The organism is Pseudomonas sp. (genome assembly GCF_048265905.1).
Lineage (GTDB): Bacteria > Pseudomonadota > Gammaproteobacteria > Pseudomonadales > Pseudomonadaceae > Aquipseudomonas.
In genome coordinates this window covers 167,838-224,468 of the sequence record NZ_JBLXAP010000006.1, presented here as the reverse complement: position 1 = coordinate 224,468, position 56,631 = coordinate 167,838, and the positions used below count along the sequence as shown (strand labels likewise).

The 56,631-nt window shown below is 54.4% G+C and carries 55 protein-coding genes (1 of these 55 cut by a window edge); 30 read left to right on the top strand and 25 right to left on the bottom strand.

The features are described 5' to 3' along the window. The 3 genes from cysT (ACN0UH_RS11145) to ACN0UH_RS11135 form a co-directional block, all read left to right on the top strand. Positions 1–773, top strand: the 3' portion of a protein-coding gene (gene cysT / locus ACN0UH_RS11145; protein ID WP_417662106.1) for a sulfate ABC transporter permease subunit CysT. 82 nt of this gene lie to the left of the window's left edge; only the last 773 of its 855 coding nucleotides appear in the window; the start codon falls outside the window, past its left edge; the stop codon is at positions 771–773. Continuing rightward, a complete protein-coding gene (gene cysW / locus ACN0UH_RS11140; RefSeq protein WP_417662105.1) occupies positions 770–1,600 on the top strand; it encodes a sulfate ABC transporter permease subunit CysW in 831 nt (276 codons plus the stop codon). The genes cysT (ACN0UH_RS11145) and cysW (ACN0UH_RS11140) overlap by 4 nt, the downstream gene beginning before the upstream one ends. A gap of 195 nt (positions 1,601–1,795) precedes the next feature. Continuing rightward, on the top strand, positions 1,796–2,197 hold the full coding sequence (locus ACN0UH_RS11135) for a hypothetical protein (protein WP_417662104.1): 402 nt from the start codon (positions 1,796–1,798) through the stop codon (positions 2,195–2,197). 6 nt (positions 2,198–2,203) lie between these two features. On the opposite strand, the gene cysW (ACN0UH_RS11130) is transcribed toward ACN0UH_RS11135, so the two are convergent. The 4 genes from cysW (ACN0UH_RS11130) to oscA form a co-directional block, all read right to left on the bottom strand. Continuing rightward, on the bottom strand, positions 2,204–3,076 hold the full coding sequence (gene cysW / locus ACN0UH_RS11130; protein ID WP_417662103.1) for a sulfate ABC transporter permease subunit CysW: 873 nt from the start codon (positions 3,074–3,076) through the stop codon (positions 2,204–2,206). A gap of 9 nt (positions 3,077–3,085) precedes the next feature. Continuing rightward, a complete protein-coding gene (gene cysT / locus ACN0UH_RS11125) occupies positions 3,086–3,904 on the bottom strand; it encodes a sulfate ABC transporter permease subunit CysT (RefSeq protein WP_339516316.1) in 819 nt (272 codons plus the stop codon). 89 nt (positions 3,905–3,993) lie between these two features. Beyond that, a complete protein-coding gene (locus ACN0UH_RS11120) occupies positions 3,994–4,992 on the bottom strand; it encodes a sulfate ABC transporter substrate-binding protein (RefSeq protein WP_417662102.1) in 999 nt (332 codons plus the stop codon). Positions 4,993–5,218: 226 nt separating this feature from the next. Further along, positions 5,219–5,392 (bottom strand): sulfur starvation response protein OscA, encoded by a 174-nt coding sequence (oscA, locus tag ACN0UH_RS11115; protein ID WP_417662101.1) that lies wholly within the window; start codon positions 5,390–5,392, stop codon positions 5,219–5,221. A gap of 241 nt (positions 5,393–5,633) precedes the next feature. Between oscA and ACN0UH_RS11110 the strand changes: the two genes are divergently transcribed. From ACN0UH_RS11110 to ACN0UH_RS11090, 5 genes are all read left to right on the top strand, one after another. Further along, complete coding sequence (locus ACN0UH_RS11110; protein WP_417662100.1) at positions 5,634–6,215, top strand: RBBP9/YdeN family alpha/beta hydrolase; 582 nt, start codon at positions 5,634–5,636, stop codon at positions 6,213–6,215. Positions 6,216–6,390: 175 nt separating this feature from the next. Further along, positions 6,391–7,683, top strand: coding sequence for a homogentisate 1,2-dioxygenase (gene hmgA / locus ACN0UH_RS11105; RefSeq protein ID WP_417662099.1), 1,293 nt, complete (start codon positions 6,391–6,393; stop codon positions 7,681–7,683). 408 nt (positions 7,684–8,091) lie between these two features. Continuing rightward, a complete protein-coding gene (locus ACN0UH_RS11100) occupies positions 8,092–8,886 on the top strand; it encodes an outer membrane protein OmpK (RefSeq protein WP_417662098.1) in 795 nt (264 codons plus the stop codon). A 134-nt stretch (positions 8,887–9,020) separates the two neighbouring features. Further along, positions 9,021–9,866, top strand: coding sequence for a DMT family transporter (locus ACN0UH_RS11095; RefSeq protein ID WP_417662097.1), 846 nt, complete (start codon positions 9,021–9,023; stop codon positions 9,864–9,866). 81 nt (positions 9,867–9,947) lie between these two features. After that, positions 9,948–10,448 carry an LEA type 2 family protein gene (locus tag ACN0UH_RS11090; protein ID WP_417662096.1) on the top strand — a complete coding sequence of 167 codons (501 nt, stop codon included), beginning with the start codon at positions 9,948–9,950 and terminating at the stop codon, positions 10,446–10,448. A gap of 1 nt (position 10,449) precedes the next feature. On the opposite strand, the gene ACN0UH_RS11085 is transcribed toward ACN0UH_RS11090, so the two are convergent. Further along, the gene (locus ACN0UH_RS11085) at positions 10,450–11,286 is read right to left on the bottom strand and encodes a GGDEF domain-containing protein (protein WP_417662095.1); all 837 of its coding nucleotides are present in this window, start codon (positions 11,284–11,286) and stop codon (positions 10,450–10,452) included. 1,149 nt (positions 11,287–12,435) lie between these two features. Here ACN0UH_RS11085 and ACN0UH_RS11080 point away from each other — a divergent pair. Together ACN0UH_RS11080 and ACN0UH_RS11075 are read left to right on the top strand one after the other, a co-directional pair. Next, complete coding sequence (locus tag ACN0UH_RS11080; protein ID WP_417662094.1) at positions 12,436–12,774, top strand: zinc ribbon domain-containing protein YjdM; 339 nt, start codon at positions 12,436–12,438, stop codon at positions 12,772–12,774. Between the two features lie 176 nt (positions 12,775–12,950). Continuing rightward, complete coding sequence (locus ACN0UH_RS11075; RefSeq protein WP_417662093.1) at positions 12,951–13,679, top strand: substrate-binding periplasmic protein; 729 nt, start codon at positions 12,951–12,953, stop codon at positions 13,677–13,679. On the opposite strand, the gene ACN0UH_RS11070 is transcribed toward ACN0UH_RS11075, so the two are convergent. The 5 genes from ACN0UH_RS11070 to ACN0UH_RS11050 all read right to left on the bottom strand — a co-directional run bounded on the left by ACN0UH_RS11070 (position 13,673) and on the right by ACN0UH_RS11050 (position 18,307). Continuing rightward, positions 13,673–14,215, bottom strand: coding sequence for an AAA family ATPase (locus ACN0UH_RS11070; RefSeq protein WP_417662092.1), 543 nt, complete (start codon positions 14,213–14,215; stop codon positions 13,673–13,675). The two genes, ACN0UH_RS11075 and ACN0UH_RS11070, sit on opposite strands and share 7 nt — an antisense overlap. Further along, positions 14,212–14,778, bottom strand: a complete 567-nt coding sequence (gene pnuC, locus ACN0UH_RS11065) for a nicotinamide riboside transporter PnuC (protein ID WP_417662091.1) — start codon at positions 14,776–14,778, stop codon at positions 14,212–14,214. The genes ACN0UH_RS11070 and pnuC overlap by 4 nt, the downstream gene beginning before the upstream one ends. A 292-nt stretch (positions 14,779–15,070) precedes the next feature. Beyond that, on the bottom strand, positions 15,071–16,567 hold the full coding sequence (locus ACN0UH_RS11060; RefSeq protein WP_417662090.1) for a CoA-acylating methylmalonate-semialdehyde dehydrogenase: 1,497 nt from the start codon (positions 16,565–16,567) through the stop codon (positions 15,071–15,073). A gap of 97 nt (positions 16,568–16,664) precedes the next feature. Further along, positions 16,665–16,961 carry a cupin domain-containing protein gene (locus ACN0UH_RS11055; RefSeq protein ID WP_417662089.1) on the bottom strand — a complete coding sequence of 99 codons (297 nt, stop codon included), beginning with the start codon at positions 16,959–16,961 and terminating at the stop codon, positions 16,665–16,667. Then, complete coding sequence (locus ACN0UH_RS11050; protein ID WP_417662088.1) at positions 16,961–18,307, bottom strand: aspartate aminotransferase family protein; 1,347 nt, start codon at positions 18,305–18,307, stop codon at positions 16,961–16,963. The genes ACN0UH_RS11055 and ACN0UH_RS11050 overlap by 1 nt, the downstream gene beginning before the upstream one ends. Positions 18,308–18,428: 121 nt before the next feature. Here ACN0UH_RS11050 and ACN0UH_RS11045 point away from each other — a divergent pair, with 121 nt between their 5' ends. From ACN0UH_RS11045 to ACN0UH_RS11035, 3 genes are all read left to right on the top strand, one after another. Continuing rightward, positions 18,429–19,349: a LysR family transcriptional regulator gene (locus ACN0UH_RS11045; RefSeq protein ID WP_417662087.1), complete on the top strand. Its 921-nt coding sequence runs from the start codon at positions 18,429–18,431 to the stop codon at positions 19,347–19,349. Positions 19,350–19,608: 259 nt separating this feature from the next. Further along, on the top strand, positions 19,609–20,532 hold the full coding sequence (locus ACN0UH_RS11040; RefSeq protein ID WP_417662086.1) for an aldo/keto reductase: 924 nt from the start codon (positions 19,609–19,611) through the stop codon (positions 20,530–20,532). A gap of 31 nt (positions 20,533–20,563) precedes the next feature. Further along, positions 20,564–21,865, top strand: a complete 1,302-nt coding sequence (locus ACN0UH_RS11035; RefSeq protein ID WP_417662085.1) for an NTP/NDP exchange transporter — start codon at positions 20,564–20,566, stop codon at positions 21,863–21,865. Here the strand turns inward: ACN0UH_RS11035 and ACN0UH_RS11030 are convergent. The 6 genes from ACN0UH_RS11030 to ACN0UH_RS11005 form a co-directional block, all read right to left on the bottom strand. After that, entirely contained in the window at positions 21,862–22,827 is a 966-nt protein-coding gene (locus ACN0UH_RS11030) for a PDR/VanB family oxidoreductase (RefSeq protein WP_417662084.1), read from the bottom strand. The genes ACN0UH_RS11035 and ACN0UH_RS11030 overlap by 4 nt on opposite strands. Next, positions 22,824–24,260 carry an amidohydrolase family protein gene (locus ACN0UH_RS11025; RefSeq protein ID WP_417662083.1) on the bottom strand — a complete coding sequence of 479 codons (1,437 nt, stop codon included), beginning with the start codon at positions 24,258–24,260 and terminating at the stop codon, positions 22,824–22,826. Before ACN0UH_RS11025 ends, ACN0UH_RS11030 begins: the two co-directional genes overlap by 4 nt. Before the next feature lie 38 nt (positions 24,261–24,298). Further along, complete coding sequence (locus tag ACN0UH_RS11020) at positions 24,299–25,102, bottom strand: ABC transporter permease (RefSeq protein WP_417662082.1); 804 nt, start codon at positions 25,100–25,102, stop codon at positions 24,299–24,301. 55 nt (positions 25,103–25,157) lie between these two features. After that, entirely contained in the window at positions 25,158–25,994 is an 837-nt protein-coding gene (locus ACN0UH_RS11015; RefSeq protein ID WP_417662081.1) for an ABC transporter ATP-binding protein, read from the bottom strand. Then, positions 25,991–27,025 (bottom strand): Rieske 2Fe-2S domain-containing protein, encoded by a 1,035-nt coding sequence (locus tag ACN0UH_RS11010; RefSeq protein ID WP_417662080.1) that lies wholly within the window; start codon positions 27,023–27,025, stop codon positions 25,991–25,993. The genes ACN0UH_RS11015 and ACN0UH_RS11010 overlap by 4 nt, the downstream gene beginning before the upstream one ends. 63 nt (positions 27,026–27,088) lie before the next feature. After that, complete coding sequence (locus tag ACN0UH_RS11005; RefSeq protein ID WP_417662079.1) at positions 27,089–28,120, bottom strand: ABC transporter substrate-binding protein; 1,032 nt, start codon at positions 28,118–28,120, stop codon at positions 27,089–27,091. Positions 28,121–28,369: 249 nt separating this feature from the next. Here ACN0UH_RS11005 and ACN0UH_RS11000 point away from each other — a divergent pair, with 249 nt between their 5' ends. From ACN0UH_RS11000 to ACN0UH_RS10975, 6 genes are all read left to right on the top strand, one after another. Further along, positions 28,370–28,522 carry a hypothetical protein gene (locus tag ACN0UH_RS11000; protein ID WP_417662078.1) on the top strand — a complete coding sequence of 51 codons (153 nt, stop codon included), beginning with the start codon at positions 28,370–28,372 and terminating at the stop codon, positions 28,520–28,522. A 138-nt stretch (positions 28,523–28,660) separates the two neighbouring features. Next, a complete protein-coding gene (locus ACN0UH_RS10995) occupies positions 28,661–29,326 on the top strand; it encodes a TetR/AcrR family transcriptional regulator (RefSeq protein ID WP_087515696.1) in 666 nt (221 codons plus the stop codon). After that, on the top strand, positions 29,326–29,910 hold the full coding sequence (locus ACN0UH_RS10990; RefSeq protein ID WP_417662077.1) for an IMPACT family protein: 585 nt from the start codon (positions 29,326–29,328) through the stop codon (positions 29,908–29,910). Before ACN0UH_RS10995 ends, ACN0UH_RS10990 begins: the two co-directional genes overlap by 1 nt. A 227-nt stretch (positions 29,911–30,137) precedes the next feature. Continuing rightward, positions 30,138–31,679, top strand: coding sequence for an ABC transporter ATP-binding protein (locus ACN0UH_RS10985; protein WP_417662076.1), 1,542 nt, complete (start codon positions 30,138–30,140; stop codon positions 31,677–31,679). Positions 31,680–31,689: 10 nt separating this feature from the next. Then, positions 31,690–32,787 carry an ABC transporter permease gene (locus tag ACN0UH_RS10980; RefSeq protein WP_417662075.1) on the top strand — a complete coding sequence of 366 codons (1,098 nt, stop codon included), beginning with the start codon at positions 31,690–31,692 and terminating at the stop codon, positions 32,785–32,787. 53 nt (positions 32,788–32,840) lie between these two features. After that, complete coding sequence (locus ACN0UH_RS10975; protein WP_417662074.1) at positions 32,841–33,767, top strand: ABC transporter permease; 927 nt, start codon at positions 32,841–32,843, stop codon at positions 33,765–33,767. Positions 33,768–33,856: 89 nt separating this feature from the next. Here the strand turns inward: ACN0UH_RS10975 and ACN0UH_RS10970 are convergent, their stop codons facing one another. Continuing rightward, a complete protein-coding gene (locus tag ACN0UH_RS10970) occupies positions 33,857–34,546 on the bottom strand; it encodes a Crp/Fnr family transcriptional regulator (protein WP_417662073.1) in 690 nt (229 codons plus the stop codon). A 239-nt stretch (positions 34,547–34,785) separates the two neighbouring features. Between ACN0UH_RS10970 and ACN0UH_RS10965 the strand changes: the two genes are divergently transcribed. The 6 genes from ACN0UH_RS10965 to ACN0UH_RS10940 all read left to right on the top strand — a co-directional run bounded on the left by ACN0UH_RS10965 (position 34,786) and on the right by ACN0UH_RS10940 (position 42,492). Further along, positions 34,786–36,753, top strand: a complete 1,968-nt coding sequence (locus tag ACN0UH_RS10965; RefSeq protein WP_417662072.1) for an alkyl/aryl-sulfatase — start codon at positions 34,786–34,788, stop codon at positions 36,751–36,753. Positions 36,754–36,870: 117 nt separating this feature from the next. Then, the gene (locus ACN0UH_RS10960) at positions 36,871–37,557 is read left to right on the top strand and encodes an SDR family oxidoreductase (protein ID WP_417662071.1); all 687 of its coding nucleotides are present in this window, start codon (positions 36,871–36,873) and stop codon (positions 37,555–37,557) included. Between the two features lie 169 nt (positions 37,558–37,726). Beyond that, the gene (locus tag ACN0UH_RS10955; RefSeq protein WP_417662070.1) at positions 37,727–39,082 is read left to right on the top strand and encodes an 8-oxoguanine deaminase; all 1,356 of its coding nucleotides are present in this window, start codon (positions 37,727–37,729) and stop codon (positions 39,080–39,082) included. Positions 39,083–39,300: 218 nt separating this feature from the next. Further along, entirely contained in the window at positions 39,301–40,383 is a 1,083-nt protein-coding gene (locus ACN0UH_RS10950) for a BMP family ABC transporter substrate-binding protein (protein WP_417662069.1), read from the top strand. A gap of 82 nt (positions 40,384–40,465) precedes the next feature. Further along, on the top strand, positions 40,466–41,440 hold the full coding sequence (locus tag ACN0UH_RS10945) for a 2-oxoglutarate and iron-dependent oxygenase domain-containing protein (protein ID WP_417662068.1): 975 nt from the start codon (positions 40,466–40,468) through the stop codon (positions 41,438–41,440). Between the two features lie 104 nt (positions 41,441–41,544). Next, positions 41,545–42,492, top strand: a complete 948-nt coding sequence (locus ACN0UH_RS10940; protein ID WP_417662067.1) for an adenosine deaminase — start codon at positions 41,545–41,547, stop codon at positions 42,490–42,492. Between the two features lie 262 nt (positions 42,493–42,754). Here the strand turns inward: ACN0UH_RS10940 and ACN0UH_RS10935 are convergent, their stop codons facing one another. The 4 genes from ACN0UH_RS10935 to ACN0UH_RS10920 form a co-directional block, all read right to left on the bottom strand. Continuing rightward, entirely contained in the window at positions 42,755–43,222 is a 468-nt protein-coding gene (locus tag ACN0UH_RS10935; protein WP_417662066.1) for a copper chaperone PCu(A)C, read from the bottom strand. 83 nt (positions 43,223–43,305) lie between these two features. Then, the gene (locus ACN0UH_RS10930; protein ID WP_417662065.1) at positions 43,306–44,718 is read right to left on the bottom strand and encodes a PepSY-associated TM helix domain-containing protein; all 1,413 of its coding nucleotides are present in this window, start codon (positions 44,716–44,718) and stop codon (positions 43,306–43,308) included. A gap of 119 nt (positions 44,719–44,837) precedes the next feature. Further along, positions 44,838–45,227: a DUF2946 domain-containing protein gene (locus tag ACN0UH_RS10925; protein ID WP_417662064.1), complete on the bottom strand. Its 390-nt coding sequence runs from the start codon at positions 45,225–45,227 to the stop codon at positions 44,838–44,840. 55 nt (positions 45,228–45,282) lie between these two features. Continuing rightward, positions 45,283–46,200 (bottom strand): LysR family transcriptional regulator, encoded by a 918-nt coding sequence (locus ACN0UH_RS10920; RefSeq protein WP_417662063.1) that lies wholly within the window; start codon positions 46,198–46,200, stop codon positions 45,283–45,285. A 79-nt stretch (positions 46,201–46,279) separates the two neighbouring features. On the opposite strand from ACN0UH_RS10920, the gene ACN0UH_RS10915 reads away from it, so the two are divergent. The 3 genes from ACN0UH_RS10915 to ACN0UH_RS10905 all read left to right on the top strand — a co-directional run bounded on the left by ACN0UH_RS10915 (position 46,280) and on the right by ACN0UH_RS10905 (position 48,047). Continuing rightward, on the top strand, positions 46,280–46,612 hold the full coding sequence (locus tag ACN0UH_RS10915) for a putative quinol monooxygenase (RefSeq protein WP_417662062.1): 333 nt from the start codon (positions 46,280–46,282) through the stop codon (positions 46,610–46,612). Between the two features lie 10 nt (positions 46,613–46,622). After that, positions 46,623–47,639: a zinc-binding alcohol dehydrogenase family protein gene (locus ACN0UH_RS10910; protein ID WP_417662061.1), complete on the top strand. Its 1,017-nt coding sequence runs from the start codon at positions 46,623–46,625 to the stop codon at positions 47,637–47,639. 228 nt (positions 47,640–47,867) lie between these two features. After that, a complete protein-coding gene (locus tag ACN0UH_RS10905; RefSeq protein ID WP_417662060.1) occupies positions 47,868–48,047 on the top strand; it encodes a hypothetical protein in 180 nt (59 codons plus the stop codon). 11 nt (positions 48,048–48,058) lie between these two features. Here the strand turns inward: ACN0UH_RS10905 and ACN0UH_RS10900 are convergent, their stop codons facing one another. The 3 genes from ACN0UH_RS10900 to ACN0UH_RS10890 all read right to left on the bottom strand — a co-directional run bounded on the left by ACN0UH_RS10900 (position 48,059) and on the right by ACN0UH_RS10890 (position 53,645). Next, a complete protein-coding gene (locus tag ACN0UH_RS10900) occupies positions 48,059–49,249 on the bottom strand; it encodes a multidrug effflux MFS transporter (protein ID WP_417662059.1) in 1,191 nt (396 codons plus the stop codon). Between the two features lie 89 nt (positions 49,250–49,338). Next, complete coding sequence (locus ACN0UH_RS10895; RefSeq protein ID WP_417662058.1) at positions 49,339–52,488, bottom strand: efflux RND transporter permease subunit; 3,150 nt, start codon at positions 52,486–52,488, stop codon at positions 49,339–49,341. A gap of 11 nt (positions 52,489–52,499) precedes the next feature. Next, positions 52,500–53,645 (bottom strand): efflux RND transporter periplasmic adaptor subunit, encoded by a 1,146-nt coding sequence (locus ACN0UH_RS10890; protein ID WP_417662057.1) that lies wholly within the window; start codon positions 53,643–53,645, stop codon positions 52,500–52,502. A gap of 142 nt (positions 53,646–53,787) precedes the next feature. Between ACN0UH_RS10890 and ACN0UH_RS10885 the strand changes: the two genes are divergently transcribed. Next, positions 53,788–54,411: a TetR family transcriptional regulator gene (locus tag ACN0UH_RS10885; protein WP_417662056.1), complete on the top strand. Its 624-nt coding sequence runs from the start codon at positions 53,788–53,790 to the stop codon at positions 54,409–54,411. An 81-nt stretch (positions 54,412–54,492) separates the two neighbouring features. Here the strand turns inward: ACN0UH_RS10885 and ACN0UH_RS10880 are convergent, their stop codons facing one another. Then, a complete protein-coding gene (locus ACN0UH_RS10880; RefSeq protein WP_417662055.1) occupies positions 54,493–55,056 on the bottom strand; it encodes an RrF2 family transcriptional regulator in 564 nt (187 codons plus the stop codon). A 291-nt stretch (positions 55,057–55,347) separates the two neighbouring features. Between ACN0UH_RS10880 and ACN0UH_RS10875 the strand changes: the two genes are divergently transcribed. Beyond that, positions 55,348–56,553 (top strand): NAD(P)/FAD-dependent oxidoreductase, encoded by a 1,206-nt coding sequence (locus ACN0UH_RS10875; protein WP_417662054.1) that lies wholly within the window; start codon positions 55,348–55,350, stop codon positions 56,551–56,553. The last annotated feature ends 78 nt before the right edge of the window (positions 56,554–56,631 follow it).

Sequence of the window (56,631 nt, the reverse complement as noted above, 5' to 3'; positions counted from 1 at the left end):
TTTATATTTCACTGGTCATTCTGTTTCCGCTGTCGGCGCTGCTAGTTTATGTCAGCGATATGGGCTGGGCACAGTATTGGCAGGCGATCAGTGACCCTCGCGTGGTGCAAAGTTATAAGGTGACCCTGAGCGGTGCCTTCTACGCCACCATTGCTACCGTGCTAATCGGCATGTTATTGGCGTGGATCATTACCCGCTATGAATTCCCAGGCAGACGCTTGGTCGATGCATTTATCGACCTGCCATTTGCCTTGCCGACTTCAGTGGCTGGCTTAACCTTGGCCACGTTACTGGCGCCGAGTGGCTGGCTGGGCGCATGGCTTGACCCTTTGGGCATCAAGCTGGCCTATGCCTACCCCGGCATCATGATCGCCATGATCTTTACCAGCCTGCCATTTGTTGTGCGCACCGTGCAGCCGGTGATGCAAGACATGGGGCACGAATACGAAGAGGCTGCCAGAACGCTGGGCGCCAACCGCGTGCAAACCTTCTTCCACGTGATACTCCCGACTTTACTGCCCGCGTTATTGACTGGCGCCTCGCAATCGTTCATTCGCAGCCTCGGTGAGTTTGGTGCGGTGATCATGCTGGCCGGCAATATTCCGTTTAAAACCGAAGTTTCCTCGCTGATGATTTTTATCCGTCTGCAAGAGTTCAACTACCCTGCAGCCGCCGCAATTGCGTCGGTCATCCTGCTGGTGTCTCTGACACTGCTGTTTAGCTTGCAAGTACTACAGGGCCATCTTTTCAAATGGCAACGGCAAGGCAAATGAAAAAACCTCAACACTGGCATCAATGGCTGCTGATCGCGCTTGGCTTGAGCCTTGTCATCCTGATTCTGCTGGTGCCTTTGCTGTTGATTTTCAGCAAGGCGCTGTCGGGCGGATTGGCTCTGTTGTGGGGCAACCTCAATGAAGACTACATGCTGCATGCCATCGGCCTGACGCTAATGGTTGCGGCCATGACCGTACCGATCAATCTGGTGTTCGGCATACTGTTGGCGTGGTGCATCACTCACTATGACTTCCGTGGCCGCAAAGTACTGACCACATTTGTCGACATCCCTTACGCAGTCTCCCCTGTTGTGGCAGGCCTTTGCTATTTGGTGGTGTATGGCATCGAAAGCACACTGGGCCAATGGTTCTACGATAACGACATCCAAATAATGTTCGCCTGGCCCGGCATTGTCATGGTCACCGTGTTCGTCACCGCGCCTTATGTGGCCCGCATTCTGATTCCCGTCATGCAAGCCCAGGGGCAGGATGAAGAAACCGCTGCGCTGTGTCTGGGCGCAAATGGCTGGCAGATATTCCGCAATATCACCCTGCCCAAAATCAAGTGGGCATTGCTCTATGGCGTCGTGGTAACCAACGCCCGTGCAGTCGGTGAATTCGGCGCAGTATCGGTCGTATCAGGCACCATTATTAACCAGACACTGACCTTGCCCTTGCTGGTTGATCAACTCAACAACGACTACAAGACCGCAGCAGCCTTCACCGCAGCCGCCCTGCTTGCACTGATGGCATTGCTCACGTTGCTGCTGAAAACCTTTATGGAATGGCGCCAGCGCACCTTGATGCAACGAGCAGAAGCCCAGTAATTGATTCACCTAGCGCCCCGACGCACTTTGCGCCAACCTGACATAGACCGAGACTGAAACGGCCAACAAAAAACTGGGATATTCGATCAAGCCTGTGCTAAAAACTGCGCAGGCGCATCAGGCTTTAACCCGCCTTCTCGCACATTTGGGTGCGGCAGCTTGAGCCGTTTTACTACGCCGTTATGATCGGAGCCCATGAGCGAATCCTTTGTAACTCGCCAACCTTGCCCACCCGGCGCCTGCGACTGCGGGCGTGAGCAACTGGAGACGACTTCAGGGGCGGACGTGCGCATCCTGCGATTGACCCGCCATGAAGAAAAGCGCCTGCTCGAGCGACTTGAAAATATCCAGAGCCTTGAAGACCTCGAACGCCTGCAAGCGCGCATCTATGAGCAGTTGGGTGTACGCGTGAGTGTAGCGCCCGGTTTTAATGAAGTACGCAGCATGCGCGGCATCGCCATTGAGATCGCCGAACTGACCGGGCTGTGCCGCAAAACCCGCCAATCAATACCGGCAGCTATTCGCCGAGGGCTGGAGAAACATCCAGAGATCGCCTTCCGCCTGCTTGATAGCCACGACTTGCTGCGCGACACATAGCCCAGTTCAAGCCTCGCTGGCGGCGTGTTTGAGGTGATTAAGACGCTGCTCACTCAGCTGTTTCAACAACAGGATGATCAGCGCCAGCAGCAATAACAAACTGGCAACGCTGAATGCCGCAACATGGTTGTATTCGTTGTAGAGAATCTCGACATGCAGCGGCAGCGTATTGGTGTAGCCACGGATATGCCCGGAAACCACCGAAACAGCGCCAAACTCACCCATCGCCCGCGCGGTACAGAGCACCACACCGTAGATCAGCCCCCACTTGATGTTGGGCAAGGTGACGTGCCAGAACATTTGCAAGCCATTAGCGCCGAGCAAGCGGGCGGCTTCCTCTTCCTGGGTACCCTGCTCCTGCATCAATGGAATCAGTTCGCGAGCCACGAATGGCACGGTGACGAACACTGTTGCCAGAATGATTCCAGGCAGGGCGAAAACAATTTGAATATTGCGCGCCTGCAACCACTCACCGAAAAAGCCCTGGGCGCCAAACAACAACACATAAATCAAACCTGCAATTACCGGCGATACCGAGAACGGCAAATCGATCAGCGTGACCAGCAGGCTTTTGCCACGAAACTCATATTTGCTCACCGCCCATGCGGCGCAGACGCCAAACAACAGATTAAGCGGCACGGAAATGCCCACTGCCAGCAAGGTCAACTGCAATGCAGACAAAGCATCAGGCTCTAATATGGCACTGATAAAAACCGTCCAGCCCTGCTTCAATGCAGCGCTGACAACCACGCCCAGTGGCAGCAACAGGAATAATCCAAACACCAGCCACGCCGCTGTTATCAGCAAGGGTTTGCTTGGATTATTGCTGCGCCTGAGCGGGCGACTTGAAGACGACAAGACACTCGATTGCGATGACATGACCTGCCCTCAAGTTTTAATAATTCTGCGCTGCAGCAGATTAATCAGCAGCAGCAAAGCAAATGAAACCACCAGCATCAGCACACCAATCGCGGTAGCGCCGTGATAGTCATATTGATCGAGCTTGACCATGATCAGCAGCGGTAAGATTTCAGTTTTCATCGGCATATTGCCCGCAATGAAAATCACCGACCCGTACTCGCCCACGCCTCGCGCAAAGGCCAATGAGAAACCGGTCAGCCAGGCTGGCAGCATGGCTGGCAAGAGCACATGGCGCACAATCTGCAGCGGCTTGGCGCCCAGGCATGCGGCAGCTTCTTCTATCTCGCGAGGAATATCAGCCAGCACCGGCTGCAGGGTGCGCACCACAAACGGCAAGGTGACGAACGTCAGCGCCAGGGTGATTCCCAGCGGGGTGTAGGCGATTTTCAAACCAATGTCGCTGGCCAGCTTGCCAATCAAGCCGTTGGGCGCATACAAGGCGGTCAACGCGATACCTGCAACAGCGGTGGGCAAGGCAAATGGTAAGTCGATCATGGCTTCGATGACCTTGCGCCCGGCAAACTCATAACGCACCAACACCCAGGCCAACAAGGCGCCAATAAGTGCATTGATCAAGGCGGCGGCAAAGGCCGTGCTAAAGCTCAACTTAAGTGCGGCACGCACACGCGGTGCAGAGATGATTGCCCAGAAATCAGCCCACGAAAGCTGCGCCGCATGGACGAACATCGCCGCCAAGGGGATCAGCACCAGCAAGCTCAGGTACAGCAGGGTAAAGCCCAGCGTTATGCCGAAGCCGGGTATAACGGGGGACGTTCGACGCAGCATGATCAATCCTTAACAAACAACCACACAGGCGCAGTACAACTTTAAGTAAGCTGCACTGCACAACTGCAATTGTGGGCCTGGCCCGCTGACTACTGGACCTGATAGATCTGGTCGAACACACCGCCATCGTTAAAGAACTTCGGCTGCGCGGTTTTCCAGCCTGCAAAATCCTTGTCGATGGTGACCAGTTTCAAAGCCGGGAATTGCTTGCTGAATTCGGCGGCAATTTGTGGATTGCGCGGGCGATAAAAATGTTTGGCGGCAAGACGCTGACCTTCATCGCTGTATAGGTATTCGAGGTAAGCCTGCGCCACATCCCGCGTACCTTTGCGCTCGACGTTTTTATCGACCACCGCAACAGGAGGCTCGGCAAGAATAGACAGTGAAGGTGCGACAATTTCAAACTGATCACCCCCCTCTTCCTTCAGCGCCAGAAACGCTTCGTTCTCCCAAGCCAGCAATACATCGCCAATTTGATTGTTCACAAAGGTGATGGTGGAGCCGCGTGCGCCGGTGTCCAGTACCGGCACGTTGCTATAGAGCTTCTTTACAAAATCCTGTGCCTGTTCGTCACTGCCAAAATGCTGTTTTGCATAAGCCCAGGCTGCGAGGAAATTCCAGCGTGCTCCACCCGATGTTTTCGGGTTTGGCGTGATGACCGACACCCCCGGCTTGATCAGGTCATCCCAATCCTTGATGGCCTTGGGGTTACCTCTGCGCACTAGGAAAACAATGGTCGAGGTGTAGGGCGTGCTTGATTGCGGCAAGCGTTGCTGCCAGTTTTCAGGGATCAACTTGCCGATACGATGCAACTCGTCGATATCACCGGCAAGCGCCAGGGTGACAACGTCAGCCGGTAGACCATCAATCACCGCACGGGCCTGCTTACCTGAGCCTCCATGGGATTGCTGAACCTTGATCGCTGGATGCCCCTGCGCCTGCCAATGTTTATTAAATGCAGCATTGAACTCGCTGTAGAACTCACGAGTTGGATCGTACGAAACATTCAACAGGGTTTGCGCTGCGGCGACGGGGCCCACAATGAACGCGCTCGCCAGGGCGGCGAAGGTAAGACGACGAATGGACATGATGCTGCTCCTAAGCACAGACTTCTGGTTTTATTCGGGGCATGGCCGCAAACAGCTGGGCTGATTAACGGCTGCAATACCGGTGCGTGTTGGGTTATCACGCCCTCCGGTGGTCCAGTCGGGCTATGGTGAAAGCTGGGAACTCTTTGAAAACTACTGCGCTCGCTACCTGTTCAGAGCCCCTGAACTCAGGAAGCGGCTACTCAACTGACGAGCTCCGCCAAACCTATTGGTTTGCGGTTACCAACCTGAATTTTTCTTTGCGCTCTATTTGCACCACTTGGCCGTCATGCACGGCAATCTCTACTGAACCAAACTTGAGGCCATTGAGCGCATTTTTGATTTCGCGCAACACCTGAGCGTCGTCCAAGTGGCTCGATTTTTTTTCTTTCACAGTCATTGCCAGGCTCCTGTCCCACACCCTGATCTTTGCCTGCGGGTGGGTGTGGCTCGATAGTAGGAGAGCCTTTTTATTCTTAAAAATACTATTTATTCACATATATATTCTTTTTAAGAATAAAAACCTGATCACCTTCCTGTCCAGCGCAACACAAAAGAATAAGAAAATAATTTTTTATTCTTTTATTAACCAATCAAGATTACCTACCCTGCTTGCGTCAAACACTCAATGAGCCAAGCCCATGCCTGAACAATCGATTCGCTACTTAATAATTCCAGGCTGGCATGGCTCACCTGCAGGACATTGGCAAAGCCACTGGCAACGCGTGCTGCCGAACAGCAGCCGGGTCGAGCAGGACAACTGGCAATACCCACAAAAAACCAGCTGGGTTGAGCAATTGCAGCGTGCAATTGCAGATGACACACGGCCAGTCGTGCTTATCGCCCATAGCTTGGGCTGTGTAACCGTGGCTCATTGGGCCGCGCAAGCACCTAAAGAGCTGATCAACCGAGTGCTGGGTGCGCTGCTGGTTGCTCCAGCCGATGTAGAGCGACTCAACTGCCCTGGCCCACTGCTCAACTTTGCGCCTATCCCAAGTGCCCAACTGCCCTTCCCCAGCCAACTGATTGGCTCAGACAACGACTCGGCAGCCAGTGCTGAGCGCGCCCTTCAACTGGCGCAAAATTGGGGGAGTGAAGTATCGATTCTGCGGGGAGTCGGGCATATCAATGTGTCATCGGGCCATAGCCGCTGGGAGCAAGGCTTCAGTCATCTTTACCGTCTACAGCGCCAGTTAGAGCAAAACATTCGAAAAACGGCTTAGCCCTCGCGATACAGCCTGCTCGCTACGCGGGCACCGTCCGTGCGCCTCAAAACAAAATCCATACATTGCTGAAACCCCTCTAAACCGGCGATTTCACGCCTGATTTATACGCTGTTTGACGCCCAGCACATCCAGAGTTACGCTTAACGTAATTCAATTACACAAAAATAAAACCATGCACACTGACGACCTCGCCTACTTATCGGGCTTTGCCAACCACCTCAGCAGTGAAGCGCTGCCGGGCGCCTTGCCGGTCGGGCAAAACTCGCCGCAAAAAGTCCCTTACGGCTTGTATACCGAACTGCTTTCGGGCACGGCATTTACTGTGCCTCGTGCAGACTCACGACGCACCTGGATGTACCGCATCAAGCCGTCGGCCAATCACCCGGCGTTTAAGCGCATGGATAAGCAAATTTGCGGCGGCCAGTTAGGCCCTGTCACGCCAAATCGCCTGCGTTGGAACCCGCTGCAAATACCTGAAGCGGCAACTGATTTCATTGACGGTTTGGTCACCCTCGCCGCCACCAACGCTGCCGATCAGGCAAGCGGCGTCAGCGTGCATATCTACCGGGCTAATTGCTCGATGACGCGCGTGATGTTCGACGCCGATGGCGAGCTGTTGATTGTGCCGCAGGAAGGTCGCCTGCGAATCGCCACGGAGCTTGGCCTGCTTGTTGTCGAGCCACTTGAAATCGCGGTTATTCCGCGGGGCATGAAATTTCGCGTCGAACTGCTCGACGCCAGTGCACGCGGCTATATCTGCGAGAACCACGGCAGTGCTTTCCATTTGCCTGAGTTGGGGCCGATTGGCAGCAATGGCTTGGCCAATCCGCGCGATTTTTTAGCGCCAGTCGCGCACTTTGAGAACAGCGACGAACCCGTCCAATTAGTACAGAAGTTTCTCGGTGAGTTGTGGGCAACGCAGCTCGATCACTCACCGCTGGATGTGGTCGCCTGGCATGGCAATAACCTGCCCTATAAATATGATCTGCGCCGCTTCAATACCATTGGCACTGTCAGCTTTGATCATCCAGATCCATCGATTTTCACCGTCCTGACCTCACCGAGCAACACGCCGGGCCAAGCTAACGCAGATTTTGTTATCTTCCCGCCGCGCTGGATGGTGGCCGAAAACACCTTCCGCCCGCCGTGGTTCCATCGCAACCTGATGAATGAGTTCATGGGCTTGATCAAGGGTGCGTACGACGCCAAAGCCGATGGTTTCTCGCCCGGCGGCGCCTCACTGCATAACTGCATGAGTGCCCATGGACCAGACAACACCACCACGACTCAAGCCATAGCTGCGGATTTGCAGCCGCATAAAATCGATAACACCATGGCCTTCATGTTTGAGACCTGCAATGTGCTGCGCCCAAGCCAACACGCACTGCAATGCCCTGAGCTGCAGGCTGATTACGATGCATGCTGGTCTGGCATGAGCAAGACCTTCAATCCTGACCAGGCTTAACTCCCCCCAGCGTCCGGCTCAGGCGCAATTGATCCTGAGCCGGTGCACGCCTCGCCGACGCCCCGCTTGACCTTTGCATACAGATCCTTAGTATGCCGCGCTTTTCACCTCTCCCAGCCCCTTGATGCACCTCGCAACAGCAGGCCTTGATGCTGACTAAACAGCGCTTGCTTTGCGGCGCCCCAAACTGATGCAAAACTGTCCTTTTGGTCAGAAAAATGGCCGTTAATGGCGCCTGCGCACTTGATCACTCTGTAACCAAACACAGCAAAAAAACCCGAAAAACACGACTTATAGCCGCGTAAAGACAAAAAATCGCTAATTGGCTTTGTTTTTGCTCTAGAAGCGACAGCCTGACCGAATAGACAGGTTTAAAACTATAATTCTGCGCACCAGGAGCACCATCCGATGAACCGTTTGATCCCTACTCTGATGTTAGCCGGCGGGCTTCTGGCTGGCGGCCAGGCTGTTGCTGGCGATTACCTGCACTGGCAAAACAACAGCCTCACCTATCTGTACGGCGAGAACTTCAAGGTCGACCCTGAAGATCAACAAACCCTGTCGTTTGAACATGCCAGCGGCTGGAGTGTCGGTGACCTGTTCTTCTTCATCGATGGCATCACCTACAACAGCGCCGAACGCAATGGCGCCGGTGACTCCAGCACTTTCTACGGCGAGTTTGCACCGCGCCTGTCGTTCGGCAAGCTGTTCAATAGCAAGCTGGAGTTCGGCCCAGTCAAAGACGTACTGCTGGCCATGACCTATGAGTTTGGCGAGGACGACACCGAGTCATACCTGATCGGCCCTGGCTTTGATCTGGCGATTCCCGGCTTCGATTATTTCCAGATCAACACCTATCTGCGCACCACAGATGGCAAAAGAGATGGCGATAACGTCTGGCAGATCACGCCAGTCTGGAGCTACACCATCCCCGTGGGTAACTCGGATATCCTGATTGACGGCTATATGGACTGGGTGGTTGACAATGACAACAGCTATCACGCCAACCTGCACTTCAACCCACAGGTCAAATACGACTTGGGCAAAGCTCTGAGCTGGGGCGAAAAACAGCTGTATGTGGGTATCGAATACGATTACTGGAAAGACAAATACGGTATCGATAACGACAGCTATCTCGGCGATACCATCCTTGATGGCACTAACCAGAGCGCGACCAATTTCATCGTGAAAGTGCATTTCTAAACGCAAATCACGCAGACCAATGCACGATTGGTCTGCGTGATTTGCACCCAGCTCACAGCGCCTAAGCCATCTGTCCAATGCCGCTGCCGACACTTGTGTGATTAGATGAGCACATCTGCATACAAGGACACGACATGTCTTCGCGCACTCTGCTGCTCACCGCACTGGCGATGCTGGCATTTGCTGGTAACTCGATTCTTTGCCGACTCGCATTGAAAGCCACTGAAATAGATGCCGCGAGCTTTACCAGCGTGCGTATTGTCGCGGGCGCAATCACCCTAATGATCATCCTGCGCTTAAAAGACGCCGCGCAGCCACTGGCTGGCAGTTGGCCGGGTGCGTTGGCGCTGACGACTTATGCGGCGGCCTTTTCATTCGCCTATATCAACCTTGATGCGGGCAGCGGTGCACTGCTGCTGTTTGGTGCTGTCCAACTGAGCATGATCGCCTGGGGATTTTATCGCGGTGAACGCTTTGGTGTGGTCACTACTGCCGGCCTGGCCCTGGCACTCGTGGGGCTTATTGCATTACTGCTACCCGGAGCCAATACGCCTGTACTGAGTAGTGCCTTGCTGATGTTGTTATCTGGAATGGCTTGGGGCGCTTATTCACTGATGGGCCGCGGTGCGACAGACCCGTTGGCAACGACCGCCGGGAACTTCTTACGGGCAGTGCCGATTGCATTAGCCATCAGTGTTGTTTTAATTAGCCGTTCGCAGTGGGACACTGCAGGCGTGGGCTACGCGGTGCTATCAGGCGCACTCACATCTGGCGTCGGCTATGCGATCTGGTACAGCGCATTGCGCGGTTTGAAGTCTTTTCAGGCAGCCACAGTACAACTGAGCGTGCCGATATTGACTGCGCTAGCAGGCAGTTTGTTGCTTGGTGAGGCGCTGACATTGCGCCTGTTACTGAGCTCAGCGGCGGTGCTCGGCGGTATCGCCATAGTTCTTGCGGCGAAACAGCGCAGCACAGCCTAAATAAATGTTTGTGGTCTATCACCATGGCGCTGCATGCTGTACGCCAGCTAAATGTTTGCATAATTGAAGGGAACCTCAGCCATGCTCAGCATCACCTCCTCGCCCATTCGCACGCTACTTCGAGCCGCTCTGGTCAGCTTTTTTATTATCAGCTTGGCGGCCTGTAGCAGCCTGAGTCCCCGTGACCCGGTAAAAATCGACCTCGTTGGTATCGAGCCATTACCCGGCGAAGGTTTGGAAATGCGTTTTTCGGTAAAACTACGGGTACAAAACCCAAATGACAGCGCCATTGATTACAACGGCATCGCCCTGGACTTGGAAGTGAATGATCAGCCATTGGCCAGCGGTGTCAGTGATCAGAGCGGGCAAGTGCCGCGCTTTGGTGAAGCGGTTATCAGCGTGCCGGTGACCATCTCAGCGTTTTCGGCAATGCGTCAGGCAATGGGTGCATCGCGTTTCCAACCAGGTCAAGGTTTACCTTATGAGCTCAGTGGCAAGTTCGCTGGCGGCCTGTTCGGCACATCCCGCTTTAGTGATTCAGGCACATTGACCTGGCCAGACCCAAACAGGCTAGCGCCTTGAACTAGCTTGGCTGCGGGTCACTTATAACCACGCAATTGCGACCCGCCTCCTTGCCTTCATAAAGCGCTGTATCAGCACGCTTAATCAAGTCCGCCAGTTGTTCATTCGGCATCAGCATCGCCACACCCAAGGTCAATTGCATCTCAAGCTCAACATCGAGTGCTTGCAAGGTTGCCGCAGCAACCTCCACTCTTATCCGCTCAGCCACTTGCATGGCCCCGAGTAAATCTGTGTGTGGCAATAAAATCAAAAACTCTTCACCGCCCCAGCGACAGCAGCTGTCCGAATCACGGGCAATCGTGCGGATCAGATCGCTGACATGCCGCAAGGCAGCATCTCCAACGGGATGGCCGTGACGATCGTTGATCAATTTAAAATTATCAACATCAGCCAGAATCACCGACAGCGGGTACTGCTGACGCCAGCTTAGTAAAATTGCCTGCTCCGCCAGTTGCTCCATTCTGCGACGATTGACCAACTGTGTAAGTGGATCGTAAGCCGCGAACCGCTGCAGCTCGGACTGGATTCGCGAGACAGTGACAAAGTGGGTAAAGGTCAACAGTGATATCGTGACGAAGCAAATCAGCAAGTTCAAAACGCGCAGCTGCTTCAGCGCCTCAGCGCTCATATGGCTATTAGCACTGCCACGTATTTCGAGCTCGTATACAAACATGCCAACGGCCATCATCAGACAGATCAATACCTTGAGCTTAAGCCCGATGCGCCCGGCGAATATCACCAGCGGAATCAGCGCCATAGCCAGATATTGAAAGCCTGCAAGTGGGCCGAAGTGCTCAGAAAACAGTATGAGATAGGCCGTAACCGTTGCAAACAGCACGAGCACACTTGGTAGAAATACTGCGAATGAACGTTGCCGCGAGCACAACGGATAGAGTGGCAACTGAACAAACATAGCCAAAAGGCTGAACTGCCACCAATGGCTTTGGTTAAGCCATAGCAATATCGCGTGCAGTGGGTTCACCACCATTATGATGAGAATGCCCCTCTGCACAAAAGAGCGGAAAGTCATCCTTATAAAGTCAGTGTCGAGCGGGTCTCGCTCTACCCCAGATAAGAAAGATGACATATGCGTGTTCTCCAGTGATCCAATAGCAGCTGGCAGCGCCAGCATGGATACGACATCTGTGCTAGCAGTGAGTACTTAATCGCATGCAGCCGGCGTCAAATCAGCCCATACAGAAGAGTTAACTGAGATAAGACAATCAAAAAGTGAGAACACGCTTTATTTTTAGCCCCGCTGAGAATTCCGGCGCTAAGAGCGACTGCGGCAAACATAATCGTAATAGCCATTGCTGTGACAATCCTTTGTTACGTTAATAGCGCTGCTTGTAGCCCTTAGGTAAATGCATTTCAGCCCCCATTCGAGTTGTCTCGAAAGCTGGAAGCACCAACCAGTTGCTCACCCACAACACGAAAACTTCCGTATTTACGCCTCTTTCCTCTCGTCTGCCGTCGCTCGCTACCTTTTTCAAAGGTTCCTTAGCTGAGCGCTGGAATTACGACCCGTAATAATCAGAAAAATTGCAACGTGTGTAATGCAACTATATTCTTTAAGCATTGCTTTGCTATTTAAACGCCTATTTGATTAATCAAAGCAGTCATTTGAAGTCTATTTGTAAATAGTTGTCTGCGTTGACACTGATATTTATAACGAATAAAAAAAGCATCATAACGCTTATAGAATAGCCCAACCGCAACCATCCAAACCTAACCAAAAGACTAAGAGCCCACGAAAAAATCTGCACTAGATATTTTAGGGCAATCATCGCTGGGCTCCCGAGGGCCAAACCCAAGCTGTTAGCCCTCACATAGCGGCCACAGCCATCATGCCAAGAGATTATGAGCCACAGGAATTTCCAAGCCCTAGTCCAACTCAAAACAATCCATATCAACGTGGATAACCGCAACCCCGACAAAACCCTATACAATATATGGCCATTTAACAGACTGAACCCGAGGTCGCTTCGTGAGCACTCTGCCGCCATGCCCCAAATGCAACTCTGAATACACCTACGAAGACGGCACCATGCTGATGTGCCCTGAATGTGCCCATGAGTGGTCAGCGACTGCTGAAGACATGCCCGAAGACAGCAAAGTGATCAAAGACTCTGTCGGCAACGTCTTGCAAGACGGCGACACCATCACCGTGATCAAAGACCTGAAGGTCAAAGGTTCATCACTGGTAGTAAAAGTCGGCACCAAGGTCAAAGGCATTCGCCTGTGCGACGGCGATCATGATATTGACTGCAAAATTGACGGCATCGGTGCAATGAAGCTCAAGTCTGAATTTGTCAGAAAAGTTTGATCCACCACCTGCGCGAGTTCGAACCCTTGAGCCCGCGCAGGTGTAACGCACAGCCGCCGCTCTGTTCACAATCTTTAAATTATCTACAGGCTACTCCAGCGCAAACTGCACATTTTCGCCAGTATTAGCTAGCATCTGTACGGCTTAATCCTATTTAAGGCCAGTTGGAGCTCACTATGCGCTACCTTTTTATCGGTCTATTGCTGTGCCTCAGCGTGTCTGCATATGCGGCCCCATTGCTGGCAGTTGCCGATGAACAATTTGCGCCATACAGCTTTACCGAAGCGAATAGTGAAATACCGATGGGCCTGGACGTTGATTTGGTCAGTGCGGTCTTGAGCGAAGCAAGACTGGATTTCAGAATACGCCTGTACCCATGGCAACGCGTTAAACAAATGCTTGAGCAGCATGACGCCAATCTGGCATTTGCTTTTGCTGGTACAGCAGAGCGCAAAGATCAATACCTTCTTGTAGGCCCGCTACGTAGCGGTTCTACGGTATTTATGACTACTCATAAAACAGCCATAACTGATTGGCAAAGCCTCAATGACTTAATGCCCTATGTGGTGGGTCAAGTTCGAGGCTATGCCTATGCAACAAACTTTGACCATGCTGAGCTTTCGCGTGACACCAGCGCCCTAAACCCGAGACAACTTGTATCGATGCTACTGGCAGGCAGAATCGACATCATCGTCGGCGACAAGACCCAGTTGATGTATTTCGTGCATGAGCAAAACTCAGAGTCAAAAGTTCGAATTTTACCGCGCGCATTAGTCGAAATGCCGCGCTACGTTGCTTTCAATAAAGGCGACGAACAAAACGCACAAAGGTTCGCGAGCGCACTGCAACGCTTGAAAGATAACGGCAAACTGCACGCGATCCTCAAACGCTGGCAATACTATTGAAGGCCCGATGAGTTTTCAGCCAACCACTGCCGCACACGACTCAATGCCTGGACTTGGCGCTCTGCCCAATCACCTTGCAAGGTGATAAAAGGTTGCTGATGACGGACTAACCAGTCGCGGCAGTCCTCGAAAAAACCTATGCGCTCGGCCAATTGCGGCTGGCAGCGCTGACCATCGTCAACCCAAGGCACACCTTGTGGGTCGAGCAATAGATTCAGGTCATAGCGGCGCGCTAGCAGTGCATCTTCTATCCACGCTGGGCAATCGCCGAACAGCTCACGGCTCCACAACAAATTGCTCAGCAGATGAGTGTCGAGAATCAACAGTTCAGGCCGCTCGGCGCGGGCTTTGTCTTCCCAATCCAACTGCCCCTGAGCGATGGTTGAGATGTCTGCGTAACACGTGTCGCGCTGCTGTTGATCAATAAAATAGCGCACATACTCGCCAACCACGACGCCACCAAACTGCGCCTGCAGCGTAGCAGCCAACCAGCTTTTACCGGTCGACTCTGGCCCGGTCAGCACCAGCACCTTCATGCGTATTCAAGCTCAGGCGTTCGCCGCCAGCTTCGCCAGCCTTGTACTGCCAGCAGAGTAAACAGCGCATACAGCCCAGCCGTCAGGTACAGCTCTTTGCTGATGAACAGGCCGACAAAGATGACGTCAACAATGATCCACAGCGCCCAGCACTCCAGACGTTTTTGCGCCATCCAGACTTGTGCAACCAAACTGAACGCGGTGAGTGCCGCATCCAGCCAGGGCGAGGCCGCATCGGTATGAGTCGCCATCACATAGCCCAGAGTGACACTACCCAGCGCACCCAGTAGCAGGCTGCCAGCTAAGACTTTTGCACTCAAACGGCTGACCTGACGACCGCTATGATCGCCGCCGCCATGAGTCCATTGCCACCAGCCGTAGAGTTGCAGCGCGGCATAAACAACCTGCAGCAGCATGTCGGAATAGAGCTTTACTTCAAAGAAGATCCAGCTGTACATCAACACCATCACCAGTCCAACCGGCCAGCACCAGATGTTCTGTCTAACCGTCAACCACACGGCAATGACGCCGAGAGCGGCGGCTACGAGTTCAAGGGGTGACATACAAACCTCAGAGACAGAGCAGCTGTGCGCCACGCTGTAGTTCGATAATTTGCCGATTGTATCCAACTCTGCCGATTACTGCGCGCGCATCCGTTGATGACTGTCTTTGATAATTGGTGGGTAAAAAAGCGTTACCCACCCTACGCGAGCCCCCGATGGAGTCGGGTGTGACAACGCGGAGCCTGTCCACCAGCGGCCAAAGCCGCATATAAAAAGACCCGCCAAATATGACGGGTCTTTTTATTTACTAACGTTTCAGTGGCAACTTACGCAGCCCTGAAACAAGCCGCTGTTAACCGTTGCTTGGGAAAGCAAAGGAAGCCGCTTCATGGCTAGCGCGTTGTGGCCAGCGCTGAGTGATTGCTTTGCGGCGGGTGTAGAAACGCACACCATCCGGACCATAGGCGTGCAAGTCGCCGAACAGCGAGCGCTTCCAGCCGCCGAAGCTGTGATAAGCGACCGGCACTGGCAGCGGCACGTTGACGCCAACCATGCCGACTTCGATTTCATCGCAGAACAAACGTGCGGACTCACCGTCGCGGGTGAAGATACAAGTGCCGTTGCCGTACTCGTGATCGTTGATCAGTTGCATGGCTTCTTCGAGACTGTTGACGCGAACAACACAGAGCACAGGGCCGAAGATTTCTTCCTTATAAATACTCATCTCAGGTGTTACGCGGTCGAACAGGCAGCCACCAAGGAAGAAACCGTTTTCGTTGCCTGCAACGCTATAACCACGACCATCGACAACCAATTCCGCACCGGCTGCAACGCCAGCATCGACATAGCCCTTAACCTTGTCACGATGAACACCCGTCACCAGTGGGCCCATGTCCAGACCCGCTGAGGTGCCAGCACCGATTTTCAATGCCTTGATCTGCGGCACCAGCTTTTTGATCATCGCATCAGCAATTTGATCACCCACGCAAACGGCCACCGAAATCGCCATGCAACGCTCGCCACACGAACCGTAAGCCGCGCCCATCAGTGCGCTAACGGCGTTATCAAGGTCAGCATCCGGCATCAGCACCGCGTGGTTTTTCGCGCCGCCCAGTGCCTGAACGCGCTTGCCGCGCTTGGTGCCTTCGGAATAGATATATTCAGCAATCGGCGTCGAACCTACAAAGCTCAAGGCTTTGACTTCTGGCGCTTCGATCAGCGCATCAACCGCTTCCTTGTCGCCATGCACAACATTCATCACGCCTTTTGGCAAACCGGCTTCTTGCAGTAACTGAGCGATATACAGCGTCGAGCTTGGATCGCGCTCGGATGGCTTGAGGATAAAGCAGTTGCCGCAAACGATTGCCAGTGGATACATCCACAATGGCACCATCGCCGGGAAGTTAAACGGGGTGATACCGGCGACTACGCCAATCGGTTGAAAATCGCTCCATGCATCGATATTCGGACCAACGTTACGGTTGTATTCGCCTTTGAGGATTTCCGGCGCGCCGCATGCATACTCAACGTTCTCGATACCACGCTTCAATTCACCGGCGGCATCTTCAAGGGTCTTGCCGTGTTCTTCACTGATCAGCTTCGAGATAGCGGCTTCATGCTGCTCAAGCAGTTGCTTGAAGCGGAACATGATCTGCGCACGCTTGGCCGGCGGCGTGTTGCGCCAAGCCGGGAAAGCAGATTTGGCTGAGTCGATTGCTTGCTGGATAGTTGCGCGATCAGCCAATGCAACCTGATGAATAACCTCGCCTGTAGACGGATTAAACACGTCTGCGGTGCGGCCAGTACCGGCAACTGCTTCGCCATGGATTAAGTGATTAACTACGCTCATGGAATTCTCCGTTAGCAAATATTTTAAGACGGTTGAAGCGGCTTCAACTCGCTCGGTATCAAGAACAGGTGACCGCTTGTAGCCGCCACCCTAAAATCTACTGCGCTGCTTTAATCTCAGTCTCGACAAACACCACTTCGTGCTCGCTGGCATTGACCACATTGTGCTCAACGCCCGCTTTGCGAAAGTAGGCTTGACCGGCAACCAAGGTTGCATGCTTATCGCCTTCAGGCGTTTCCAGCAGCAGCGTGCCTGCAGTCATTGGCACCACCACATAATCGTAGCCGTGGCGATGAGCGCCGGTTTCGCTTCCCGGCGCAAACCACCATTCGGTCACGATAACATCGCTGTTATCAACCTGAACGGTTGCCACCGCTTGCATGCGCTTTGTCATTAATCGACACCTTGCAGCGCTTGACCGACGGCATCGAAGACGCGGTCGAGGTCTTCACGCTTGGCATTGAAGGTTGGGCCAAACTGCAGGGTATCGCCACCGAAGCGCACGTAGAACCCAGCTTTCCATAGCGCCATGCCTGCTTCGAACGGACGGATAACTGCATCACCATCGCGTGGAGCCAACTGAATAGCTCCAGCCAGACCGCAGTTGCGGATATCCACAACGTGCTTAGCGCCTTTCAAGCCATGCAGCGCATTGGCAAAGTGCGGTTCGATTTCAGCCGATTGCTGCACCAGGTTTTCACGCTTGAGCAACTCAAGCGAAGCTAGGCCCGCAGCACAGGCAACGGGGTGCGCTGAATAGGTGTAACCATGGCTGAACTCAACCATATGCTCGGGCGATGGCTGGTTCATAAAGGTTTGATAGATTTCATTAGAGGCAATCACCGCGCCCAGCGGAACCGCGCCATTGGTGATCTGCTTGGCGGTGTTCATGATGTCCGGCGTCACACCAAAGTATTCCGCGCCCGACCATTTACCCATGCGCCCGAATGCGGTGATCACCTCATCAAAAATCAGCAGGATATTGTGCTGAGTGCAGATTTCACGCAGACGCTGAAGGTAACCCACTGGAGGAACCAGCACGCCAGCTGAACCTGACATTGGCTCGACGATGACCGCGGCAATGTTCGACGCATCATGCAACTCGATCAACTTGAGCAGCTCATTTGCCAGCTCAACGCCGCCGGTTTGCGCCATGCCCTTGGTGAAGGCCATGCCCGGCTGCAACGTGTGCGGCAGGTGATCGACATCCATGAACTGACCGTACATTTTACGGTTGCCGTTGATACCACCGAGGCTGGTACCGGCAATGTTTACCCCGTGATAACCACGGGCACGGCCGATGAATTTGGTCTTGGCCGGTTGACCTTTCAGACGCCAATAGGCTTTGGCCATTTTCACTGAAGTATCAGCACACTCGGAACCAGAGCTGGTAAAAAACACATGGTCGAGACCGGCAGGCAACAGATCAGCCAATTGCTCAGCTAACTGGAACGACAGCGGGTGACCGTATTGGAAGCCTGGCGAGTAATCCAGCGTGCCCAACTGCTTGGCAACCGCTTCCTGAATTTCTTTACGCGAGTGACCAGCCCCGCATGTCCACAAACCCGAAAGGCTGTCGTAGATCTTGCGCCCCTTGTCATCCGTCAGCCAGCTGCCTTCGGCAGACACAATAAAACGTGGGTCGCGATGGAAGTTACGGTTGGCGGAAAACGGCATCCAGTGAGCATCCAGCTTGAGCTGGCTGGTCAATGGAGGAGTAGCGGTCTGGGGCATGTTCATGGGACGGCCTCGCTAGAAGACAATGTTCGGACGTGAAGTACGCTTGCCATCAAAGGTGCCACGGGCATAAAGTTGGTAAAACTCAACTCTTCATATCTTTAGTTAACCGGCCACTAAACTAATGAGCACTCGTCGCCCTGATCCGCTTGCCCAAGTCAGTGACTTTGATATTCGTCTGTTAAAACTGTTTCGTAGCGTAGTCGAATCCGGCGGTTTTTCGGCTGCCGAAAGCGTGCTAGGCATTGGCCGCTCAGCGATCAGCCAGCAAATGAGCGACCTCGAACAACGTTTGGGCCTGCGCCTCTGCCAGCGGGGTCGTGCCGGGTTTGCTCTGACTGAAGAGGGCCGCGAAGTGTTTCAGTCGACTCAACAATTACTCGCTGCGTTGGAAAGCTTCCGCACTGAAGTCAACGGCCTGCACCAGAATCTGCGTGGCGAACTGAATATCGGCTTGACCGACAACCTGGTCACCGTGCAGCACATGCGCATCACCAACGCCCTTTCGCGGCTCAAGGAGCGTGGCCCGGATGTGCGGGTCAATATCCGCATGACGCCACCCAGCGAAGTCGAACAAGGCGTGCTCGACGGTCGCTTGCATATTGGTGTGGTGCCGCAATCCGGCGCCCTTTCAGGGCTCGACTACCAACCCCTGTACGATGAGCGCTCACTGCTCTACTGCGCGGTCGGCCACCCGCTGTTTTATGCCGACGATCAACAACTCGACGATGAGCGCTTAAACACGCAGGACGCTATCGCCCCAACCTTTCGCTTGCCATCAGAAATACAGACGCACTATCAAGTGCTCAACTGCACCGCCAGTGCCTCCGACCGCGAAGGCATGGCGTTCCTGATTCTGACCGGGCGCTACATCGGTTACTTACCAGACCACTACGCCAGCGCATGGGTGCAACAAGGTCGCCTGCGCGCATTAAAAGCTGACACTCGCTTCTATGATTTGAATTTAGCGGCAGTGACCCGTAAAGGTCGTCGTCCGCACTTGGTGCTTGAAAGCTTTCTCGAAGCGCTAGAAGCCGTCAGCTGAACCTGTTTCAGAGATTCAGGCAACACACTGCAGATTTGATTTTGACTGAAGAGCACTTGCCTGGCCGCGGTGAGTTGAGAGCAATCACCTTCAAGCAGTGACACCGCCAGAAGCGCAAACGGTAAACGCTGAAAGGGTTGCGACCGCATAGATCGACACAGCCAGTAACAACTCGTTTAGTTCTGCGTTCTATGGCTGGTAGTCATCAGTCTATGATTCTACGATGCGCCTGCTGCGCACCATTCACAAGGAGGACCCCATGTCCAGCCGTCGCCACTTTATACAGCGCAGTGCTGCCTTGCTTGGTTTAGCTGCCGCAGCGCCTTTGCTACCGAACTTCGCCTTCGCCAGCGAACCCAGCCAATTACTGCGTCGCAAAATACCGACCAGCGACGAAATGCTCCCTGTTATTGGCTTGGGGACCTCAGGCACCTTTAACGTAACCCCGAATGAATCGGGGATTAACCCGCTCGATTTGGTCATGCGCAACTTTATCAACGGTGGTGCAACGCTTATCGATACCGCCCCAAGCTACGGCACCGCCGAGGCCGTCACCGGCTTGTTGCTCAAGCGTATCGATACCCAGCGCAAGGCATTCCTGGCGACCAAACTATCGGCAACCGGCCGCGATAACGGCCTAGCCCAATTCAACTCCAGCCTGGAGAAATTACAGACCGACAAAGTAGCTCTGTTGCAGGTGCATAACCTGCAAGATACCCAAACCCAGATGCAGTTGATGGGCGAGCTTAAAGAGCAAGGCAAAATTCGCTACACAGGCATAACCCACTACCTGGAATCAGCCCACGACGACCTGCTAGCGGCGTTGAAGCAACACAAGCCTGACTTTGTACAACTCAATTATTCGATCGGCGAACGCAACGCCGAAAAACACCTGCTGCCGTACTGTGCCGATAACGGCATTGCCGTGCTGGTCAATCGCCCCTTTATGCGCGGTCAATTGCTCAGCAAGGTCAAGGGCCAGTCGTTGCCGGGCTGGGCGATTGATACCGATGCAACTTCATGGGCGCAACTGCTGCTTAAATTCATCCTCGCGCACCCTGCAGTAACCGCGGTACTGCCGGCCACGTCCACGCCTCGCTACGTGACCGACAACATCAAGGCGGGCATGGGCAGACTGCCCGATGAAGCACTACGCGAGCGAATCGTTCAGGCATTCAGTTGATGAAAACTGCGCGTAAGCTCCAGCCGTTTTTATGATCCCCGCTCAGCGGTTAGCCAGCGCCATCAATGCAAAACCCGAAGAGCTGCTGGCTGCGCTGAGCGGATTCGCCCTGTTTTTGTGCCTGTTCAGTGGCTATTTCATGCTGCGCCCGATACGCGAGGCGATGGGCATCGTTGGCGGCGTGGACAATCTGCAATGGCTGTTCAGTGCCACCTTTGTGTTGATGTTGATCGCCGTGCCGTTGTTCGCCTGGCTTAACTCACATGTGCCACGCGAGCGCTATATCGACTGGGTCTACGGTTTTTTCATCCTCAATTTATTGGGCTTTGCAGCGTTATTCAGCCTGATTGAACGCGATGTCTGGTTGGCCCGCAGCTTTTATGTTTGGTTGTCGGTCTACAACCTGTTCGTGGTTTCCGTGGCCTGGAGCCTGATGAGCGATGTCTTCGACAGCCAGCAAGCCAAACGCCTGTTTGCCTTTATCGCGGCCGGTGCCAGTACTGGCGGCTTGATCGGCCCAGCCTTTGGCGCGTTGCTGATCAGTGTACTTGGCGAAAGTGGCTTGATGGTTTGCGCAGCAGCACTGTTGGCGCTGGCCTTGCTCAGCAAAGGCTACCTGATGCATTGGCGCGCCATCAGCGGTGCAGGAAGACCGGGTGCAATACACAACGAAAACCCACAAAAACCCGTGCTGGGCAATCCTTTCAGCGGCTTCACTCAAGTCGTGCGCTCACCTTATTTACTGGGCATCAGCGCATTTGTGATTTTGCTGGCCACCGCCAGCACCTTCCTCTATTTCGAGCAGGCGCGTTTGGTGGCTGAAACCTTTACCGACCGTGACGAGCAAGTCCGTGTATTTGGCCTGATCGACTTTACTGTGCAGGCGTTGTCACTGCTCGCGCAGCTGTTTATTACCGGGCGTATCGCTCAGCGTTTTGGTATTCGTGCCCTGCTCGCAGGCGTGCCGTTTTTAGTCTGTTTGGGGTTTATCGGTTTGGCGCTGGCACCAACCTTCGCCATGCTCGCGGCCTTGATGATTGTACGGCGCGTAGGCGAATACGCTTGCGTGCGCCCGGGCCGTGAAATGCTCTTCGCACCACTTGATGCGCAGACCAAATACAAAGCCAAGAACTTTATCGACACCGTGGTCTACCGCGCCGGTGATGCCGCCAGCGCCTGGGCCAAGGCGCTGATCGACAATCTGGCTAACGGCGTAATGGTTGCTGCGCTGGCCGGAGCCCTGTGCGCGGCAGTTTGGGGATTGCTTGGCTGGTATCTGGGCGGGCAGCGTGAACAACACAAGCAACAAGCCGAGGCCAAAGCAGACATCTAAAGATCCAGCACCAACGCATTGCTCGAACAGCTGGAAACGCATGGCATTATCCATTCGCCTGACGCACGCTCCGCATCCGACAGATACTGGTCATGATGATCAACTTCACCGCTGACAACCCGGGTCATACAGGCGCCACACATGCCCATGCCACAAGAAGTGGTGATTTCCACGCCAACTCGCGCAGCGGCTGCCACCAAGGTTTCCCCTGAGTTAACGGCGACCTGCTTGCCACTCTTGGCCAACCACAATTGCACTCTTTGCGCCTGATTGGCGGCGGCGTGCTCTGGCGCTTGCAAATGAGTCTGGAAATGCTCGCGGTAAAGCACCTCGCTCGGCCAGCCGACGGCCCTTGCCGATTCGAACACACAATCCATAAACCCCGCAGGACCGCAGCTGTATAGCAGGCTATCAGGCTGACGGTTAGCCAACAGCGCAGGTAATCGCAGGGCGATTTCGACACTGGATAAACCACTGAACAAGCTGACATCCGGTTGCGTTCGCAACTCGTCGAGAAACGCACTCTGTGCCCGGCTGCGACTGAAGTAATACAAATGGACCGGTCGTTGCTGCGCCCGGCAGGCGCGGTACATGGCCAACAACGGCGTCACGCCGATACCCGCCGCGAGCAGAACCACGGGCGCAGTGCCCGGCGCCAAAGCAAACAGATTGCGCGGCACGCCAACCTGCATGCGAGATCCCAGGCGCAACTGTTCATGCAGCCATTGCGAACCGCCACGGGAATCAGGCTCACGCTTGATAGCCAAGCGCAAACAGCCTTCCTCGGCCAGGTTGGTCAAGGAATACTGGCGCACCAAGCCACTGCCCAGTTGCAGATCGACATGGGCTCCAGGGGTCCAGCTAAAGGGCAAGCCATCGTCATTTAGCGGGCACAGTTCAAGGCCAAGAATGCCTTCGGCTTCCTCACGTAAACCGCGAACTTTCATCTCGACCCAGCTCATGCGCGCAACCCTGCGCGCTGCTGCAGACCACGCACTGCTGCAGCCGCTTCACGGCCTAAAGCAGCCATGTCCAGCCCGGCGATATGATCATTCTCCACCACCCGCTTACCGCCGACCAACAATGCCTGCAACCGGGCGCGACCGCCACAGGCGACCGGAGCAATGGCTAAATCATGCAGGCCAAAATAGCGAGGATCATCCAGGGCATAAATCGCCAGATCCGCCGCCATGCCAACGGCCAGGCCACCTAAGGCATCCAGCCCAAGCACCTTGGCGCCGCCGGTGCTGCCCCAACGCACCACGTCTTCAATGCTCGCCGCATCAGCACCACCTTCGAACTGGCCACCTGCATAGCGCGGCTCAGCCAACTGGCCTTTACGGGCGCGCTGCAACAACCAGGCAGCATGGGTTTCACTGAGCATGTCAGCCGCCTCATTCGATGCCGCGCCGTCCACACCAATCGACACCGGCACCCCGGCTGCCTCCAGCGCAACAATGTCGGCAATACCACTGCCGAGTCGCCCGTTACTCTGCGGGCAATGGGCGATACCGGTGCCGGTTTGGCCGAGCATGCGAATTTCATCAGGCAATAACTTGACCAGATGCGCAAACCAGACGTCAGTGCCTAGCCATTCATATTCAGCGCAGAACTGCACCGGCGTCATGTTGAACTTGCCGCGAGCCGCATCCAGATAATCCACGGTTTCAGAAAGATGGCTGTGCATGCGAATACCCAACTGGCGGGCAGCACGGGCGGTTTCGCGCAGCTCATCCGGCGTGGTCGAGTGCAGCGTGGTGGTCGGCGCCATGACGATACGCCGGTATGAATCGGCTGCCGGATCGTGATATCGCTGAGTCAGGCGGGCGACATCGGCCAGATAATCATCAATTTTTTCCGGGCGCATGGCTTGTGGCAACTCGGCTTCAAGCTGACGCGTCTGCGTGGCGCCTCCCCGGCATAGAACAAAGCGCAAGCCCAGTGCCTCGGCCTCTTCAAAAAGAATCGCGGCGCTGTCAAAGGGCATGCCCGGGTAATACAAGTAATGGTGATCGGCGACAGTGGCGCAGCCCGAACGCGCCAGTTCGACCAAACCAATGCGCACCGCCAAGCGGAAGCTCTGCTCATCAAAGGCCCCCCGAAAGCGGTAAGGCGTCGAGGCCAGCCATTGGGTCAGGCTCTGGTTAAGCCCTTGTGGCTCACCCTTGAGCAAGGATTGGAACAGGTGATGATGGGTGTTGACCCACGCCGGGTACACCACGCAATCGCGGGCATCAATTTGCGCCTCGCCGACCTGTGGCTGTAACTGACCAATCGCAGCAATACGCCCGCCAATTACCCGGATATCTGGCCCGTCAGCCCGTGCTGCGCTGCCAGACAAACCAGTCATGATGGCGCTGGCGTTGCGGATCAGCCAACTGTTGTTCGCATTCATTAAGTCTCTCCTGATCAAGCTGGCGGTAGCCAGCCGAGTCATCCTTGTTCGCTGTCGTGCCAATGGCCCAGACTCACCCGAGCCAGCGCCGCCATCACACTGAACAGCAGCACCCCGGTCAGGGAAATCAGCACCAACGCGGCGAACAAACGCGGGATATTCATCTGAAACCCAGCCTGCAAGATCTGATACGCCAGCCCTGCCCCGGTCCCTCCGGTGCCTGCGACAAACTCAGCCACTACCGCGCCGATCAGCGCCAGGCCACTGGCAATGCGCAGGCCGCCAAAGAAGAACGGCAGCGCGCTGGGAATACGCAAGCGCAACAGGGTTTGCCAACGACTCGCGCGGTTAAGCTTGAACAGATTAAGCAGCCCCGGATTAACACTGCGCAGCCCCAATACCGTGTTTGAGATCACCGGAAATATCGCCACCAGCGTCGCACAGACCACCAGTGCCAGCGTGGTGTTGCTGACCCATATGATGATCAGCGGCGCAATCGCCACCACCGGCGTGACCTGAAGCAAAATCGCATAGGGAAACAGGCTGGCCTCGATAACCCGGCTCTGAACAAACACAAACGCAGCCAGCACGCCAAGCACCACGGCTAACAAAAACGACAGCAGGGTAATTTTCAGGGTTACCCACAGCGAACCCAGCAACAAAGGCCCGTCAGCCAGCAACGTGCGGCCTATGTCTGCCGGGCTCGGCACCAGATAAACCGGAACCTTTAAGGCAACACAAAGAATCTGCCAAATGCCAAGCAATACAGCCCCGACCAGCAATGGGGCCGCGATGCGCTGCACTCTTCGATTGGCCAGTAATGGCACATGCACCGTCGTCATTTCCCACCTCCAGAAGCTGTCAATCCGCGCTCAACCGCTTGGCTAAATTGAATGTTCAATGGCCGCCCTCCGCGTTGGCTTCGGCCAATAAGGCCGAGAGTTGTGCACATTGCTGGATAAACTCAGCTGAGGTGCGATAGGCCTCATCACGCTGCTGTGGCCCGTTGATCGCCACATCGGCAATCACCCGGCCGGGCCGGGCGCCCATCACCACCACCCGCGACGATAGATAAACCGCCTCGTAAATACTGTGGGTGACAAACACCACGGTCAGATCGCGTGCAGCCCAGAGTTGTCGCAAGTCGCTGTCGAGGCGATTGCGGGTGAACTCATCAAGTGCGCCGAAGGGCTCATCCATCAGCAGCAAATTAGGCTCGGTGGCCAGCGCCCGGGCGATGGATGCACGCATCTGCATACCGCCAGACAACTCACGCGGATAAACATGACCAAACTGCCCCAAACCGACCAATTGCAGGGCATCATCGACCCCCCGCTGGCTTTGCCCCCGCGAGACACCTGCCAGATCCAGCGGCAGGCGCACGTTATCGGCCACTTTCGCCCAAGGCATCAGCGTGGCCTCCTGAAACACCATCGCCAATTTCTGTTCAGCGGCTGAGTGGTTGATCTGGCCCTTGCCCCACCAGCGCACATGCCCAGCGGAGGGCTGCTCAAGCCCGGCAAACATTTTCAGCAAGGTACTCTTGCCGCAACCGGAAGGCCCCAGCAGTGATACAAACTCACCGCGACCGATTTCCAGCTTCAGCCGCTGCAAAGCGTGTGTGCCATTACCGTAGGTTTTCTCCACGCCATTGGCCAGCAACACTGGCACATCATGTACGGGGTTGTGCGGGTTGCTCTGCGCCATAGCCGCCGCATCCAACACCGCGTTCATAGCGGTGTACCGGCTGGGCGGAATTGCTCTTCTTCACCATGCTTTTGCAGCAACTCAAAGAGCATTTTGCGCATGATCAAACCTGGCCGGTCAGACTCCATGTGAAACTCCACGCGGCGACGGGTATCAACGCAGGCATCGTAGTCGGTGGCTTCAAGAATCTCTTGGTCTTCACGGGTGATGGGCGCATCCCAGGCGATCAGCTCTTGTGTACTGATCGCTGCTTCGCTGTCGTTGCGATACAGCCACTGCACCAGCTGTATGCGCTTGTCATCAATCGGCGTCGCGCAGTTATAAATGATGTGGTGAATGCCGCTGTCCGGATAAGTGCAACCAAAGCGGCGCACAAAGGGTAGATGCCAACGGTTGAACAAATGCCGCGTGGTGGTTGGCGTATCAGTGCCCGTCACCCGGTGTCCGGCAGGCGGGTTATTGATCGGCACAATGGTTTCAGCCTCAAAGCCCCACTCGGTTTGTTCGAGATTGTATTTCGACGGCTGCGGCTGGTTGATCATGCCGAAGTTGGCTTTGTGCACAAAGGAGAAGTGCGAGTTGTCGAAGCTGTTTTCCATAAAACGCAGCGGGCTGGTTTGCCACTCTTCGTAAAACTGGAAGATGCGCCGATACGCTGGCGCGCCATCCTCTTCAAACACAGGGATAGCTTGCAGTGGCTCGCCCAGGCAAACCCAGACATAGCCATATTTCTCCGTGCAATGATAAGCATCAGTACGCGCGCCAGCAGGGATCGGAGCGCCTTCGGCCTGTTGCGGAATGAACACGCAGGCACCGCTCTGGTCGTAGCGCCAGCCGTGATACCCGCAGACGATGACGCCATCTTCAACCCAGCCTTTGGACAACTGCGCAGTGCGGTGGCAGCAGCGATCGGCCAGCGCCACCGGGCCTTGCTTACCCATGAATATAACCAAGCGTTCACCTAACAAAGTGAACGGCTGCGGGCCTTCGGCCAGTTGGCTGACAGGCATCAGCGCATACCAGAAACGACGTAATACGGGTTGTTGAGTCACTAACATGGAGCATTCCTCTAATTCGGTTCTACGGCTGCCAATACGTAGCTGGCAGCGCGAAATCTTGGGTCAGCGTGCAGCGGTATCGTTGGCCTGCGGCAGTACGCTCAGGTCACGAACAAACTCAGTGCTGTAAGCCTTTTTCCAGTCGGTATCAGCTTTGAGCAGCTCGCTTTTGACCATAAAGTCGCGGGTCGCCTGCCAGCGTGCATCGGTCATCACGCCTATGCCCAAGCTGGCTGCATCGCCGCCCTCAACCAGCTTCAGCTCCTTGAGTTTGCTGACGCCCCAGGCGAGCAGTTCATCGTCCATGCTCGGGTTATCTTTTTTGATCAGCGCATTGCCTGCTGCAGGGTCGGCCAAGTAGCTTTTCCAGCCCTGCATGGTGGCCGCGACAAAGCGTTTGAGCACTTCAGGGCGTTGGGCAATCACATCTTCACGGGTGACTAAGGTCGAGCCATAAGGTGGATAACCGGCATCAGCAAACAAGAAGAACTTTGGATTCTTCCCAGCCTTGGTGGCTTGAAACAACTCGGAACTGGCGTACGCCTGCTGCACCGCATTGGGGTTGTTGAAAAACGGTTGCAGGTTGAAGGTATAAGGCCGCGCCTGGGCATCGCTTAACCCATATTGGCCTTTCAACCATGGCCACCAAGTGGTTTGCCCAGAGGTTGAAACCAGCACGGTTTTGTCTTGGAGACCATCAAGCCCAGTAACATCGTTATGGGTCAGCATGCCTTGCGGATCACCCTGAAATGGCGCAGCGATGGCGACAACCGGCATGCCCTGCTCGACACTCTTGAGCACTTGCAGGTCGTAATTGACAATGACATCAGCCTGTTTATTGAGCAAAAGCTGCATGCCATTGACCTGTGGCCCGCCCATCTTAATGGTCACATCAAGACCGTTCTGGGCATAAATATCCTTGGCGACAGCCTGATAAAAACCGCCATGCTCAGCCTGGGCATACCAGGATGTCAGCAAGACGACTTTGTCATTGGCCTGAGCCACAGGTGCAGCAATGCTGGCGCCTAGCAGCGTGACCGGCAGCAGACAACGGAGTAACGAAGCGGTAGAACCCAAAGCACTGCGTGATTTCATGGCAAACCTCTCCCAAAGGGAAGACACATAGAAAGCCGCGCCAAACCCTGTATGAGGCTGGCTGCGAGGGAAACCGGTAGGGGCTGATTGAGACAGCACGCTTAAAGACACCAAGTGGCTGAAGCGGCGCGGAGACAGAGAACCAAGAGTTGGCAAGTAGCGCATATCTGACACCTCTCTCGTTCTCGGCTCAAAGCCAGAATCAAGCACCCAAATACCGGGTGTGTAACCGGGATGGTTACAAGAGCAATGTCCCGCGTCGTTGCCGACACTGACCGCTTCTACTCACGCAAGGTCTTGCAGAGGCTGTGCCAATATCAACAAAGTAGCGTTGCAGAGCCTTTGGATAAATCAGACTGGAAAATTCAGGCAGCCAGCAGCATCAAGATTGCGCACGACTGAAAAATACGCACCAGAGCCGTGCAGATTTGCGGTGATAATGGCGCCGTCGTATTTTTTTACCTGTCGAGCTTGTCACCCAAGCGCTACTCGGGTATCTGTTCATTTGCCCGGATCACAGAATAAATCGGAATCGCCCCCATGACTCTTGAAGTGCCAGCGCATAGCGCCAACAACAGTGGTAAACCTGCAGGGCGCATCCGTCAGAAAAATGAAGAAGCCATTCTGCGTGCCGCGGAAGAAGAGTTTGCGCGCCATGGTTTCAAAGGCACCAGCATGAACACCATTGCGCAAAATGTGGGTCTGCCCAAAGCTAATCTGCACTATTACTTCACCAATAAGCTCGGGCTTTACCTTGCGGTTCTGAGCAACATTATCGAACTCTGGGACAGCACCTTTAACAACCTGACCGCTGAAGATGACCCGGCAGAATCCTTGAGCCGCTACATTCGGGCGAAGATGGAGTTCTCGCGGCGCCAGCCCAAAGCCTCACGTATTTTTGCAATTGAAGTCATCAGTGGCGGTGAGTGCCTCACTGAATATTTCAACGAGGACTATCTCGCCTGGTTCCGTGGCCGTGCGGCAGTATTTGATGCGTGGATCGCCGCTGGCAAGATTGATCGGGTCGACTCCACTCACTTGATTTTCCTGCTGTGGAGCAGCACTCAGCATTATGCAGACTTCGCCGCACAGATTTGCCGGGTAAGCGGCCGCTCGCGCCTGACCAAGCAAGACTTCGAAGAAGCGACAAACAACCTCATCCACATCATTCTTAAAGGTTGCGGGCTAACGCCGCCAACAGTCTGATGGCTTACACCCTTGCCAACCCGTGCCAATACCAAGAAGAAATTCGCAAAAGCCGCTTCATCACCCTGGCTGGGCATGCGGATAGCCCCGCCGCAGCCCAGGCATTCATTGATCAATTCAGTGACAGCAACGCCACGCATAATTGCTGGGCGTGGAAGGTAGGCCAGCAATACCGGTTCAATGACGACGGTGAACCGGGCGGCACAGCTGGCCGGCCAATTCTGGCAGCAATCGAAGGTCAGGATTTCGATCAGGTCGTGGTTCTGGTAATCCGCTGGTACGGCGGCATCCAACTGGGCACCGGCGGTTTATCTCGCGCCTATGGCGGCGGCGCCAACAAGTGCCTGCAAGCGGGCGAACGCTTGCAACTGGTCGCGCGCGAGCCTTGCGACTGTCATCTGTATTTTGCAGAGCTCCCCCGCCTCAAAGCCCGTCTGAGTGAATTTGATGTGCTGATCGAGAATGAAACATTCACCGCACAAGGGGTCGATGTGCAATTGGCGATTCCCCCCCAGCACTTCGATGATTTCGCCAAACTCGTTGCCGACCTCACCCGTGGCCGTGAAGTACTGATTGCCCCTTGAAGCCCATCCGCGCCTGATACCCGATCAGGCGCGAGTCATGCAGTAACACTGCACGCACTGAAATTGCTCCCCGACATCACAATCTCGCCCCAAACTGGCGCAATAAAACAGTCTGTTGTTCAGCGCCAGCGCTGAGACAGGCTTTTCTGACCTGTCGGCCAAGTTTTCACAGTGACTGGCCAAGTTTTTGCTTTAGTAGCGGCAGTCGTTTATTTGAGTCACTGCCCATGTCGAGCCCAACTTCACCTGCACCTCTACAGATGCGCGGCATTACCAAGCGTTATCCCGGCTGCGTGGCCAATGATCAGATTGATCTGAATATCCAAGCCGGTGAAATCCATGCATTGCTTGGCGAAAACGGCGCCGGCAAAAGCACCTTGATGAAAATCATCTACGGCGTAACCCAGCCTGATGAAGGTGAAATACGCTGGCAGGGGCAAGTGCTGTCCGTGCGCGACCCATCAATGGCCCGCAATCTTGGAATCGGCATGGTGTTTCAGCACTTCTCGCTGTTCGAGACGCTCACTGTTGCCGAGAATATCGCCTTGGCAATGGGTCGCCAAGCTGGCACCGCGCAACAACTGGAACCTAAGATCCGCGAAGTATCAAAACGTTATGGCATGCCACTCGAGCCGGAACGATTGGTGCACAGTTTGTCGATTGGTGAGCGCCAGCGCGTTGAGATCGTGCGCTGCTTGATGCAAGACATCAAACTGCTGATTCTCGATGAGCCAACCTCGGTGCTCACGCCACAAGAGGCCGATGAGTTATTCACCACATTGCGCAGACTGGCAACCGAAGGTTGCAGCATTTTGTTTATCAGCCACAAGCTCGGTGAGGTTCGAGCGCTCTGCCAAAGTGCGACAGTCTTGCGCGGCGGCAAAGTCTCCGGCCACTGCATTCCGGCGGACTGCACAGATTTAGAGCTGGCGAAACTGATGGTTGGCGAAGCCGAAGGGCTTGAAACACGCCACCCAAAAGTCCGTGGTGGCGAGCACTTCCTGCAAGTCGAGCAACTGTCCTGGCACAACCCTGACCCATTTGGCACTTCACTAAAGGATGTGCAACTCGAGGTACGCAGTGGCGAGATCGTTGGTATAGCCGGTGTTGCTGGTAATGGTCAGGATGAGATCCTGGCTCTGCTCAGCGGTGAACAAGCACTGCACAAACGCGACGCCATGCGTATCAACTTTGCCGGTCAGCCGGTTGCTCACTTACGACCGGATGCACGTCGTCAACTGGGCTTGGCGTTTGTGCCAGCCGAGCGTCTCGGGCATGGCGCAGTGCCGGATATGAGCTTGAGCGATAACGCGTTGCTCACCGCCTTTCAACAGGGCTTAGTCAGCAAGGGCTTGATCAAGCGCAATACAGTGGTGGCCTTCGCTGAAGAGATCATCCGCCGCTTTGCGGTAAAAACACCGAATGCACACACGGCTGCACGCAGTCTGTCAGGCGGCAATCTGCAGAAATTCATTCTCGGGCGCGAGATCATGCAAAACCCCAAACTGCTGATCGCCGCGCACCCGACCTGGGGAGTTGATGTGGGTGCAGCAACGGCGATTCATCGTGCTCTGATTGCCCTGCGCGATGCAGGCACTGCAATTCTGGTGATATCCGAAGACCTTGATGAGCTGTTCCAGATTTGCGACCGCATTGGCGCGCTCAGCAGCGGCAAACTGTCGGCGCTGGCCAACACCCTTGAGACCAACCCGGTTGAGGTCGGTCGCTGGATGGCTGGCCAATTCAACACTGATGCAGTTCTGAGCTGACGGAGTTTTTATGTTGTTATCCCTTGAACCTCGCGGCCAGCAATCACGCGCCATGCTCTGGTTTTCTCCCTTGCTGGCGGCTGCATTGACGTTGCTCTGTGGCTCCTTACTGTTTTTATTGCTCGGCCACGACCCGCTGCTGACCTTGCACACCTTATTAATTGCGCCGCTCAGCGACTGGTATGGCGTGTCTGAGTTACTGGTCAAGGCCTTGCCAATTCTGCTCTGTGCGCTGGGGCTGGCCGTGGCTTACCACGCTCGGATCTGGAACATCGGCGCCGAAGGCCAGTTGTTGCTCGGCGCCTTGGCTGGCAGCGCTGTTGCAGTGCATATAATTGATTGGGAAAGCCACTGGGCACTGGCATTGGTCATCAGCGCAGGAGTTGCTGCTGGTGCTGCATGGGCTGGGCTCACGGCTTGGCTGCGTACGCAGTTCAATGCCAATGAAATCCTCACCAGCATCATGCTCAATTACGTCGCCCTCAACCTGCTGCTGTATTGCGTCCACGGCCCGCTCAAAGACCCCGAAGGCTACAACTTCCCCGAGTCGGCTATGTTTGGTGATTTCAGCCGGCTGTCACTGCTCAGTGAAGACGGCCGTATCCATGCAGGACTGTATTTCGCTCTGCTGGCATTGGTCGCAGTCTGGGTGTTGCTGCAGAAAAGCTTTCTTGGTTTTCAGATCAAGGTACTCGGCCTGGATCGCCGTGCAGCGGGTTTTGTCGGCTTTAGGGAAAAGCGTCTGGTCTGGTTCGCGCTGTTAGTCAGCGGCGCATTGGCAGGTCTGGCCGGGGTTGGTGAAGTCGCCGGACCAATCGGCCAACTGGTGCCACAGGTATCACCCGGTTACGGCTATGCAGCAATCACCGTGGCATTTCTCGGACGCTTGAATCCGCTGGGAATCCTCTTCGCCAGCCTGCTTATGGCGCTGCTGTATCTGGGGGGTGAGACCGCTCAGATGGCAATGAATCTACCGCAAGCAATTACCCAGTTGTTCCAGGGAATGATGCTGTTCTTTCTGCTCGCCTGCGATGTGCTGATTTTGTATCGCCCACGCTTCAAGTGGAAATGGACAAAACGTACAGCCGCACAAAGTGCCTTGGCCTGAGAACAACTGCATCTGGCCAGGCCGGGTGCGTTAGAAGAATGTGAGGAAGCTGTATGGATATCGACTTACTGAGCAACATTTTATTCGCCATGGTGCGTACCGGCACACCGCTGCTGCTGGTCGCATTGGGTGAAATGGTTTGCGAGAAAAGCGGCGTGCTCAACCTGGGTCAGGAAGGCATGATGCTGTTCGGCGCGGTGATGGGTTTTATCATCGCGTTCAGCACTGGCAACCTGTGGCTTGGGGTCTTGCTGGCGATGGCGGCGGGCATGCTTTTGTCATTGCTGTTCGCGGCGGTGGCCTTGGGCTTTAACGCCAATCAGGTGGCAACCGGTTTGGCTCTGACCATTTTTGGCGTTGGATTATCGACCTTTGTCGGCGCGGCCTGGGTGGGTAAACCGCTAACCGGCTTTGAGCCAGTGATTATTCCTTTGCTGAGCGATATCCCGCTGATCGGCCGCATGCTGTTCGCTCAGGACTTATTGATTTACCTGTCATTCGCGTTATTTGCGCTGGTTGCGTGGGTGATATTAAAAACCCGCATCGGTCTGATCGTGCAGGCAGTTGGCGAGAACCCAGACGCCGCCAGCGCCATGGGTTTACCGGTACTGCGCGTACGCACTCTGGCGGTGCTATTCGGCGGCGCCATGGCTGGTTTGGCCGGTGCATACCTGTCGCTGGCTTATACGCCAATGTGGGCAGAGAACATGACCGCAGGGCGCGGCTGGATTGCTCTAGCGCTGGTGGTGTTTGCCAGTTGGCGAGTATTTCGCGTATTGCTTGGCGCTTATCTGTTTGGCCTGGCCAGCATCATTCACCTGGTTGCCCAAGGTGTCGGCTTGTCGATCCCTTCGAACTTGCTAGCCATGCTGCCGTATGTCGCAACTATTGTGGTCTTGGTGTTGTTGTCACGCGACCCGATCAAAACCCGCTTGTTCGCGCCAGTGTCATTGGGTAAACCCTGGCAGCCAGGTCACTGATAAGTTCAATAAGGGCAGACCCGCTGCGGCCTGCCCCACCTCGAATCCTCAACCGTCCTGATAACCATTGAAATGCGCCGAGTCCCTGCTCAAACAGGTGGTTTAAGCTCCAGCGAAATGCACTCAAGCGCATCGAGGCTGAGCACCTCAACAGTTCCATAACCGCAACGCACAATGCCCATTTGCTCCAGTCGCTTTAACGCTTCATGCGCGCTTTTACGCGATAGGCCTGCCATCGTGCCAATATCAGACTGTGAGGTTTTCGGCAGACGGGGTTTATCGCTAATGATTGCTAGCCGCCTCAAGGTCTTAGCGATTCGCGTGGTGGCATCAGAAGTGGTCAGAGCATCGAGGGTCATCAATGCGATATCAGAAGTGATCGCCGTAAGCAGGTTACACCACTGCCAGTAACCGGGTTCTTGCTCAAGGATTTTGTCCATGCAGTTTTTAGTCAAACGCAAGCAATAACTATCAGTGTAAGCAATGGTGTCAACTCGACGAACGCCTCCACTGAGGAATGCTAACTCACCCGTCCATGCCCCCGGCGCAAACAAATGAAGCAAGCTTGAAGTGTCAACTCGCGGCGGCAATTGACAGGCGAGGCAACCACTGACAAGCCCAATTATGGCATTGCCAGGCATTGCACAACGCAAGATCACCTCACCCGCATGGTAATGCTGGAGAGTCGCCCGACTTAGCAGGGCATCCTGAAACTCAACGGGTGTTTGTGACAGCCAACCATGGCTTCGCAGTGTTTGCGCGGCATCAAAAAAGTCCATTTATTACCTTATTTATCAATTGTCACTCTTGGGACAGTTGAATCTATTTTTTTCCAATAAAGTGACACAAGACTAAACAAAAAGTGGCTCGATTACGCGTGTTATTCACCTGCGGTAATCCCCTATTTCGAATCGCACTCAAGGCTCATGTAACCTGAGTGCGCTCCCATCGCTGTAGTTTCGCAAGCAGACGGACTTCCATTGACTGATGGAAGTATGAATATCAAGGAGTTGTAAGCATGCTTGGATTTGTAACCAAACGATTATCCCTTGCAGTACTTTCCACTGTGGTTATTACCAGCAGTGCATTTGCTGTGACAAATGAAGCGACCGACACAACCAAGAAAGCCAACGAGGCAATCGCGAACTACCTCCCCTTCACCAATAAGCAAGATTTCGAAGACGCCAAACGCGGATTCATTGCTGACCTGCCTAGCCCGGTGATCAAGGGCAAAGACGGCAAGACTGTTATCGACCTGACACAGTACGATTTTCTGAATAAAGAAGGCGAGGCGCCGGCAACCGTAAACCCAAGCTTGTGGCGTCAATCGCAACTGTTGGCAATTCGTGGCCTGTTCAAAGTAGTCGATGGAATTTACCAGGTGCGCAACATCGACTTGGCGAATATGACGTTCGTGCGCGGTAAAACCGGTTGGATTGTAATCGACCCGCTGACCTCAGACGAAACAGCCAAGGCGGCACTTGACCTGATCAACGATAAAGTCGAGAAACTACCTGTCTCGGCGGTGCTCATCACTCACTCACACCTCGACCACTTCGCGGGGCTGCGTGCAATCGTCGATGAGGCCGATGTTAAATCAGGCAAGGTTCCACTCATCGCACCTGAAGGCTTTATGGAAGAAGCCGTGAGCGAGAACGTATTTGCCGGCACAGCGATGAGCCGTCGCGCCTCGTACATGTTCGGCAACCTGCTACCGAAAAATCCCGAAGGCAACGTCGGGGCTGGTCTAGGTATCACCACTGCGGCTGGCGATATCACTCTGCTTGAGCCGAACAAGTTGATCGGCAAGACTGGCGAGAAGATGACCATTGACGGTGTCGATGTGGAATTCCAAATGGCGCCTGGCACCGAAGCGCCAGCGGAAATGCTCTTCTACTTCCCGCAGTTTAAAGCTCTGGATTTAGCCGAAGACGCCAACCACACTCTGCACAACTTGCTCACCCTGCGCGGTGCCAAAGTACGCAGCGCACAAAAGTGGTCAAGCACCCTGGGTGAAACCCTCGACATGTGGGGCGACAAAGCTGAAGTCTCGTTTGGTAGCCATCACTGGCCACAATGGGGTCAAGAAAGGGTTGTCGAGCACCTGGAAAAACAACGCGACCTGTACAAATACATCAACGATCAAACACTGCGCATGGCTAACCAAGGCATGACCATGAATGAGATCGCTGAAGAATTCGTGCTGCCAGACAGCTTGGCCAAAGAGTTCTACAACCGAAGTTATTACGGCGACCTGAAGCACAACGTACGCGCGACGTATCAGTTGTATCTCGGTTTCTGGGACGGTAACCCAGCTAACTTCAACCCGCTACCGCCGGTAGAAGAAGCCAAGAAGTATGTTGCAATGGTGGGTGCCGACAAGATGCTGGCAAATGCCCAAGAAGCTTACGATAAAGGCGAATATCGCTGGTCCGCGACTGTAACCAACAAGCTGGTGTTTGCTGACCCGAAAAACCAAGCAGCCCGTGACCTGGAAGCAGATGCACTCGAGCAAATGGGTTATCAGGCCGAATCCGGTCCTGCACGTAACTTCTACTTGAGTGGCGCTCAGGAACTGCGTAACGGTGTTAAGGCAATGATTACACCTAACGCCAGTTCTCCTGACCTCATTCGCAGCATGACCACGGAAATGATCCTTGATTTCGTGGCTGTTCACCTTAATGGGCCTAAGGTCGGCGATAAGAGCTATGCCTTCAATCTTGAGTTCCCAGACACCCAAGAGAAGTTTCTGTTAACGGTCAAAAATGGTGTGATGAATTACGCCAAGGACAAGACCCGCGACGAAGTTGACGGTTCAGTGACTCTCAACCGCAGTGTTCTCGACGACATTGCTCTGGGTAAATTAAAAATGGGTAACTTGACTGAAAGCGGCGAAGTGACAGTCGACGGTGACAAAGCCAAGTTCAAGCAAATGTTGAGCAACCTCGACACCTTTAATTTCTGGTTCAAAATTTCTGAACCATAACCCCTGACCCGTCGTTAAAAAACGCCCCGAATCAGGGGCGTTTTTTATTGCCCGAGATTTGATCAAGCAAAATCGTAGACAATGGCGTAATCCAATATACAACCCAAGGAGACCTTCATGGCCGAACAACAAACAGCGTTAATAATCGGAGCCTCCCGCGGCCTGGGCCTTGGCCTGGTGAAACAATTCAGCCTGTTGGGTTGGAACGTCACGGCAACAGTTCGCTCACCGCAACGGGCTGATGAGCTAAAAGCTGTACAGGGAGCAAAGATCGAAACCTTGGATATCGACAGCAGCGAGTCGTTAGATGCGCTGGTCAAACAACTTGAGGGCCAAGTATTCGATCTGATCTTCGTCAATGCTGGGGTACTTGGCCCCGAGCATCAGTCGGCCAGCGCAGCAACTCAGAAAGAACTTGGCCAGTTGTTTATGACCAACGTCACCGCCCCGATCCGTTTGGCTGAAAGACTGGTCGATCAGCTTCGCCCAGACACTGGCGTGCTGGCGTTTATGAGCTCTGTGTTGGGCAGCGTAACCAACCCTGAAGGCGACAACATGGCGCTGTATAAAGCCAGCAAAGCGGCGCTCAACTCCTTGACCAACAGTTTTGTATGCGCACTGCCTGAGCCGCGACCGACCGTGCTTTCCCTGCATCCGGGTTGGGTTAGAACCGAGATGGGCGGACCGAACGCCGAGATTGACGTTGAAACCAGCTGCGCGGGATTAGCCGTTCAAGTGCAACGCTTTGCCGGTAAAGGTGGTCATCATTTTATTGACTACAAAGGCCAAACAATCGCCTGGTAATACACAGGCTCAGTTGCCAAGACCGGTGAGCCTCAGCGCGGTGTTGTTGATCAAGACCGCGTTGACGGTTATCTTAACCATCCGCCGCACACCCGTGCGGTGCACCTGGATCAGCAGACAGGGTTAACACTGAGCTGGCTACCTGAAATCAACTCAGAGGGCCTGCAAGGTGCCTAATACTCATATCTGGATCAAAACCCCACTCGCCACTTTCACTGCCAACGGCCTTGATGCCTCAGGCGGCATTGTCGTCGAGCATGGCGTCATCAGCGAAATTCTCGGCGCGGGTCAGCAACCTGCGAAACCTGGTTATGCGGTCTTCGACGCCCGCGAGCACGTGGTACTGCCGGGACTAATCAATACCCATCATCACTTCTACCAAACACTCACCCGCGCTTGGGGCCCTGTGGTCAACCAGCCTCTTTTCCCATGGCTGAAAACCCTCTACCCGGTCTGGGCTCGTCTGACGCCAGAAAAACTCGCTCTGGCGAGTAAAGTAGCCCTGGCAGAGCTGTTGCTGTCAGGTTGTAGTACTGCAGCCGACCATCATTACCTGTTCCCGGGTGGCTTGGAAAACGCGATTGACGTGCAAGTCGAAGCGGTACGTGAACTTGGTATGCGCGCCATGCTCACCCGTGGTTCGATGAGCTTAGGCGAAGCCGATGGCGGCCTGCCGCCGCAGCAAACGGTGCAACAAGGTCAGGTGATTCTTGAAGACAGCCAGCGACTGATCAATGAATACCATGAGCGTGGCGATGGTGCGCAAATCCAAATCGCCTTGGCACCCTGCTCACCCTTCTCGGTGACCCAAGAGATCATGCGTGAAAGCGCTGACCTGGCTGAGAAGATGGATGTACGCCTGCACACGCACTTGGCCGAAACACTGGATGAAGAAGACTTCTGTCTGCAACGCTTTGGCCTGCGCACCGTTGATTATCTCGACAGTGTCGGCTGGCTCAGCTCGCGCACCTGGTTGGCCCACGGCATCCATTTCAACCCGGATGAGATCGCGCGTCTGGGCCAGGCTGGCACCGGCATTTGCCACTGCCCAAGCTCCAACATGCGCCTGGCATCCGGTATCTGCCCGACGATAGACCTGGAAGCGGCAGGCGCACCAATCGGTCTGGGGGTTGATGGCTCGGCGTCTAATGATGCGTCGAACATGATCCTCGAAGCCCGTCAGGCGCTGTACATCCAACGCCTGCGATACGGTGCAGAAAAGATTACCCCTGAACTGGCGCTCGGCTGGGCCAGCAAAGGCTCGGCGCGCTTGCTTGGGCGCACTGACATTGGTGAGCTGGCCGTGGGCAAACAAGCGGATCTGGCATTTTTCAAACTGGATGAACTGCGCTTCTCCGGCAGCCATGACCCGATCTCAGCGTTACTGCTGTGCGGCGCGGACCGTGCTGACCGGATGATGATTGGCGGCCAGTGGCGGGTCATCGACGGTCAAATCGAAGGCCTTGATGTGGCTCAGTTGATTGCCGATCACCGCCAAGCTGCCAAAGAGCTGATTGCTGGCTAACCCAGCCCTTGCACCACTTGGCAGCACGCAGGTGATTTTTGCCAGTACCGCTGCACCAACACAGAACCCCGCTAAAGCGGGGTTTTGTGTGTTCAGGACAAAGGAATCGCCCGAGCACGGGTAATTGTCTAGTTGGTCAGTTTTTTGCAACCGACTTAGCGCCAACAAGAATTCAGCGCTTAGCCGCAATTAATTTCACCTACGGAGCAATACCCGCTATGCAGAAGAAGAGTAAAAAACCACTACTGCGTGCCCTGGTCGCCGCCCTCGGCTTTAGCGCCGCCATGAGCGCCTCCGCGGCTGACCCGCTGAAGGTCGGTTTCGTCTATATCGGCCCTATCGGCGATCACGGCTGGACCTATCAGCACGAGCAAGGCCGCAAAATGATGGTCGAGCAGATGGGCGACAAAATCGAAACCAGCTTCGTCGAAAACGTGCCGGAAGGCGCTGACGCCGAGCGCGTTATTCGTAACATGGCGAAAAGTGGCTACGACCTGATTTTCACCACGTCGTTTGGTTACATGAATCCAACGTTGAAAGTCGCCAAGCAGTTCCCGAAAGTAACCTTTGAACATGCAACGGGTTACAAACAAGCCAAGAACCTCGGCACCTATTTGTCGCGCTCGTACGAAGGCCGTTATGTCGGGGGCTACCTCGCCGCGAAGATGACCAAGACCAAGAAAATCGGTTACATCGCCTCCTTCCCGATTCCAGAAGTGATCCGCGATATCAACTCGATCCAACTGGCGCTCGACAAGTACAACCCGGGCACCGAAATTAAAGTGGTCTGGGTTAACTCCTGGTTCGATCCGGGCAAAGAATCAGATGCAGCCAACGCGCTGATCGACCAAGGCGTTGACGTGGTGTTCCAACACACTGACAGCCCGGCACCAATCCAGACAGCAGAGCGCCGGGGCGTGTACGCAGTCGGCTATGCCTCTGATATGCAGCACTTTGGCCCAAATGCGGTGCTGACCTCGATCGTTAATAACTGGGGTCCGCACTACATCAAGTCAGCGCAAGCTGTGATTGACGGCAACTGGAAATCACAAGATTACTGGGGCGGCTTGAATGACGACACCATCCAGCTGCCGCTCAGCGATTTGGTTCCGGCGGACGTCAAAGCTGAGGCCGAGCAGATTGAAGCCAGCATCAAGAGCGGTGAGTTCCATCCGTTCACCGGCCCAATCAAAGACCAGAGCGGCGCAGTCAAAATTGCAGAGGGTGTCGTAGCCACCAATGCCGAGCTGGCCTCGATGAATTACTACGTCGAAAACGTCAAAGCTGAGCTGCCGAAGTAATTCGTAGCGATGCAAATTGACTCTTAATAACTGATTGAAATTGCCGACCACCCAAGTCGGCAGTTTATTCTCAGAGAAGATCATGAATCCAAATCAACTGCCCCTGATCGATATCGCCCCGCTCTACAGCACTGATGAGAATGCCTGGCGACAGGTTGCCAAGCAAATTGATCAAGCCTGCCGCGAATGGGGCTTTTTCTACATCACCGGCCACCCTATCTCTGCCCAACGTATTACCCAGTTGACCGATGCTGCAAAGACTTTCTTCGGCCAGCCCGACGCTGAAAAACTCAAGATTGATATTACCCAGACCCAGCATCACCGAGGCTACGGCGCAATTGCCACCGAGCAACTCGATCCGAGCAAACCGAGCGACCTGAAAGAAACCTTCGACATGGGTTTCAACATGCCAGCGGATCACCCGGATGTAGTGGCTGGCAAACCGTTACGCGGCCCTAATCGCCACCCGCAACTGAGCGGTTGGAGCGAGCTGATGGAGCAGCATTACAACGACATGCATGAGCTGGCCAAAACCCTGCTGCGCAGCATGACTATCGCGCTAGGGATTGAGCGTGATTTTTTCGATACACGCTTCGAACAGCCGATCAGCGTGTTTCGTATGATCCACTATCCTCCGCGCCACACGGCCAGCAGCGCAGACCAGCAAGGTGCTGGTGCGCACACAGATTACGGCTGCGTGACCTTGCTCTACCAAGACAGCGCCGGTGGCTTGCAGGTGCAAAACGTCAATGGCGAATGGATTGATGCACCGCCGATTGAAGGCAGTTTTGTAGTCAACATCGGCGACATGATGGCGCGCTGGAGCAACGACCGCTACAAGTCCACGCCGCACCGGGTTATCAGCCCGCTAGGTGTGGATCGTTACTCAATGCCCTTCTTCGCCGAACCGCATCCCGACACCGAAATCAGTTGCCTGCCCGGCTGTTCGGACGCCAATAACCCGGCCAAATATGCAGCCACAACTAGTGCCGAATATTTGCTTTCCCGCTTCGCTGATACTTACGCCTACCGCCGCACCGAACCAGCTGAGGACTGAACATTAACCCGAGAGATGAACGGCGGGGACATGGTGTCGTCCTCGCCGATTCCTGACTCAGCGGTTAAACTATGACCTGACTAAACAGCTGACGAGAATTAACCATGTACGATTGGCTCAACGCCCTGCCCAAAGCCGAACTTCATCTGCACCTTGAAGGCTCGCTTGAGCCTGAGTTGCTGTTTGCGTTGGCTGAGCGCAATAAGATCGCGCTGCCTTGGCATGATGTTGAAACGCTGCGTGCTGCGTACGCGTTTAACAATCTGCAGGAATTCCTCGACCTGTATTATCGCGGCGCCGATGTGCTACGCACCGAGCAGGATTTCTACGACCTGACCTGGGCTTACCTTGAGCGCTGCAAGGCGCAGAACGTGATTCACACCGAGCCGTTCTTTGACCCACAAACCCATACCGATCGCGGCATTCCATTTGAAGTGGTGCTGACGGGCATCAAGCAGGCGCTGGATGACGGCAAAAAACAGCTGGGCATCAGCCATGGTTTGATTCTCAGCTTCTTGCGTCATTTATCCGAGGAAGAAGCCTTCAACACCCTTGAACAAGCCTCACCCTTTCGCGATGCCTTTATCGCCGTCGGTCTCGACAGCTCAGAGATGGGCCACCCGCCGAGCAAGTTTCAACGGGTGTTCGACAAGGCTCGCAGCGAAGGTTATTTGACCGTTGCCCACGCAGGCGAAGAAGGCCCGCCGGAGTACATCTGGGAAGCGCTGGACTTGCTGAAAATCGAACGTATTGATCACGGCGTCCGGGCGATTGAAGACGAGCGCCTGATGCAGCGCATCATTGACGAGCAGATTCCACTAACCGTTTGCCCGCTGTCCAACACCAAGCTCTGTGTGTTTGACGATATGCGCCAACACAATATTCTTGAAATGCTTGAGCGCGGCGTCAAGGTCACAGTCAACTCTGATGACCCAGCTTACTTCGGTGGCTACGTCACCGAGAACTTCGCAGCCCTGCATGCCAGCCTCGGCATGAGCCAGGACCAAGCCAAGCGCCTCGCGCAAAACAGCCTCGACGCGCGCTTAGCTTAAAACAAGCCTCACGTTGTCACGCCCTACGAGTGATGTCTATTCCGTAGGGCGGACAGCGCCTTTCTGTCCGCCACTTGCAACACAAAACTGAATTGCGTGGCGCTTTGCGGTGGACAAGCTTCGCGTTGTCACACCCTACGAGTGATGCTTATTCCGTAGGGAGGACAGCGCTTTTCTGTCCGCCATTTAATGCACGAACCTCGATTGCTGGTCGAGTCGTGATGGACAAGCTTCGCGTTGTCACACTCTACGCGCCAAGCGACTAGTGTTTATGCGCTTCGCCTGCGGCGGGGGCGTCCTTCTGCACATTGACTTGCACTTCGACATCACCGGCCTTCTCAAAGGTCAAGGTCATCGGGAAATGCTCACCTGCTTTCATCTGCTGCTCCAGGTTGAACAACATTACGTGGTACCCCATGGGCTCAAACCTGACCTGACCGCCTGCGGGAATATCGACACCTTGCACCTGCTGCATTTTCATTACATCGCCAGCGTGGACGTGCTCATGCATCTCGGCCTTGCCTGCAACCGGGGTGTGGACGGCAATCAGTCGATCAGCCTCTTTGCCCTTGTTATCCACAACAAAATAAGCCGCAGCGGTTGGCGCAACCGGCGGCATCTCGCGTGACCACGGATGTTCGATATGCAGGTCACCAAGATCGAACTCATGGGCGTTGGCCAAAAAAGCAGGACTCATCATCGCCACTATCAACAAAGCTTGCTTTAACATTCAGGTTCTCCATTTACATTGAATATTGCGATCACTAGGCGAGCGAACCCGCCTGTTGTAACCATGAAAATCATCCATTAAGTTCAGCTGGTTTGTAATTGAGCGTTAATGCGCCGACGTGCAAACAGCCAGTCCAATGGTGCAACCAACAATAACGAAGCGCCAACCAACGGGAACAGGCAAGCAACCACCAGCATAATCACCATTCCCCCGCGCCAGATCGGTAAATCGTGACGAATTGGTGGCACCCCAAAACGACCTTGCGGACGACGCTTCCACCAGAGTACAAAGCCACTGACGCTACTAAGCAAAATCATCAGGCAGACCAACAGCATTAGCAGTTGATTGGCTAAGCCAAACATTTTGCCTTCATGCAGCATGACACCAGTTTCCACAGTTCTGGCAACCAGCCCGTAATCGTTCCAACGTACATCAGCGAGCACTTTGCCGCTGTATTGATCAATATGCAGCGTGGCATCGTTACGTGGATCATCAGCAAACACGCTGACGCTATAAACTCCGCGCTCGCCTGCAGGCATGGTCACGCTATAACCGGGATGAACCCCCAGTGCATCCGCGCTATCGACCACCTGCTGCAAGCTGACCTGCGCGCTGCTGGAATTGGCATGCATTTGCGCCATGCCCTTATGCGCGGCATGGGGATCGGACTCAGGCAGCGGCGTGACTTCTGCGGCCCAAGGCACTGTTTGGCTGGTGCTGGTGTTAAGGCTACCGGCCATCTTGTTGGATTGCGGCACGTTATCCCACATAGCGGCCGGGAAGTGATTCCAGGCACCCGCGAATTTGGCGCCCCAAAAACCGGTCCAGGTCATGCCGGTCAACAACATAAACAGCAATAGCAGTGAACCCCAGAAGCCAACGACCGCATGCACATCGCGCCAGAACAGCCGCCCGCGACTGGCCAAGCGCGGCCAGAAAAGCGCCGACTTACTCGTGCCACGCGGCCACCAGAGATACAAACCCGAAAGAACCAGCACGATTCCCCAACCGGCGGCCAGCTCGACCAAGCGATCGCCAACGGTGCCGATCATCAACTCGCCATGCAGCTTGCGGGCGATGGCTTGTAGATTATCTTCAGCGTCTTGAGCGCCAAGAATTTCACCGTTATAGGGATTCATAAATACATTGAGCGTGGCATCAGCTGTGACCACAACAAACTGTGCACTGCTCTGCTTATTTACTGGAGGCAAGTATTTGCTAATGCTCGCCTGTGGATATGCTTGCTTGAGTAGTGCCATTTGCCGATCAGCGCTAATACGCTGCTCGGCAACGGGTACCTGCAACAAGTCTTCGTACATCAGCGAGTCAAGTTGCGGTTTAAACAGGTAAATGATTCCGGTGATCGAAAGCATGATCAAGAACGGTATGACCAACAAACCGGCGTAAAAATGCCAGCGCCAAGCCAGGTTATAAAACGACAGACTGGATGAGCCAACGACCGTTACCGGCGGCTCTGAAGTATGTGCATCGCGCATCAGTTTTCCCCAATTCCCAATACACTTGCCCACCACATAACGTAGATAAGCGCTGACAAGTGCAATGCAATTCTTATGGTTGTTGCTCTAGGCTTAAGCCGAGCAGCAGGCATCTGAATTTAAGCGAGAAATGGGGAAGCGCGAGGATTGGCCGAGGGCCAGAGATAGCGGACTGGCCGCCGGAACAACAGCTGCGGTGCAACCAGTTTTTGCTGAGGGCGCAGGAATAAACCAAGAACGCCAAAGAAAGCAGCAAGGGCGATGCCGACAAATGTCGAGCACATTGAACAACCGAAGCCTGTTGCCGGGTTGAACAGTGGCGTGTCGGGCCCGGCAATATCCAGGGTTGCATTGCTATTGCCTTGAGCGGAGCAGTACACCCCATCGATGCCGCTCAGTTGCAACCCGGCCATCTGACCATGACTAATGCTGCAGGCGAACGCACTGAACAGGATGCTGGCGTACAGCAGCCAAGCGATCAGCGAACGATCGGCTTTGGTCGTGTTCATGGTGGGCAATTTTTTCACAAAACCTGTCAGCGTCTGGCACAGCACAATGGCAAGCTTAATCGGCCCAAGGTGCTTTCGCCAGTAGTATGCGACAACGAGCCTGCACAAAATCACGGAGCAAATGCACCGGCTTACTTAACTGCGAACGATGGGCGCAGATCAGGTTAAGCGGTGTCAACTCGCCAAGGTAGTCATTCATAAGCACGCGCAAGCGCCCCGCCTGCACGTCAGCAGCAACATCCAACCACGATTTGTACACCAGTCCATGGCCAGCAATTGCCCAGCGTCGCACCACGTCAGCATCATCGCTTTGCCGATCGCCTTGCACGGAAATACTTTGCTGGCGCTTGCCATTACTGAACTGCCAACGTTCATGCACGCGCCCATTGAGCATGTACAACAGGCAATTATGTCCAGCCAACTCCTCGATTGTTTGCGGCTCACCGTGGCGCGCAAGGTAGCTCGCAGACGCGCACAGTACACGACGATTATCTGCAGCCACCGGCAAAGCCACCAAGCTTGAGTCCTCTGGCGCGCCATAGCGCAGGGCGATGTCTACTGACTCGCGGAAGAAGTCGGTTATCCGGTCCCCCAGCAACAGGCGCAGCTGTAACTGGGGGTGCGCTTGCTGAAACTCATCGAGCCAAGGCAACAAGGTGTTGCGCCCGAAATCTGAAGGGGCACAAAGCTGCATCAAGCCGCTGATCCCCACTTTATTACCGGCTAATTGCATGCGGCCTTCTTCAATACTTTGCAAGGCTTGGCGAGCATGACTGAGAAAACCCTGACCTTCAGCGGTCAAACGCAAACTGCGCGTAGAACGGGCGAATAAGCGCGCATCAAGCTGTTGCTCCAGTCGCTTTAGTGCTGCACTGGCCACAGCAGGAGAGATATCAAGCAAACGAGCAGCGGCCGATAAACTGCCTGTTTCAGTGGTGTGCACAAACAGTTGCAAGTCATCAAAGCGAAGCATCACAGCCGCCTATTATCAAAATAATATTGAAATAGACTCTAGTTTCTCTGGGTTTTACTAAACGATCAATTGATTCAGCATGGCTACATCCCTGCCCCAACGATTTGAGATTTCGACCATGACCAACACACTGACTTTAGTCGCCACAATCACAGCTATAGCCGAGCATCAGGCAACAGTAAAAAACCACCTGCAGACACTGGTTGCTGCCAGCCGCAAAGAAGCAGCCTGCATTCAGTACGACCTGCACCAGCAACAAGATGCACCCAACGTATTTATCATGATTGAGCAATGGCGCGATAACGCCGCACTTGCCGAACATAAGCAAACCGCGCACTACCAGCACTTTTCAACGACCTGCGCCGAGCTGCTGCAAGGTGTTGAGCTCAAACTAATGACCCAGATTGCCTAAGGAGCCCTCCATGAAAGCAGTTGCTTACTACCAATCCCTGCCGGCTGACAATCAACAGTCACTGGTTGATATTGAACTTGCAGCACCAACCCCTGGACCACGCGACCTGCTGGTCGAGGTCAAAGCTATTTCGGTCAACCCGGTCGACACCAAGATCCGCAGGAACGTCGCCCCTGAAAACGCTGAAGCCAAAATACTCGGCTGGGATGCAGCAGGCGTGGTCAAAGCGATCGGTGCCGAGGTCAGCTTATTCAAGCCCGGCGATGAAGTTTTTTACGCAGGAGCAATTAACCGCGCGGGAGCCAATAGCGAACTGCACATCGTTGATGAACGTATCGTCGGCCATAAACCCAAAGCCCTGACGTTTGCTGAAGCGGCGGCCATGCCACTGACCACAATTACAGCCTGGGAGTTATTGTTTGACCGCCTGCAGATTGTCCAAGGCAACATTGATCAAGGCCAAAGCCTGTTGATTGTTGGTGGCGCTGGCGGCGTGGGTTCAATGTTGATTCAGCTGGCGCGCAAGCTGACAGGGCTAACCGTGATTGCCACTGCTTCACGCCCTGAAACCCAAGCTTGGGTGCGCGAGCTTGGCGCTCATCACGTGCTCGACCACAGCCAGCCCTTGCACCAAGAGCTGCAGCGTGTCGGCCTTGAGCATGTCACCCACGTCGCCAGCCTGACTCAGACAGACCAGCACTTTGCCCAATTGGTTGAAGCGCTTGCGCCACAAGGCCGTCTGGCATTGATTGATGACCCGGTTGAGCCGCTGGATATCATGCAACTCAAGCGCAAGAGTCTTTCGTTGCATTGGGAGCTGATGTTCACCCGATCACTGTTCGGCACGGCCGATATGATCGAACAGGGTCGCCTGCTCAACAAAGCCTCTGAACTGGTTGATACCGCCGCGATTAAAACTACGTTAGGTGAGCATTACGGCGTAATCAATGCTGAAAATCTTCGCCGCGCACACATTCTTTTGGAGTCGGGCAAGGCCAAAGGCAAGATCGTTCTGGAAGGTTTCTAGGTCGCCTTAATCGGCAGGGGCTGGGTTGAATGCTGCAGCCAAGCAATCAAGCCGGTGGCTTTGAGCCGTCGGCTTTTACCATTACCGCTGCTAATCCTGCATGAAACCAGATGCTAGAAATATTCTGAATTATCGATTTTTTACCATTAATCGCCAAATTTATGTGTGTCAGTGAAATCTCATATTCAGGGTCTACACTGGCCTGACCAACCCTAGGAGGCGAACCAAATGAAGATCCGGATTAGCCCACTAAGCAAAAACCAAAACTCGCGTTGGCAGGTCAGTTTTGCAGGTCAACAAATCTCATTTCGCAATGAGGCTGAGGCGCGCAATTTTGTCTCGACCCTGCAAGCACGCCTGCAAGCGCCGCACTGCCTGCCAACAGAGGAACAGCGTTTGGCAGGCTAATGCGCAAACCGTCAAATAGCCGGATAGCCTGCGCGGCGTTCGGCCCATACGGTAAAGCGCGAACACAGTGCTGCAAGCAATGCACAGCCACAAATAACCAAAGCCATCGGCCATGCTGTGCCGTTATGCAGATAACTCACCAAGGCTGCTGCACTGGCCGCAATCGAGAACTGCAAACAACCCAATAAGGCCGATGCGCTGCCAGCGTGGCGGCCTTGGCCAGCCATGGCGCAAGCGGATGCGTTCGGTAGCAACACCCCCAAACTGGCGATACAACCAAACAAAGGAATCAGCAGCGGCCACAAATGTGCAGGCTTGTTCAAGGCGATGATCAGCAGTGCTGCACCGCAGGCCAAATAGAACCAAACGATTCGGCGTAACCAAAAGCTTGGCCCATGTTTGGCAACCAGCCAGGCGTTGACTTGCGCCATCAGAATAAAGCCCGCTGCGTTACTGCCAAATACCCAACCGTAGTGCTCAGCTGGCACCCCATAAAGCTCGATAAAGACAAACGGTGATCCGGCGATATAGGCAAACATTCCAGCCACCGCCAAACCACCTGTCAGCGCGTGGCCGATAAATGGCCAGTCAGAGAACAACCGCAGATAAGCCCCGAGCGCCCCCGATAAGGGCGCGCCAGGAACACTGCCATCAAGGGTTTCTGGTAGCCCGCGCCAGACTGCAATCATGCACAGCACACTGAATATAGTCAGGCAGACAAAAATCGATTGCCAGCCAAAAATACCCAGCAAAATACCGCCAAATACCGGGGCAAGAATCGGCGCCAAGCCCATCACTAACATCAGTTGCGAGAATACTTTTGCGGAGGCAATCGGGTCACACAAGTCCCGTACCACAGCGCGCGAAATAACCATGCCAGCACAACCGCCAAGCGCCTGTACAAAGCGGGCAGCAATTAACCACTCAAGACTAGGCGCCAGCGCACAAGCCAGCGAACCAATGGTAAACAAGGTCACGCCGACCAGTAATGGCTTACGGCGCCCAAAACGGTCAGCCAATGGGCCGTAGGCTAGTTGACCGATCGCCAAACCCAAGAAGTACACCGCAAGCGATTGCTGCACATGCTCGACATCGGTTGCAAAGTCACTGGCAATGCTTGGGAAGCTTGGCAAATAAAAGTCGATTGCCAATGGCCCAAAAGCACTAAGGGCACCGAGAATCAATAAGGTTGATAATTTCATCAAAGGCCCCTGCCGTCCAAATCCGGCGTTAACTATACAAACAACAACGCCGCCACTCTTGCGAATGGCGGCGTTGGTTTACCGCAGACTTATACCGAGTCGCTATGCGCTGGCAGGTCTTTTTCGCCTTTCTTGCCTTTTTTGCTGAGCTTTTCGGCAAGCGATTCAACCAGCATAAAGAACATTGGAATCAGGAAAGTCGCCAGCAGTGTTGCCGCCAACATACCACCAATTACCCCGGTACCAATCGAGTGGCGACTTGCGGAACCTGCGCCACTGCTGATAGCCAACGGCACAACACCGAGAATGAATGCCAACGAGGTCATCACAATTGGGCGGAAACGCAAGCGCGCAGCCTCCAATGCAGCCTCGAAAATACCCATGCCGTCCCGGCGCAGCATCACCGCGAACTCAACAATCAGAATCGCGTTCTTCGCCGCCAGACCAATCAGGGTAATCAGGCCGACCTGGAAGTACACGTCGTTCTCAATACCGCGCAACCAAACCGCGAGAATCGCACCAAATACCGCAAACGGTACAGCAGTAACAACCGCTAGCGGCAAGGTCCAGCGCTCGTATTGGGCAGCCAGGATCAGGAACACCATGATCAAGCCGAAGACAAACGCCAAACTACCTGAGCCTTGAGTGGCCAGTTCTTGGTATGCAGAACCAGTCCAACCAATGCTGTAATCGCTACCAAGCACTTGGTCAGCAACTTCCTGGATTGCTTGCAACGACTGACCCGAACTATAGCCTGGAGCTGGCCCACCGAGAATCTTCGCTGATGGGTATACGTTGAAACGGGCGTAGGTATCTGGCCCAAGAATACGATCAACCTTAACCAGCGATGCCAGTGACACCAGGTCCCCTGAAGCCGAGCGCACATAAACCTGAGACAGGTCTGATGGCTTACGCCGGAACTCAGGCTCTGACTGCAAGCTTACTTGCCAAGTACGGCCATACAAGCTGAAGTCATTGACGTAGTAACTGCCGAAGGTCGATTGCATCGCCGTGAAGACATCACTGATCGTAACCCCAAGCGAGCGCGCTTTGGTACGGTCAAGATCGATGTAGTACTGCGGCACATCGGCGTTAAACGTGGTTTGCAGACCCGCTAACTCTGGGCGTTTAGCCGCAGCGGCAAGGAACTCTTGAACCTTGGTCGAGAGCTGCGCAGTCGTGCCGCCGCTACGGTCTTGAATGTAGCCCTCAAAACCACCGGTGGTACTCATACCGGTAATAGGCGGTGGGTTGAAGGTCAGCACCACACCATCTTTCTGCGAGGCGCCCATGCCCATGAACTCATGGGTCAGGTTGCGCGCATCAAGCTCTGGGGTGGTGCGCTCGCTCCAATCCTTTAGTGGAATAAAGGACACACCGGCATTACTACGTGTACCAAAGGTCAAAACGTCGAAACCAGCAAAAGTCACCACATCCTCAACTGCGGGGTGCTTCATTAACTGCTGGGTTACATCGCCAGTAAGTTTCTCGGTACGGGTCAAAGATGCTGCTGGCGGTAAGAAGTAAGCGTTGATCACATACCCCTGGTCTTCGTCCGGCACCAACGAGCTTGGTACGCGACCGAACAGCATCACCATCAGCACGATCATGCCGCCAAACAGAAGCAAACCGATAGCCGAGCGTTTGAGGAAGAAACGCACACCCGAGGTATAACCCTTGGTGAACTTATCAAAGCCCCGGTTAAACCAACGAAACGGTGCGGCAGGCTCATGATGACCTGGCTTGAGTAACAAAGCGCAGAGCGCCGGGCTCAAGGTCAGGGCGACGATGCCCGAGATCACCACCGACACGGCAATGGTCACGGCAAACTGTTTATACATCTCCCCTGCAAGGCCTCCGAGGAAGCCAACCGGAACGAACACCGCACAGAGCACCAGAACGATGGCGACGATTGGTCCCGTCACCTCCTCCATGGCTTTGATGGTAGCTTCTTTCGGGCCAATCTTGTCGGTGGCCATGACCCGCTCGACGTTCTCAAGCACCACAATGGCATCGTCCACCACGATACCGATTGCCAGCACCAAGCCGAACAATGTCAGCAGATTGATGGAAAAGCCCAAAGCATACATACCGGCAAAGGTACCGATCAGCGAGACCGGAATCGCCAGCACCGGAATCAGCGTTGCACGCCAGTTTTGCAGGAAGAGGAACACCACCAAAATAACCAGTACCAAGGCTTCGAAAAAGGTATGGATTACCTCTTCGATCGATACCTTTACGAACTTGGTGGTGTCGTACGGGATCTTATAAGCCATGCCGTCCGGGAAGTTCTTCGACACACGCTCCATGGTCGACTGAACCGCTTCAGCTGTATCCAGCGCATTCGCACCCGGTTGCAGGTACACACCAAAGGCGGCGTTTTGCTGGCCATTGAGCGAGGTCATCAAGGAATAATCCTGAGCCCCCAACTCAACCCGTGCGACGTCTTTCAAGCGCAAACTTGCACCTGTCGCATCAGAACGGAGAATGACGTTTTCGAACTCTTCAGGATCGGAAAAGCGCCCTTGCGTGGTAACGGTATAGGTGAAGTCTTGCTCTTTATTCAGCGGCTGCTGGCCGAAGCTACCGGCAGCAAACTGCGAGTTCTGCTCACGAATCGCGTTGACTACGTCAGTCGGCGTCAGATTGAACTGGGCCAGCTTGTCCGGCCGCAGCCAGATACGCATCGAGTAGTCTTTGGAGCCGAACTGAGACACATCGCCAACGCCCGGCAGACGCTTGAGTTCATCAATTACGTTGATCAACGCATAGTTACTGATAAACACCGGGTCACGTGAATCATCCGGCGAAAACAAGGTAACCACCTGAAGAATGTCTGAAGACTTCTTCTCCACCTTCACGCCCTGACGGCGAACCTCTTCGGGCAACTTAGCCAGCGCGGCCTGTACCCGGTTGTTCACGTCGATGGTGGCTTGGTCTGGATCTCTGCCTACTTCAAAGTAGACCGACAAACTCATGGTGTTACCACCGGAGTTTGACTGCTGGTAGATCATCCCTTCAACACCATTGATCTCTTGTTCGAGCGGTGCGGCTACTGTTTCAGCAATAACCTGCGCGCTCGCCCCAGAGTAGGTTGCGGTCACCGAGACCTGCGGCGGGAGAATTTGTGGGTATTGAGCAATTGGCAACGAGCGCATGGCCATAAGGCCAGCGAGCACTATCACCACCGAGATAACCGTTGCGAAAACCGGTCGTTCAATAAAGAAACGAGAAATCAACTAGATGCTCCTTACGATTTCTTGTCAGCGTCGGCAACTTCCGACGCGACCTTAACAGGAGTATCCGGGCGAACCTTGGTCAGACCTTCAACAATGACTTTGTCGCCCTCACTGACGCCAGACTTAATCACCCAGCGACCTTTTGAGGTACGACCGACGGCGACCTCGCGAACACGAGCAACACCTTTGTCATCAACCACATAAACAAAGGTGCCCTTAGGCCCTTGCGCAACAGCACGCTCAGCCACGGTTAGAGCATTCGGTATCGAGATGCCTTTGACCTGCACGCGAACGAACTGCCCCGGCAGCAGTGTTTGCTTCGGATTTGGCACCACAGCGCGGGTACTGACAGTGCCGGTACTGCGATCAATCAAGCTGTCGGTAAAGTTAACCTTGCCTTCTAACGGATAGGTTGAACCGTCGCCGTAGGTAATGCCGACGCGTACTTCATCGCCATCAAGTACCAAAGAGCCATCAGACAAGCCATTACGCACGCTTTCAACGTCGCTGTCTGGTGCAGCGAAGTTAACGTAGATCGGATCCAACTGCGTAATTTTAGTCAGCAAGCTGGCATTCGGATCACCGGCGACCATCAAGCTGCCTTCAGACACCGTTTCTTTACTAGTGATACCTGAGATCGGTGCTGTAACGGTGGTGTAGTCGAAGTCAATCTGCTTGGACTGCACTTCAGCTTTAGCGGCCTGAATGTTGGCTTTGCTTTGCTCAAAATTGGACACTGCATTGTCCAGCTCGCTTTCACTGGCGAAGCCTTTCTTCTGCAGCTCACGGATACGCCGTAGATCACGTTCGGTCTGACGGTAGCGCGCCTGCTCTTGGGCCAATGCACCTTTAGCACGAGCCAGCGCCGCCTGATAAGTACGCGAGTCGATGCGGAACATCAACTGACCTTGCTTGACGCTGCTACCTTCCAGATAAGTACGCTCCTGCAGTATGCCACTGACCTGGGCACGCACTTCGATTTCACGAAAACCAGCGGTCCGCGCAGGGTACTCAAGCTCCAACGGTAGCGGTGCGACTTTGACTGTTTCGACCGAGACTTCAGGTGCAGGTGGCGCATCTTCAGCATGCAGCTGTGCGTTTAACGTACAAAAAGCCAGAAGTCCCAGTGCAGCCGGGAAAGATCGTGCAAAAACCATAGGTGTCTCCGAGACAGCACAGCGTGCAAACAAAGGCGAGAATGCTAATTACATACAGGTGTGTTTGTAAATAGCACTATACAGCTAATCTATCTACAATCATTTCCGTATCTACAGCCTAGCCATAAATAATTAACCTGACATGCGCCGAACTAAAGAAGAAGCTGAAAAAACCCGTGCCGCCATTCTTATGGCAGCCGAAACATTGTTTCTGGAACATGGCGTAGCCAAGACCAGCTTGGAACACATCGCCAGACACGCCGGGGTAACTCGCGGGGCGGTGTATTGGCACTTTGAAAATAAAGCACATTTGTTTCATGAAATGCTTAACCAGGTCCGCCTCCCCATTGAGCAAATAACCGAGCAACTGTGCAAAGGCTTTGAAAACAACCCAATACTGGCCCTGCGCGACCTTTGCATTGAGGTCATGCTGGACCTCGCGCTTAACCCACAGAAGCAACGTATTTTTACAATTCTGTTGCACCGCTGCGAATTAACGGAAGAACTGCAGGAAGCGATGGATCGCCACACTGAATTCATCAATCAGTTTATTGCTTTGTGTGAGCAATATTTCAGCCATCTCCCAATTTCAGAGCATTTGCAACCCGGTATCACCCCGCGACTTGCAGCAAGAACACTCAACGCACTTATTGTCGGCCTGCTAAGCGACTGGCTTCGTGATCCAGCACTGTTCGATCCTGAACAAGATATCAGGCCAATTTTCGTTGCATTATTTAACGGCCTGCTCAAGCACACGGATAGATGAATAGGCATCACACAAATTGCGCCAAATGAGGGCATTACTTAGAAGTCCCTTTACAAATTACCAAGTGCGAACAATTGTTGCTCAGTTAATTTGCGTGTGTTCGATTGTCTTATTCAGCGGCGTTTCATTGGTTGCTGGCTTAGCTTCACGGCGCTGGGTCATCCACTGGCCAACTTGGCCGAAGAACGCTTCAGGCACAACACGCCCGACACGGCGCGCCATATCGAGGATTGTCTGCTGCGACAACGCCTCTTCCATGCGTTTTTGCGCAGTCAACATAACCCCATGAACGGTGCAGGTCCCGGCCTGCGCCCAACTCGGCGGCGATCCTTCAAACAACGCGCAACGGCTACGAATTTCGCGGCAATCAAAAATATCCTTGCGCCCATCAATCGCAGTCACGATATCCAGCACATTGATTTCAGCAGCTGGACGCGCCAGCTTAAAACCGCCTTTTACACCCTCGGTCGACGCAACCAGTCCAGCCTTGGCCAGTTTGGTAAAGACCTTGGCCAAATACTCCTGCGGCACGCCTTGTAGCTCGGCTAGGTCGCGCACACTGGCTTCGCGAGAGTTGCCATGTTCATCCACTAAAAACAGCAGGCAATGAATACCGTACTCAACGCCCGCGCTGTAAAAAGACATCATAATCTCCGACTAACTTAGTCGCAAATTTAACAAATAGCCGCCACAGCAACAAGCAAGGCAGCCATACCGTAAATCAACGCAGCACCCGCGCAATGCCTTTTCATGGGCGAAATCAGACCAACAGCATAAAAAAACACTTGCTGAAAAAAACTACGACCAATATAGTCGTAGTTACTTTGAGCGCTTAGCTATCGAATTAAAAAGCGCTCAGCTCAGGCTCAACGGAGGGGCTGAAAGCCACTCCAGACCCGGTGTTTTTTAATCGTATCTACTATTTTGGAGCGACCCATGAAACAGCACATTTTGATTCTCGGCGCAGGTTTTTCGGGCATGTGGAGCGCACTGAGCGCAGCGCGTTTGCTGGATAAAAACAATCGCAGCGATATCTCGATCAGCGTAGTTGCGCCTCAAGCAGAGTTGCGTGTGCGTCCACGCTTCTACGAGCCCGAAGTGCACACGATGAAAGCCTCGCTGGATGAACTATTTGCAGCGGTTGACGTGAATTTTATCAAAGGCTCAGCGCAGACCATCGACACCACGAATAAGCGCATCAGCTACAACGATAGCCAAGGGCAGCCGAACCACGTGACTTATGACCGGTTGATCTTGGCGACTGGCAGCAGCGTTGCAAGGCCTGCGCTACCGGGGGTAGATCAGTTCGCCTTCGATGTTGACCAGATCGAACAAGCTGCAAAACTTGAGTCGCACATCAAGGCATTGGCAAAGCAGCCGGACTCAGCGGCGCGCAATACAGTCGTTGTAGCGGGCGGTGGCTTTACCGGGATTGAAACCGCAACTGAAATGCCCGAACGCTTGCGTGCAGCCTTGGGCAATGATGCAAAAATCAGAGTGATCATTGTTGATCGAGGCCAGCAGATTGGCGCCGCACTGGGTGAAAATATCAGCCCGATAATTGCCCAAGCGACCTCAGAGTTAGGTGTTGAGTGGCTGCTAGGCACAGCGGTTACAGGTATAGACGCAGATGGCGTCACCTTGTCTGACGGGCAACGTATCGAGACAAAAACCGTGGTCTGGACCGTTGGTGTTCGTGCCAGCTCGTTGACCGAACAAATCGCAGGTGAACGTGACAACCAGGGTCGCTTACATGTCGACAGCAACCTCAAGGTCATCGGCCAAGGGGATGTTTTCGCCACTGGCGATGTGGCATACGCCACCACGGATGATCAAGGCAATTACGCGTTGATGACCTGCCAGCACGCAATCGCACTGGGTCGCAGTGCAGGTAATAACGCGGCTGCCAGCCTGTTGGATGTCGCACCGATTCCTTACCGCCAAGAGAAGTACGTCACCTGCCTGGACCTTGGCCAGTGGGGCGCGGTGTATACCGAAGGTTGGGATCGTCAGGTCAAGCTGGTCAAGGATGAAGGCAAACAGCTTAAAACCCAAATCAACACTCAATGGATTTATCCGCCGGTAGCTGATCGCGCAACCGCGTTGGCCGCAGCCGACCCACTGATTCCTGTGGTTGCCTGAGGAAAGGTACTGAGCTACGGGAAAAGGCACGTCATCCACCCAAGGTGATTAAGGTGGATGACGTTTTTCATCGACCAA

Coding starts and splice junctions, on each gene's coding strand:
- cysW (WP_417662105.1), top strand. CDS start 770: ATGAAAAAACCTCAACACTGGCATCAATGGCTGCTGATCGCGCTTGGC.
- ACN0UH_RS11135 (WP_417662104.1), top strand. CDS start 1,796: ATGAGCGAATCCTTTGTAACTCGCCAACCTTGCCCACCCGGCGCCTGC.
- cysW (WP_417662103.1), bottom strand. CDS start 3,076: ATGTCATCGCAATCGAGTGTCTTGTCGTCTTCAAGTCGCCCGCTCAGG.
- cysT (WP_339516316.1), bottom strand. CDS start 3,904: ATGCTGCGTCGAACGTCCCCCGTTATACCCGGCTTCGGCATAACGCTG.
- ACN0UH_RS11120 (WP_417662102.1), bottom strand. CDS start 4,992: ATGTCCATTCGTCGTCTTACCTTCGCCGCCCTGGCGAGCGCGTTCATT.
- oscA (WP_417662101.1), bottom strand. CDS start 5,392: ATGACTGTGAAAGAAAAAAAATCGAGCCACTTGGACGACGCTCAGGTG.
- ACN0UH_RS11110 (WP_417662100.1), top strand. CDS start 5,634: ATGCCTGAACAATCGATTCGCTACTTAATAATTCCAGGCTGGCATGGC.
- hmgA (WP_417662099.1), top strand. CDS start 6,391: ATGCACACTGACGACCTCGCCTACTTATCGGGCTTTGCCAACCACCTC.
- ACN0UH_RS11100 (WP_417662098.1), top strand. CDS start 8,092: ATGAACCGTTTGATCCCTACTCTGATGTTAGCCGGCGGGCTTCTGGCT.
- ACN0UH_RS11095 (WP_417662097.1), top strand. CDS start 9,021: ATGTCTTCGCGCACTCTGCTGCTCACCGCACTGGCGATGCTGGCATTT.
- ACN0UH_RS11090 (WP_417662096.1), top strand. CDS start 9,948: ATGCTCAGCATCACCTCCTCGCCCATTCGCACGCTACTTCGAGCCGCT.
- ACN0UH_RS11075 (WP_417662093.1), top strand. CDS start 12,951: ATGCGCTACCTTTTTATCGGTCTATTGCTGTGCCTCAGCGTGTCTGCA.
- ACN0UH_RS11070 (WP_417662092.1), bottom strand. CDS start 14,215: ATGAAGGTGCTGGTGCTGACCGGGCCAGAGTCGACCGGTAAAAGCTGG.
- pnuC (WP_417662091.1), bottom strand. CDS start 14,778: ATGTCACCCCTTGAACTCGTAGCCGCCGCTCTCGGCGTCATTGCCGTG.
- ACN0UH_RS11060 (WP_417662090.1), bottom strand. CDS start 16,567: ATGAGCGTAGTTAATCACTTAATCCATGGCGAAGCAGTTGCCGGTACT.
- ACN0UH_RS11055 (WP_417662089.1), bottom strand. CDS start 16,961: ATGACAAAGCGCATGCAAGCGGTGGCAACCGTTCAGGTTGATAACAGC.
- ACN0UH_RS11050 (WP_417662088.1), bottom strand. CDS start 18,307: ATGAACATGCCCCAGACCGCTACTCCTCCATTGACCAGCCAGCTCAAG.
- ACN0UH_RS11045 (WP_417662087.1), top strand. CDS start 18,429: ATGAGCACTCGTCGCCCTGATCCGCTTGCCCAAGTCAGTGACTTTGAT.
- ACN0UH_RS11040 (WP_417662086.1), top strand. CDS start 19,609: ATGTCCAGCCGTCGCCACTTTATACAGCGCAGTGCTGCCTTGCTTGGT.
- ACN0UH_RS11035 (WP_417662085.1), top strand. CDS start 20,564: ATGATCCCCGCTCAGCGGTTAGCCAGCGCCATCAATGCAAAACCCGAA.
- ACN0UH_RS11030 (WP_417662084.1), bottom strand. CDS start 22,827: ATGAGCTGGGTCGAGATGAAAGTTCGCGGTTTACGTGAGGAAGCCGAA.
- ACN0UH_RS11025 (WP_417662083.1), bottom strand. CDS start 24,260: ATGAATGCGAACAACAGTTGGCTGATCCGCAACGCCAGCGCCATCATG.
- ACN0UH_RS11020 (WP_417662082.1), bottom strand. CDS start 25,102: ATGACGACGGTGCATGTGCCATTACTGGCCAATCGAAGAGTGCAGCGC.
- ACN0UH_RS11015 (WP_417662081.1), bottom strand. CDS start 25,994: ATGAACGCGGTGTTGGATGCGGCGGCTATGGCGCAGAGCAACCCGCAC.
- ACN0UH_RS11010 (WP_417662080.1), bottom strand. CDS start 27,025: ATGTTAGTGACTCAACAACCCGTATTACGTCGTTTCTGGTATGCGCTG.
- ACN0UH_RS11005 (WP_417662079.1), bottom strand. CDS start 28,120: ATGAAATCACGCAGTGCTTTGGGTTCTACCGCTTCGTTACTCCGTTGT.
- ACN0UH_RS11000 (WP_417662078.1), top strand. CDS start 28,370: ATGTCCCGCGTCGTTGCCGACACTGACCGCTTCTACTCACGCAAGGTC.
- ACN0UH_RS10995 (WP_087515696.1), top strand. CDS start 28,661: ATGACTCTTGAAGTGCCAGCGCATAGCGCCAACAACAGTGGTAAACCT.
- ACN0UH_RS10990 (WP_417662077.1), top strand. CDS start 29,326: ATGGCTTACACCCTTGCCAACCCGTGCCAATACCAAGAAGAAATTCGC.
- ACN0UH_RS10985 (WP_417662076.1), top strand. CDS start 30,138: ATGTCGAGCCCAACTTCACCTGCACCTCTACAGATGCGCGGCATTACC.
- ACN0UH_RS10980 (WP_417662075.1), top strand. CDS start 31,690: ATGTTGTTATCCCTTGAACCTCGCGGCCAGCAATCACGCGCCATGCTC.
- ACN0UH_RS10975 (WP_417662074.1), top strand. CDS start 32,841: ATGGATATCGACTTACTGAGCAACATTTTATTCGCCATGGTGCGTACC.
- ACN0UH_RS10970 (WP_417662073.1), bottom strand. CDS start 34,546: ATGGACTTTTTTGATGCCGCGCAAACACTGCGAAGCCATGGTTGGCTG.
- ACN0UH_RS10965 (WP_417662072.1), top strand. CDS start 34,786: ATGCTTGGATTTGTAACCAAACGATTATCCCTTGCAGTACTTTCCACT.
- ACN0UH_RS10960 (WP_417662071.1), top strand. CDS start 36,871: ATGGCCGAACAACAAACAGCGTTAATAATCGGAGCCTCCCGCGGCCTG.
- ACN0UH_RS10950 (WP_417662069.1), top strand. CDS start 39,301: ATGCAGAAGAAGAGTAAAAAACCACTACTGCGTGCCCTGGTCGCCGCC.
- ACN0UH_RS10945 (WP_417662068.1), top strand. CDS start 40,466: ATGAATCCAAATCAACTGCCCCTGATCGATATCGCCCCGCTCTACAGC.
- ACN0UH_RS10940 (WP_417662067.1), top strand. CDS start 41,545: ATGTACGATTGGCTCAACGCCCTGCCCAAAGCCGAACTTCATCTGCAC.
- ACN0UH_RS10935 (WP_417662066.1), bottom strand. CDS start 43,222: ATGTTAAAGCAAGCTTTGTTGATAGTGGCGATGATGAGTCCTGCTTTT.
- ACN0UH_RS10930 (WP_417662065.1), bottom strand. CDS start 44,718: ATGCGCGATGCACATACTTCAGAGCCGCCGGTAACGGTCGTTGGCTCA.
- ACN0UH_RS10925 (WP_417662064.1), bottom strand. CDS start 45,227: ATGAACACGACCAAAGCCGATCGTTCGCTGATCGCTTGGCTGCTGTAC.
- ACN0UH_RS10920 (WP_417662063.1), bottom strand. CDS start 46,200: ATGCTTCGCTTTGATGACTTGCAACTGTTTGTGCACACCACTGAAACA.
- ACN0UH_RS10915 (WP_417662062.1), top strand. CDS start 46,280: ATGGCTACATCCCTGCCCCAACGATTTGAGATTTCGACCATGACCAAC.
- ACN0UH_RS10910 (WP_417662061.1), top strand. CDS start 46,623: ATGAAAGCAGTTGCTTACTACCAATCCCTGCCGGCTGACAATCAACAG.
- ACN0UH_RS10905 (WP_417662060.1), top strand. CDS start 47,868: ATGAAGATCCGGATTAGCCCACTAAGCAAAAACCAAAACTCGCGTTGG.
- ACN0UH_RS10900 (WP_417662059.1), bottom strand. CDS start 49,249: ATGAAATTATCAACCTTATTGATTCTCGGTGCCCTTAGTGCTTTTGGG.
- ACN0UH_RS10890 (WP_417662057.1), bottom strand. CDS start 53,645: ATGGTTTTTGCACGATCTTTCCCGGCTGCACTGGGACTTCTGGCTTTT.
- ACN0UH_RS10885 (WP_417662056.1), top strand. CDS start 53,788: ATGCGCCGAACTAAAGAAGAAGCTGAAAAAACCCGTGCCGCCATTCTT.
- ACN0UH_RS10880 (WP_417662055.1), bottom strand. CDS start 55,056: ATGTCTTTTTACAGCGCGGGCGTTGAGTACGGTATTCATTGCCTGCTG.
- ACN0UH_RS10875 (WP_417662054.1), top strand. CDS start 55,348: ATGAAACAGCACATTTTGATTCTCGGCGCAGGTTTTTCGGGCATGTGG.